41 protein-coding genes and 3 riboswitches (1 of these 44 running past the window's edge) are annotated in these 55,161 nt (G+C 35.9%); of the genes, 4 read left to right on the top strand and 37 right to left on the bottom strand.

Annotation, left to right across the window (positions count from 1 at the left end):
- Positions 1 to 586 precede the first annotated feature (586 nt).
- Positions 587 to 1,918, bottom strand: a complete 1,332-nt coding sequence (locus tag ACFVR1_RS14115) for an NCS2 family permease (protein WP_387584903.1) — start codon at positions 1,916 to 1,918, stop codon at positions 587 to 589.
- 91 nt (positions 1,919 to 2,009) lie between these two features.
- Positions 2,010 to 2,111, bottom strand: a riboswitch (purine riboswitch).
- A 246-nt stretch (positions 2,112 to 2,357) separates the two neighbouring features.
- On the opposite strand from ACFVR1_RS14115, the gene ACFVR1_RS14110 reads away from it, so the two are divergent.
- Positions 2,358 to 2,672, top strand: coding sequence for a hypothetical protein (locus ACFVR1_RS14110; protein ID WP_387584902.1), 315 nt, complete (start codon positions 2,358 to 2,360; stop codon positions 2,670 to 2,672).
- 378 nt (positions 2,673 to 3,050) lie between these two features.
- Here the strand turns inward: ACFVR1_RS14110 and ACFVR1_RS14105 are convergent, their stop codons facing one another.
- The 14 genes from ACFVR1_RS14105 to ACFVR1_RS14040 all read right to left on the bottom strand — a co-directional run bounded on the left by ACFVR1_RS14105 (position 3,051) and on the right by ACFVR1_RS14040 (position 22,103).
- Positions 3,051 to 3,185: a hypothetical protein gene (locus ACFVR1_RS14105; protein ID WP_340925378.1), complete on the bottom strand. Its 135-nt coding sequence runs from the start codon at positions 3,183 to 3,185 to the stop codon at positions 3,051 to 3,053.
- Positions 3,186 to 3,522: 337 nt separating this feature from the next.
- Positions 3,523 to 5,076 carry a glutamine-hydrolyzing GMP synthase gene (guaA, locus tag ACFVR1_RS14100; protein ID WP_387584900.1) on the bottom strand — a complete coding sequence of 518 codons (1,554 nt, stop codon included), beginning with the start codon at positions 5,074 to 5,076 and terminating at the stop codon, positions 3,523 to 3,525.
- Positions 5,077 to 5,303: 227 nt separating this feature from the next.
- A riboswitch (purine riboswitch) is annotated at positions 5,304 to 5,405 on the bottom strand.
- A gap of 33 nt (positions 5,406 to 5,438) precedes the next feature.
- Positions 5,439 to 7,634, bottom strand: a complete 2,196-nt coding sequence (locus tag ACFVR1_RS14095; protein WP_387584899.1) for a DUF4129 domain-containing transglutaminase family protein — start codon at positions 7,632 to 7,634, stop codon at positions 5,439 to 5,441.
- Positions 7,631 to 8,824 (bottom strand): DUF58 domain-containing protein, encoded by a 1,194-nt coding sequence (locus tag ACFVR1_RS14090; RefSeq protein WP_387584897.1) that lies wholly within the window; start codon positions 8,822 to 8,824, stop codon positions 7,631 to 7,633. Before ACFVR1_RS14090 ends, ACFVR1_RS14095 begins: the two co-directional genes overlap by 4 nt.
- A complete protein-coding gene (locus tag ACFVR1_RS14085; RefSeq protein WP_387584895.1) occupies positions 8,821 to 9,771 on the bottom strand; it encodes an AAA family ATPase in 951 nt (316 codons plus the stop codon). Before ACFVR1_RS14085 ends, ACFVR1_RS14090 begins: the two co-directional genes overlap by 4 nt.
- Positions 9,772 to 10,189: 418 nt before the next feature.
- On the bottom strand, positions 10,190 to 11,017 hold the full coding sequence (gene nadE, locus ACFVR1_RS14080; RefSeq protein WP_387584893.1) for an ammonia-dependent NAD(+) synthetase: 828 nt from the start codon (positions 11,015 to 11,017) through the stop codon (positions 10,190 to 10,192).
- Between the two features lie 2 nt (positions 11,018 to 11,019).
- On the bottom strand, positions 11,020 to 12,501 hold the full coding sequence (locus ACFVR1_RS14075) for a nicotinate phosphoribosyltransferase (RefSeq protein ID WP_387584891.1): 1,482 nt from the start codon (positions 12,499 to 12,501) through the stop codon (positions 11,020 to 11,022).
- Positions 12,502 to 12,621: 120 nt separating this feature from the next.
- Positions 12,622 to 14,790 (bottom strand): outer membrane protein assembly factor BamB family protein, encoded by a 2,169-nt coding sequence (locus tag ACFVR1_RS14070; RefSeq protein WP_387584889.1) that lies wholly within the window; start codon positions 14,788 to 14,790, stop codon positions 12,622 to 12,624.
- A 158-nt stretch (positions 14,791 to 14,948) separates the two neighbouring features.
- Positions 14,949 to 16,229: an aminotransferase class I/II-fold pyridoxal phosphate-dependent enzyme gene (locus ACFVR1_RS14065; protein ID WP_387584887.1), complete on the bottom strand. Its 1,281-nt coding sequence runs from the start codon at positions 16,227 to 16,229 to the stop codon at positions 14,949 to 14,951.
- 87 nt (positions 16,230 to 16,316) lie between these two features.
- A complete protein-coding gene (locus tag ACFVR1_RS14060) occupies positions 16,317 to 17,072 on the bottom strand; it encodes an exodeoxyribonuclease III (protein WP_387584885.1) in 756 nt (251 codons plus the stop codon).
- 224 nt (positions 17,073 to 17,296) lie between these two features.
- Entirely contained in the window at positions 17,297 to 17,821 is a 525-nt protein-coding gene (locus ACFVR1_RS14055) for a Rossmann-fold NAD(P)-binding domain-containing protein (RefSeq protein WP_387584884.1), read from the bottom strand.
- Positions 17,822 to 18,246: 425 nt separating this feature from the next.
- On the bottom strand, positions 18,247 to 19,842 hold the full coding sequence (locus ACFVR1_RS14050) for a catalase (RefSeq protein WP_387584882.1): 1,596 nt from the start codon (positions 19,840 to 19,842) through the stop codon (positions 18,247 to 18,249).
- An 81-nt stretch (positions 19,843 to 19,923) separates the two neighbouring features.
- Entirely contained in the window at positions 19,924 to 20,541 is a 618-nt protein-coding gene (locus tag ACFVR1_RS14045; RefSeq protein WP_387584880.1) for a hypothetical protein, read from the bottom strand.
- Between the two features lie 323 nt (positions 20,542 to 20,864).
- On the bottom strand, positions 20,865 to 22,103 hold the full coding sequence (locus ACFVR1_RS14040; RefSeq protein WP_387584878.1) for a M20 family metallo-hydrolase: 1,239 nt from the start codon (positions 22,101 to 22,103) through the stop codon (positions 20,865 to 20,867).
- A gap of 233 nt (positions 22,104 to 22,336) precedes the next feature.
- On the opposite strand from ACFVR1_RS14040, the gene ACFVR1_RS14035 reads away from it, so the two are divergent.
- A complete protein-coding gene (locus ACFVR1_RS14035) occupies positions 22,337 to 23,209 on the top strand; it encodes an alpha/beta hydrolase (RefSeq protein WP_387584876.1) in 873 nt (290 codons plus the stop codon).
- Between the two features lie 304 nt (positions 23,210 to 23,513).
- On the opposite strand, the gene ACFVR1_RS14030 is transcribed toward ACFVR1_RS14035, so the two are convergent.
- The 9 genes from ACFVR1_RS14030 to ACFVR1_RS13990 form a co-directional block, all read right to left on the bottom strand.
- Complete coding sequence (locus tag ACFVR1_RS14030) at positions 23,514 to 23,981, bottom strand: nucleoside deaminase (protein WP_387584874.1); 468 nt, start codon at positions 23,979 to 23,981, stop codon at positions 23,514 to 23,516.
- Positions 23,982 to 24,081: 100 nt separating this feature from the next.
- Positions 24,082 to 25,623, bottom strand: coding sequence for a xanthine permease (locus ACFVR1_RS14025; RefSeq protein WP_387584873.1), 1,542 nt, complete (start codon positions 25,621 to 25,623; stop codon positions 24,082 to 24,084).
- A 736-nt stretch (positions 25,624 to 26,359) separates the two neighbouring features.
- Positions 26,360 to 26,818, bottom strand: a complete 459-nt coding sequence (locus tag ACFVR1_RS14020) for a nucleoside deaminase (RefSeq protein ID WP_387584872.1) — start codon at positions 26,816 to 26,818, stop codon at positions 26,360 to 26,362.
- A 23-nt stretch (positions 26,819 to 26,841) separates the two neighbouring features.
- A complete protein-coding gene (locus ACFVR1_RS14015) occupies positions 26,842 to 28,296 on the bottom strand; it encodes a cytosine permease (RefSeq protein WP_387584870.1) in 1,455 nt (484 codons plus the stop codon).
- A 309-nt stretch (positions 28,297 to 28,605) separates the two neighbouring features.
- A complete protein-coding gene (arcC, locus tag ACFVR1_RS14010; protein ID WP_387584869.1) occupies positions 28,606 to 29,574 on the bottom strand; it encodes a carbamate kinase in 969 nt (322 codons plus the stop codon).
- 28 nt (positions 29,575 to 29,602) lie between these two features.
- Complete coding sequence (locus ACFVR1_RS14005) at positions 29,603 to 30,766, bottom strand: ankyrin repeat domain-containing protein (protein ID WP_387584867.1); 1,164 nt, start codon at positions 30,764 to 30,766, stop codon at positions 29,603 to 29,605.
- A 70-nt stretch (positions 30,767 to 30,836) separates the two neighbouring features.
- Positions 30,837 to 32,264: a YlbE family protein gene (locus ACFVR1_RS14000; RefSeq protein ID WP_387584866.1), complete on the bottom strand. Its 1,428-nt coding sequence runs from the start codon at positions 32,262 to 32,264 to the stop codon at positions 30,837 to 30,839.
- A 2-nt stretch (positions 32,265 to 32,266) separates the two neighbouring features.
- Positions 32,267 to 33,814 (bottom strand): acyl-CoA synthetase FdrA, encoded by a 1,548-nt coding sequence (gene fdrA / locus ACFVR1_RS13995; RefSeq protein ID WP_387584864.1) that lies wholly within the window; start codon positions 33,812 to 33,814, stop codon positions 32,267 to 32,269.
- The gene (locus ACFVR1_RS13990) at positions 33,811 to 34,689 is read right to left on the bottom strand and encodes an oxamate carbamoyltransferase subunit AllH family protein (RefSeq protein WP_387584862.1); all 879 of its coding nucleotides are present in this window, start codon (positions 34,687 to 34,689) and stop codon (positions 33,811 to 33,813) included. Before ACFVR1_RS13990 ends, fdrA begins: the two co-directional genes overlap by 4 nt.
- A 276-nt stretch (positions 34,690 to 34,965) precedes the next feature.
- Between ACFVR1_RS13990 and ACFVR1_RS13985 the strand changes: the two genes are divergently transcribed.
- Together ACFVR1_RS13985 and ACFVR1_RS13980 are read left to right on the top strand one after the other, a co-directional pair.
- Positions 34,966 to 36,660, top strand: coding sequence for a PucR family transcriptional regulator (locus ACFVR1_RS13985; RefSeq protein ID WP_387584860.1), 1,695 nt, complete (start codon positions 34,966 to 34,968; stop codon positions 36,658 to 36,660).
- A gap of 67 nt (positions 36,661 to 36,727) precedes the next feature.
- A complete protein-coding gene (locus ACFVR1_RS13980; protein ID WP_387584859.1) occupies positions 36,728 to 37,495 on the top strand; it encodes a DUF817 domain-containing protein in 768 nt (255 codons plus the stop codon).
- Between the two features lie 75 nt (positions 37,496 to 37,570).
- On the opposite strand, the gene metH is transcribed toward ACFVR1_RS13980, so the two are convergent.
- From metH to ACFVR1_RS13915, 13 genes are all read right to left on the bottom strand, one after another.
- A complete protein-coding gene (metH, locus tag ACFVR1_RS13975) occupies positions 37,571 to 41,008 on the bottom strand; it encodes a methionine synthase (protein ID WP_387584857.1) in 3,438 nt (1,145 codons plus the stop codon).
- Positions 40,989 to 42,848 carry a bifunctional homocysteine S-methyltransferase/methylenetetrahydrofolate reductase gene (locus tag ACFVR1_RS13970; protein ID WP_387584855.1) on the bottom strand — a complete coding sequence of 620 codons (1,860 nt, stop codon included), beginning with the start codon at positions 42,846 to 42,848 and terminating at the stop codon, positions 40,989 to 40,991. Before ACFVR1_RS13970 ends, metH begins: the two co-directional genes overlap by 20 nt.
- Before the next feature lie 76 nt (positions 42,849 to 42,924).
- Positions 42,925 to 43,030, bottom strand: a riboswitch (SAM riboswitch).
- A 219-nt stretch (positions 43,031 to 43,249) separates the two neighbouring features.
- Entirely contained in the window at positions 43,250 to 44,221 is a 972-nt protein-coding gene (locus ACFVR1_RS13965; RefSeq protein ID WP_387584853.1) for a nuclease-related domain-containing protein, read from the bottom strand.
- 123 nt (positions 44,222 to 44,344) lie between these two features.
- Positions 44,345 to 45,736 carry a protoporphyrinogen oxidase gene (locus ACFVR1_RS13960; RefSeq protein ID WP_387584851.1) on the bottom strand — a complete coding sequence of 464 codons (1,392 nt, stop codon included), beginning with the start codon at positions 45,734 to 45,736 and terminating at the stop codon, positions 44,345 to 44,347.
- A gap of 334 nt (positions 45,737 to 46,070) precedes the next feature.
- Positions 46,071 to 46,451, bottom strand: a complete 381-nt coding sequence (locus ACFVR1_RS13955) for a hypothetical protein (RefSeq protein WP_387584850.1) — start codon at positions 46,449 to 46,451, stop codon at positions 46,071 to 46,073.
- On the bottom strand, positions 46,448 to 47,080 hold the full coding sequence (gene kynB / locus ACFVR1_RS13950) for an arylformamidase (RefSeq protein ID WP_387584848.1): 633 nt from the start codon (positions 47,078 to 47,080) through the stop codon (positions 46,448 to 46,450). Before kynB ends, ACFVR1_RS13955 begins: the two co-directional genes overlap by 4 nt.
- A gap of 12 nt (positions 47,081 to 47,092) precedes the next feature.
- Positions 47,093 to 47,947, bottom strand: a complete 855-nt coding sequence (kynA, locus tag ACFVR1_RS13945) for a tryptophan 2,3-dioxygenase (protein WP_387584846.1) — start codon at positions 47,945 to 47,947, stop codon at positions 47,093 to 47,095.
- 16 nt (positions 47,948 to 47,963) lie between these two features.
- Complete coding sequence (gene kynU, locus ACFVR1_RS13940) at positions 47,964 to 49,241, bottom strand: kynureninase (protein ID WP_387584844.1); 1,278 nt, start codon at positions 49,239 to 49,241, stop codon at positions 47,964 to 47,966.
- Positions 49,242 to 49,469: 228 nt separating this feature from the next.
- Positions 49,470 to 49,613 carry a hypothetical protein gene (locus ACFVR1_RS13935; RefSeq protein ID WP_387584842.1) on the bottom strand — a complete coding sequence of 48 codons (144 nt, stop codon included), beginning with the start codon at positions 49,611 to 49,613 and terminating at the stop codon, positions 49,470 to 49,472.
- A 48-nt stretch (positions 49,614 to 49,661) separates the two neighbouring features.
- Positions 49,662 to 50,819 (bottom strand): N-acetylglucosamine-6-phosphate deacetylase, encoded by a 1,158-nt coding sequence (gene nagA / locus ACFVR1_RS13930; RefSeq protein ID WP_387584841.1) that lies wholly within the window; start codon positions 50,817 to 50,819, stop codon positions 49,662 to 49,664.
- Between the two features lie 87 nt (positions 50,820 to 50,906).
- Positions 50,907 to 52,349 (bottom strand): N-acetylglucosamine-specific PTS transporter subunit IIBC, encoded by a 1,443-nt coding sequence (gene nagE, locus ACFVR1_RS13925; RefSeq protein ID WP_387584839.1) that lies wholly within the window; start codon positions 52,347 to 52,349, stop codon positions 50,907 to 50,909.
- A gap of 158 nt (positions 52,350 to 52,507) precedes the next feature.
- On the bottom strand, positions 52,508 to 52,990 hold the full coding sequence (locus ACFVR1_RS13920; protein ID WP_387584837.1) for a PTS sugar transporter subunit IIA: 483 nt from the start codon (positions 52,988 to 52,990) through the stop codon (positions 52,508 to 52,510).
- A gap of 410 nt (positions 52,991 to 53,400) precedes the next feature.
- Positions 53,401 to 55,161: the 3' portion of a YcdB/YcdC domain-containing protein gene (locus ACFVR1_RS13915; RefSeq protein WP_387584835.1), read on the bottom strand. Its footprint extends 477 nt past the window's final position; 1,761 of the gene's 2,238 nt are visible here — the last part of the coding sequence; the start codon falls outside the window, past its right edge; its stop codon occupies positions 53,401 to 53,403.

Genomic DNA, 55,161 nt, shown 5'->3' with positions numbered 1-55,161 from the left:
GAGCCAGGATCAAACTCTCCATAATAGAGAACTTAAAAAGCTCATTTTGTTTTGCTGGCATCATCATTAAATGATGTCAAAATTGTTTTGCTATCAAACTAACAAGTTAGTCTTTCAAGCTGTATGTCTTAACGTTTTGCATGTTCAGTTTTCAATGTTCATGTTGTGTTTTTGTTGCTGTGTCGTTTTGGCGACTTAATCATCTTAACAAATCTCATTATCGATGTCAACAACTTTTTTATTTCTTTTTTTCAAGAAGTCAGTAATGAAAATGACAACTTGATAACTATACCACCTTGTAAAGGCAATGACAAGATATTTCCTTAACTTTTTTTCAAAAACTTTTTCCTTCAACGCTTTGCACAACATATAGTAGATGTTGCGAAATTGGGATACTATAACTAGTAGTACCCCTCCTCAGATGGAAGAGGCCGGGTGGTTCGTCTGCGGAAAGCGAGGTTCTTTTCCCTAACTCGATTTTTCTTACTTTCTATTTAAAAGAAAAAAGACTGCAGGCAAACTCGTTTTTCAAGTTTGTCTACAGTCTGAAGAAAAACACGAAGCCTTTCTCTTTTTTTATTAATTATTATAAGAAAATAAAGTAACCAAGGAACACTGCCCATAAACCATACATGATCGGGTGGACTTCTTTAACTCGTCCTGCAACGATCATTGTAATTGGATAGAATAAGAATCCAATTGCTATACCAGTTGCAATAGAATAAGTTAGTGGCATTGCGATAATTACGAAGAATGCCGGAACTGCAGTTTCAAACTTAGTCCATTGAATATTTCCTAAAGAAGATACCATTAAGACTCCAACGACGATTAATGCCGGTGCAGTTACATAAGAAGTAATTACACTTAATACTGGATAGAAGAATAATGATAGCAGTAATAGTACCCCTGTCACTACTGCTGCAAAACCTGAACGTGCACCTGCTGCAACTCCAGCAGTAGATTCAACATATGAAGTAGTAGTAGAAGTACCAGCTACCGCGCCTGCTGTTGTAGCAAGTGCATCTGCTAAAAGCGCTTTTCCTGCACGTGGTAGTTTGCCTTCTTTCATTAAACCTGCTTGGTTTGCTACAGAAATTAATGTACCAGCTGTATCAAAGAAGTTAACAAATAAGAAAGTAAGCACAACGATTAAGAATTGTGATGTTAGTAAAGCAGAAGGATTATTAATAATTGGGTCAAGCGCTGCTCCAAAAGTCGGTGCCATGCTTGGGATCTTTCCTACAACACCATGCGGAATAGGTACTAAACTAAATATCATCCCTACTATAGAAGTAATTAGCATACCGTAGAAAATACCGCCTTTAATGCCTTTTACCATCATTATTAAAGTAATTAAAAGTCCAAAAATCGTTAGTAAAATATTTGGGTCTGTTAAATCTCCTAAACCAACTAATACATTATCATTTTTAACTATAATCTTTGCATTTTGTAGACCAACAAAAGTTATGAATAAACCAATACCTGCTCCAACGGCATACTTTAATTCAGTTGGAATGGCATTAATAATTGTTTCACGAATACCAGATAATGAAAGAAGAATGAAGATAACACCTGCAACAAAAACACCTGTTAAAGCTACTTGCCAAGGAATACCGAATTTCAGTACAACTGTATAAGCAAAAAATGCATTAAGTCCCATACCCGGCGCTAATGCGATCGGATATTTCGCTAACACTCCCATCAAAATAGAACCAATAGCTGCTGCAATTGCAGTTGCTGTAAATACAGAGCCTTTATCCATATACATAAAATCAGGTAAACCCGGAACACTCTCTAAAGATAATGTCATTGGGTTTACTACTAGGATGTACGCCATCGCTAGGAAAGTCGTGAACCCCCCAATGATTTCGCTACGGTAGTTCGTACCTAGTTCATCAAATTGAAAATACTTTTTCATGTGATCCTCCATTTTTTGTGCCTATAACGAAAGAAAAGCATACAACCATTGAAAAAGGTCGTATGCTTGAATATCTCTAATAAGTGATAGAAAAATACTGGTCACTCATCGTAGTCGAATCATTTACGGTGATTCGGTAGAGACTTTTGGGCCTTATTCCCAACGTTATACGACGACATAATTAAATTATATAAGTAATATAACATTGTCTTTTTTGAAAATCAACACTAAATACGAACATTTTTCAATATAAACATACAATAGTTCGTCATTTAACACTTTTAGTATTTTCTATGATGATAAACCTAGTCTTGTTATTAGAGAAGTAGTGTAATACTTAGTTTAATCCGGAAATTTAATTGAAATTTCGAAACATTTTTACTTTTCATTCGTCGTTAACATTAAGAAAGAGACACTTTGAATAGGAGGGGGATTTTTAGTGACTTTATATGATCCAATATATATTTTTCTACTTTTTGTTGTAGTAGCTTTGATTTTTATAGGTTTGTTTTTACATATTATCTTTGCTTACAAATTTAATGTTATAGGGTACTTCTTCATTATTTGTGCGACAGGAATTTTTTTACTAATAGTGAAGTACATGTTTGATTCAGGGATCTATGCAGATGAGCAATCTAGCCTTCTTTTAGGAATTGGCTTTTTGGAATTAACTTTACTTGCATTTCCTTATATTTTTCTAGTTCTAGCTCTGCAAATAGGAAGAAAGCAAAAAAGACAATCAGAAACAAGCTGATTATTTAGCGTCTTTATTCTCAATGTATTTAAATTTCCTCCTTGTAATTGCTGATTCAATTGAAAATCATCTAATAACTCCATAATAAAAGACCCCCTTTCATCCACAATGATGTGAATAAAAGAGAGTCTCATTTGAAATAAAGTTGTTACTGGTGAACGAATTTTTCATTCGGCCAGAAAACGTCTGGTTAACCCCTGTTTAAACATTATTATTTTGAATAATGGCTATATCGTTTCAATGTCAAAATCAATTAGTGAGGAATGGATATCTGATGACGAATTTTTTGTCACCAAATCTGTATCATCAATAGAAAAAAAAGAACTTCGAATAAGAAAAACATAGGGAGATTTTAGTCTTCCTATGCTTTCATTCATATTATTTATCTGTTTGTTTTTGCTTTTTTTTCAAATACTCCGCACGTATTTTTTCAAGTTGTTGCTTTTTATCAAATTTGGCAGGCTTGTGTTTTTCATGATACTTTGCCACAGCCACCTGACCTTTGGTGTCCAATTGATATTTCCCCACTTTGTTCACCTACTTTTCTTGTCTTTAAAGAGAACTATTCAACAAATATAATATACCTTATTTTACTGAAGTAAACCTTTTTACTTTATTACTTATCTTTACGACCTTAAATTTGCTGATTCATTTTAAAGTCAACAATCAAGTCGCTAATTTTCACTAAAACAAAAAACCTCTTCCAGTTATTTGTTATAAATAACTAAAAGAGAGTTTAATTTTTGAAATATAAATAGTTGTACGTTAATCATTGATTTACTTAACAATCTACGTTAGACATTGATATGACTGTGTTTATAACCTGTTTAGTTTATATTACTGAACAGTCCTATTCCCACTCAATAGTAGCTGGTGGTTTACTCGTAATGTCATACACTACGCGGTTAATGTGAGGTACTTCGTTTACAAGACGGATACTTACTTTTTCTAGTACATCCCATGGGATACGTGCCCAGTCAGAAGTCATACCATCAATAGAAGTTACTGCACGGATACCGATAGCATAGTCGTATGTGCGAGTGTCACCCATTACTCCAACGCTACGGATATCAGGAAGGACAGTGAAGTACTGCCAAATATCACGATCTAAACCAGCTTTCGCGATTTCTTCACGAAGAATTGCGTCTGATTCACGAACGATTTGTAATTTTTCTTCTGTTACTTCGCCAAGTACACGGATGCCTAAACCTGGTCCTGGGAATGGTTGACGCCAAACAATTGCTTCTTCAAGACCAAGTTCTAATCCAAGTGCGCGAACTTCGTCTTTAAACAATGTTTTTAATGGCTCGATTAACTTGAACTGCATATCTTCCGGTAATCCACCTACATTATGGTGAGATTTAATTGTTTGTGCTGTTGAAGTACCAGATTCAATAATATCGGTGTAAAGAGTACCTTGAGCTAAGAAATCCATACCATCTAATTTAGAAGCTTCTTCATCAAATACATAAATGAATTCGTTACCGATAATTTTACGTTTCTGTTCAGGATCAGAAACTCCAGCTAATTTATTCATAAAGCGCTCACGTGCATCGATTTTAATAACCTTCATATTAAAGCCTTCTGTGAAAGTCTTCATAACTTGCTCAACTTCGCCTTTACGGTTTAAGTTATGATCAACAAACATACAAGTTAATTGGTCACCGATTGCTTTGTGAATTAATACTGCAACTACAGAAGAATCTACTCCACCGCTAAGTGCACAAAGAACTTTTTTGTCGCCAACTTCAGCACGAATTTTTTCAATTTCCATTTCGATAAAGCTTTCCATTGTCCAATCGCCAGTTGCGTGACAAACGTCAAATACGAATTGACGTAGTAATTCAATACCATAAATAGAATGTCTTACCTCTGGATGGAATTGAACTGCGTAAAATTGCTTCGCTTCATTTGCCATTGCAGCTACTTCACATGAAGGACTTGTTGCAATTACTTCAAACCCTTCAGGTGCAACTGTTACATGGTCTCCGTGACTCATCCAAACAATTTGATCGGTTGGAAGTTGTCCAAATAAAGCCGTTGCATTTTTTACATTGATTTCTGCTTTACCATATTCTCTATGAGCAGCTTTTTCCACTTTTCCACCGAAATGTTGAGACATTAATTGCATCCCGTAACATATCCCTAAGATTGGTACACCAATTTCATAAATCTCTGGATCAATATGAAAAGCATTTTCATCATATACAGAGTTGGGACCACCGGAGAAAATGATTCCAGTAGCATTCATTTTCTTTAAATCTTCCGCACTAACTGTATGTGGGTGTAGTTCGCTGTAAACTCCAAATTCACGTATACGGCGAGTGATCAATTGATTATATTGACTACCGAAATCTAGAACGACAATTTTTTCTTGTTCTTTCAACAATGGAGTTGAAGACATTAGCATCCACCTCTTCTAATAATTGATCCAAATTGCATTTCTCATCACTCAGATATTTCCCCTGTTTTGTAGAGTAAACTTCTGTAATTTTAGTTGTAGGATTTAACTTATTCAGTATTCTTTAGGATGTCCTGAATAAGATTAAAAAAACGCGTAAGAAAGTATTTCCACTCTCTACGCGTTTATGTTCTCTACATTAAAAAGGTGAATGCAAATGTCAAAAAAGACATGACTGCACTCACCTTCATAGTCAAGTTATTATTGGTAACTTGGTAGAGACATCCGAACCATATTATCGGACATATACGAGGGCAATTGGTCAATTTAATTTGACCTTAGTTTACAGGTTATCGAGCTTAAAATCAACCGCTTAGCTGATTGATTAAATTTTCCCAACTTTCTCTCATTAACCTGTAGTTTATTTCTTCACGATCGCCACCATAGATTCCTTTTTCATAAACGCTTGTTAACTTTCTCATATGATTGCCACCAAAATCAGCATCAATCTTTTTAGCATAATCTGATAATGTTTGTCCTTGTTCTTTCTCAGCCCCATATAACTTAAGTTGCTTTAATAACTGATGATACATTTTCTCGAATGTCTCCCAATCATTTTTACGCATACGATAATATGGAATTAACACTTTAGAAATCCACTTTCTTCTATAGTGATAAGCTAATAAGCTAATAAAGAACAAGCCAACACATGACCAAATAATCGTTACTTTTCGTTCAGTAACCCATTTTACACTATCACTCATCATTTTTGTGAAGCTTTTTGACACTTCAGCTTTCTCTATTTTTGTTTCTTCTTTTATTGGCTGCTTTTTAACGGGTGGAACTGGAATATCAGATTCTGTTGTTCCCGTATTTAAATCATAATCTAAGTTTGCACTATTTGAAAAAGTAATCGTTGGTTCAAAGTACATCCAACCTACTCCTGGAAAATACGCTTCCACCCATGAGTGTGCGTCATTATTCGTTACTTCATAAACAGGAACATTGTCATCTCTTCGGACAATTTTCCCTGCGGCAAATCCCTTTACCCACCTCGAAGGTATACCAATGGATCTTAACATGACAACCATAGAACTCGAGAAATTATCACAATACCCTATTTTGGTATCAAATAAAAACTGATCCACATAATCTGTTTTCCCTTTTGGAATTGAAGCTAATTTTTGATCATAACGAAATCCATTTCTACTAAAATATCGTTCAATAGATTTTGCTTTTTCATACAAACTAGCTTTGTCGGCTGTAATAGAAACAGCTAATTCATTTACTCGTGAAGGAAGGTTTTCCGGTAGCTGTAAGTATCGATCAAACTCACTCGTTAGACCATCTAGACTCTCAACTGTAGCTCCTCGGAGTGCCTTTAAACTATAAATAGGTTCACTATAAGAAGTTACATAAGAATTAAGTGGTATTGTGCTGCCACCAAAGAAGGATAACATTTTTTGATTTGTTTCATTTAAAGATAATGTTACAGCTTCTTCGCTATTTATAGATTTTATTCCGTAAGGTTGCATAATAAAATCGAATTCTTGCATCATTGAGATATTCGCAGTAGCCGTCGATTCCTCACTACCAGGTGCAATATCAGAAGTGATTGGGGCTCCTAATTCATAACTAATGATTTGTGGATCAATTTTTGATTGTATCCATCCTTTGGAAGTGTACGTATCCTTCGTCTCGACTTTCCAATACTGTTTTCTTGGAACAGTCGCATAAAACACAGGAGTGTCATCACCAAGGAATGCCCCGCCTAACAATTCATCGTTTTCTCCATAACCCACTTTACGAGCAAGACTTGCGCCACCATCTTTATATCCAGTTGCGGAAGGACTAGAAGAAGTAAGAAATGGAACAGGATCGGGCCAACTAGGACCTGCCTTAGGTAGTACATACGCAATAATTCCACTTACCGCTATCAACCCAAAAAGACTTACAAACGTTCCTAATAAGAATCTTCCATTTGTTTGAACATTATTTTCAGACATTACCTTCTGTGCATACAACAAGCCACTAATAATAAATCCAGTGACTAATACAATAATGATACTTTTCTCACCATTATAAGTACTAAAAGTATCTAAAATAGTAATAAATAAAACTGTTAATAGGAAGAACAGCATTACATTTTTTCTTACTCGAATCCAGTAGTTCAATAAATAAGTGGTCATCCACAATAAAATAAAAAACAATAAAGTACGAAAAGCATCTGTCACAGTAAGCCAATCTTGCGATACTAATGCCTTTAAATTTCCCCATATCATATTAAGTAAATATAAAATCGTATCAGTTGAGAAAAAAGGTAGGTCTGTATAGAGATAAATAAGTACCAAACTTATAAACACCAATTTTAAAGGTATTACAATTTTCCAAGTTATCTTCAAAAAATAAAGTAAAAAAGAAATGCCCAAAAACAAGCAAAATAGCTTCAAATAATCTGTATCCGTCAATTCAATCACTGGTTTGAGCCATTCTGTCAATAAAATAAAAACCAAAAAGTAAATTAATATGGAGAAAAATGATTTTGGTGTTTCTTTATTCATGTGCGATTCACCTCCAAAAATGCTTTGGCAAACCGTTCTTTCGTAATAATATGGATATTAATCCTTCTACTTGCAGCGTACTGATGTAACTTAATTTCATCCACCGTTAACTTGATATCTTTTTGTTTTACAATAAAACAAGTACATTGACGTAAATTACTCGCCGTTTTTTGAATACTATCTATCCACTCATATGACAGATTACTAGTAATATATATAAGAGATGTTGTTAGAGCAATAGATGAATCATTTAATATTACTTGCTCAATTGGCTTTTTCAAATCTGCCTGTACCTTTGTTAAATGATATAACACGCGGTGTAGCTGCTCCTCATTTTGTACCGTAGGAATATATAACCTGGTTTCACCAATAGAAAGGAATGAACTTTGAGAATGATTTCGCACAATCGCTTGCATGATTGAAGCAGTTAAATCCACCATATCCTCGAACATAGGAGAAGGATTACGATCCATTAGTACAAACAACTCCTGCGATTGTCGATCTTCAAATTCTTTCGTCTTTAATGTTTGTGTGCGGGCAAAAGACTTCCAATGAATCCAAGAAACTCGGTCTCCTGGTTGATAAGTACGGACACCTGTCGCCATCGAAGTATCCTTCATTGTTTGAATTCTGGATACTGTAGCTCCTTGGTCATACCTCGTTTCTATTGGTATATACACCATTTCAGTCAAATTTGGAAAAACTAAAATCTTTTTCTTGTTAGGAATAAATGCTTCTTTCGAAACCCAACCGAACAAATCACTGACTCGGATAATTACTCCTTCCAGTTCATGTTCTCCACGAAGAATATGTTCTATCTCGTAAGTCCACTTAAATTCTTTTTTCATTCCCCAAAACTTAATTTGCTTAGTCGTTGTTTGTTGTAAACTACTACTTACCTTCTCCTCAAACGATGTATACATTAGAGGAAAACGATTTTTTCTTTTCACTTGAATAGTTGCTGAAAACCTACCACCACTATATACTTTACGTGTTTCAATCGTTCTTTCTACTTCAATGTTAGATATAGAATAAAAAAACAGCAGAATAGAATAGACTGATAGAGGAATGACTAAGTAAAAAAGAAACCAACTTACAAAGCCTCCTTGAAACATTGCATAGATAAAAGCAGAAACTAGAAGGAGAATGATAATAAGTACGCCTTTTAGATGCTTTACACCTTTCATCATTGATTTATTTTCCTCTTAATTGGGACAGGGGTCCTTTTGACAATTCGAGAAAGAACTTCTTCTGTAGAAATTCCATCATAGCGAGCTTCCGGTCTTAGCATAATTCGATGGCAAAATACAAATGGGACCAAATATTGCACATCATCCGGCGTTACATAATCTCTACCTCGAAGCATAGCAAAGGCTTGAGAGGCTCTCATTAAAGCAATAGAACCACGGGGACTAACCCCAAGGTAAATATATGTATCCTCTCTTGTCCGGCTAGCAAGGTCTACAATATATCCTTTTATCGTGAAATCTACTTTCACATCTTTCACTTTCTTTTGAAGTTCAATTAACTCTTCTAATGAAACAACAGGCTCTAACTCCTCAATTGGCATTCTTTTTTCTAATCTATTTAATACTTCTATTTCTTCACTTGGATGTGGATAACCCATTTTTAACTTCATTAAAAAACGATCTAATTGTGCCTCTGGAAGTGGATAGGTACCTTCGTGCTCAATTGGATTTTGAGTAGCCATAACGAAAAATGGCTTAGGTATCGGCATAGTAATCCCATCTATTGTGACAGACGCTTCTTCCATTCCTTCTAATAAAGCTGATTGAGTTTTTGGTGAAGTTCGATTTATTTCATCTGCAAGCACTATATTCCCTAGTATCGGGCCAGGTCTAAACTCAAATTCCATTTCTTTCGGGTTATATATGGAAACTCCCACTACATCAGACGGCAATAAATCTGGAGTAAACTGAATTCGTTTAAAATCAGCACCAATGGATTTTGCAAGTGCACGAACCATCATTGTTTTTCCTACTCCTGGCACATCTTCTAATAGTACATGCCCATCTGCAAGCAACGCGATTACTGCGAGCTCGGCAATATTTTTTTTCCCAATCATCACTTTTTCTATATTAGAAATAATGGATTGAATTTGTAATTGTTCATTCATATGATTTCCCCCAACATCTACTATTGATAGATTAGTTCGAAAATTAATACAATACTTAATTAGCATACCGAAAATTACAATATAATACAATTAGGAATTAAGATAGTTGCGGTTACTATTTTGAATGCTCTGCACTTCTTTAGAAATAAATATCCAGTCTATTAAGTTGAGAGCTAATCCTTACACACCTAAAGGAAGGCTATAAACCCCTAACACGTTTTCATAAGCCCATAAAGGAAGGCCATATCCCCCTATCAAATGCATCTCCCCCTGAACAGGCGCTATACACGCATAACCTGAGTACATAACCCCATAAAGCAATTTCATTTCCTCCTAAAGCGAGCGCATCAACCTATTCCATATACTTTCTGTAAAAAAAAACGAGCCATCTCCTTTGAGATGGCTCAACATTGTTTAATTACTTCCAGAAATCATCGAAAACGGTTATTGGCATATGTCGTTTGTGCATCGAACGATTATAATAACCTTCTATTTTTTCTTGGGCTTCTTTGGAGACTTCTTTGCCTTCTAAATAATCATCAATTTCCTCATACGTAACCCCTAGTGCGACTTCGTCAGGAAGTGCGGGTTTATTTTCTTCCAAATCGGCAGTCGGTACCTTCAAATATAAATGCTTTGGACATCCGAGATGCTGAAGAAGTTGCTTACCTTGTCTTTTATTCAAGCGAAAAATAGGCATTAAATCTGTGCCACCATCTCCAAACTTTGTATAAAAACCAGTTACTGCTTCTGCGGCATGATCTGTTCCTAATACGACTCCATTGTGCATTGCGGCAATAGAATATTGTGCTTTCATACGTTCTCTTGCTTTTTCATTTCCTTTGGCAAAATCAGAAAGAGTAATTCCTGCATCCAGAAGCGCTCTTGTACTCGCATCAACTGCTTCTTTAATGTTAATCGTAACTCTTTTGGATGGTTGCATAAAATCTAGTGCATCTTGACGTTCTTCCTCATCAAATTGTACTCCATATGGTAAACTCACTGCGATAAAGGCATATTTATCTGCCCCTGCTTCATTGTTTAATTCATCTACTGCAAGTTGAGCAAGCTTCCCAACCAGAGTAGAATCTTGTCCACCTGAAATACCTAATACCATGCTTTTTAGAAACGAGTTCTTTATTAGATACGCCTTCATGAAGTCAATGCTTTTACGAATTTCTTCTTCTGCATTAATGGTTGGCATTGCTTTAAGCGCCTCAATGATCTCTTGTTGCTTTGTAGTCATTGTTACTGACCTCCATTATGCGCAATAAGATTATGTTCCATTTCTTTTATTTCTTGGATATTACGCATTTTATTGTCCCAACATTTTTGACTTAAATCGACTGGATATTCCTCTGGATTAAGTGAACGTTTATATTCATCCCATAATAATTCTAAGTTCTCATGAGCATAGCTTCGCATTTCTTCTAGAGAAGGGTTTTTATAAATTAGTTGCCCATTTTCAATTACTTTTACATGCAACTCTTTCGCTTCAAAGTTCGTCACAAATTTTGATACAAATGTATGGACTGGATGAAACATTTTTAAGCGTTTTTCGTGCGTAGGATCTTCATCATACATCGTGATGTAATCTCCTTCCGCTTTACCATTTTCCTTATCGATAATTCGGAATAGTTTCTTCTGCCCCGGTGTTGTGACCTTCTCTGTAGTTGAAGAAATTTTAATCGTATCTTCCATTACACCTGCTTCATTTTCAATTGAAACAAGTTTATATACTGCCCCAAGTGCAGGTTGGTCATACGCCGTAATGAGTTTGGTACCAATACCCCAGCTATCTACTTTTGCACCTTGTGCTTTTAAGTTTAAAATCGTATATTCATCTAAATCATTAGAAACGACGATTTTAGCATCTGTAAAACCAGCTTTATCTAGCATCTTTCTTGCTTCTTTTGAAAGGAAGGAAATATCACCAGAATCTAAACGAATTCCAATAAAGTTAATTTTATCGCCAAGCTCTTGAGCCACTTTAATAGCAGTAGGGACACCAGTTTTTAACGTATTATACGTATCCACTAAAAAGACGCAATCTTTATGTCGTTTTGCATAAGAATGAAACGCTTCATACTCACTTTTATATGCTTGTACAAGTGAATGTGCATGTGTTCCTGCAACTGGAATACCAAACATTTTACCAGCTCTAACATTACTAGTCGCTTCAATACCACCAATATATGCTGCACGTGTGCCCCAAATTGCAGCATCCATTTCATGCGCTCGTCTAGAACCAAACTCCATCGCAATCTCGTCCTTCACTACTTGCTTAATACGAGAACCTTTTGTAGCAATTAGCGTTTGATAGTTTACAATATTTAACAATGCAGTTTCTACAAGTTGAGCTTCTGCCAAAGTGGATTCAATTCTCATAATAGGCTCATTTGGAAATACGAGCTCTCCTTCAACCATGGAATACACATTCCCGGAAAATCGAAGCGTACGTAAATATTCGATAAAATCTTCTTTGTAACCAAGCTCCTCCTGCAAATAAGCTAAGTCACTTTCCGAAAAATGAAAATCTCGTAAATAATCAAGACATCTTTCCAGCCCTGCAAAAATACCGTATCCATTTCCAAATGGAAGCTTACGGAAAAACAATTCAAACACCGCTTTTCTTTCATGCATATTATCTGCCCAATAAGCTTCGGTCATATTAATTTGATATAAATCGGTATGTAATGTTAAGCTGTCGTCTGGATAATCTCTCTTCATAAAAATCCCCTTCTCCATAACTATTGAAATAAGTATACACTATTTTCCCTTTTTCTTGGATATTTAATCATTCAGAAAACCAGCTATCAAAATGACAGCTGGTTTCGGTCGTTGAATATATTACTTACCTAATGGTGAAATTATAGTCAATACATAATCGGCAACTGCTTCCATCTCTTCTTCCGTCAAAGTATCTTTAAAAGATGGCATAGCAGATTTACCATTTGTTATTCGTTCAATAATAGCTTCTTTATTTTCTGCAATTTTACTATCCTGCAAGTTTGGTCCATTGTGACCATTTGCTCCTTGGTTACCATGACAAGCGAGACAGTTTGCATCATAAACTGCTATTCCTTTATCGGGATTTGCACTCACTGTAGTAACTTCGGAAGTTGCAGGATCCTTTTTAGCGGAAGCATCAATTACTTGACCTTCCGGTAAAGATCCACCTAATTTAAACGTATATACTTTATCACCATGAATAGAACCTGCAAGTGCATTACCTGCAGCATAAATAGCGATGTATTGCTCTCCATCAATTTCATAAGTTATAGATGGAGCGTTTGCACCAGCATCCATCTTATACTCCCATAATTCATCACCGTTTTTTGCATCAAATGCAATTAAGCGTCCATCATTATGTCCAACAAATAAAAGATTACCAGCAGTTGTTAGTACTCCACTATAAGCAAGTGTATCCCAATTTTTTTGCCATGCTATTTTATTGGTTTTCACATCAATTGCAGTAACTGTCCCTCTGGTTGGAGCGTTTAAAACCGGACCAAAAATACTACCCAGATAGGCGTCACCTTCAGAGTACTCACTTAAGTCATTTCTTTCAAAAGACATGTAGTGATCATTGCCTAATACATAATAATATTCGGTATCAGGATTGTATGCAGAAGGTGGCCAGTTTGCTCCTCCAAATGGACCTGGTTTAAGTGTAATTGGTACATCCCAAAATGGAGTAAATATACTACCAATTTCCCCTAAAAATTCAGGTCCTAAATCATTCTTCACATCTTCTTCCGTTATAGTTTGAGGAACAAATGAATCGCCAATCGGGAAAGGCTGAGTAGCAGCTGTTTTTTGACGTTCTTCTTGTGTTACTGGTTTCTCTTCGATTCCTACTAATGGAGTTCCATCTGTACGATCTAAGAAATAAACCCAACCAGTTTTACCCGCTTGCCCGAGACCTTTTCGCATCTCTCCATTCATTTCTATATCATATAAAATGACTGGATTGGTAGGATCCATGTCCCAAATATCATGATGCACTTCTTGGAAATGCCACACATACTTACCGTTTTCCGCATTTAAAGCAACAATTGAGTTAGCGTATAAATTATCCCCTTCACGGTTACTTCCATCTAAGTCTGGTGCTGTATTTCCAGTAGCAAAATAAATGTAACCCAGCTCTGGGTCAACTGCTGGAGTATTCCATACTGGTCCCCCACCCGTTAACCAAGCATTATTATCAGATGGCCATGTATCACCATCAGTATCAGCTGGACCTGGAATCGTATAGAAACGCCATACCTCATGACCTAAATCAGAGTCATAAGCCATCACACGCCCCCGAATTCCATATTCTCCTCCAGAAACCCCTGTGTAAACTTTACCGTTGTAATAAAGCGGAGCACTAGTTACTGTGTAGCCTTCTTCCCATTCAGCTACTTTTGTTTCCCACACTAATTCTCCCGTTTTTTGGTCTAGTGCGATTAAACGGGCATCTAACAATCCCGCATATACTTTACCGTCACCAACTGCAACACCACGTGTTGTCCAACCACAACATACTGTATCCATTTCTTGCGGAATGTCAGGTGTATAAGCCCAAATCTTTTCACCTGTCTTTGCATCTAAAGCGAAAATATCATTTGCGCCAGTAGTAATAAACATTACGCCGTCCACTACGATTGGTGTTGCTTCTCCAGAATATTTCCCCTCTGAACCTGAACCTAGACTACTAACCCAAGTTGGTTTTAAATCTCCAATATTTTGTGTAGTAATTTGATTGAGCATAGAATAACGTCTGTTATAGTAATCTCCACCATGAATGGCCCATTCATTCGAAGTATAGGCTAGCGTAGACGGATCAGGTAACACCTTTTCCTCAGCTTTAGAGTCTATCACAGGTTCTTTTACTGTTATGGTGCTGTATTCAGGCTCTTTTTCCTCATTATCATTATCCATATCCACTACTATATAAATCATCAAAATGCCCACAAGTGCAATTAAAGAAAAAATAAAGAATTTTGCCCATACTGATAACTTTTTATATCCCATCATATCCCCCCTTAAACTAATAATTAATATTTTGCTAAATTCAAAACTCCTACTAAAGTATTTTATGTTTCGAATTCAGAATAAATGTTTCCGCTCTCATCTTAATAAATAAAAAAACTGTTCAAGGATTACCCCTTGAACAGTTTTACTAACTTAAATTATTTAGTTAAATCTTTACATCCTTCTAAGATTAAATCAAACAGTTCTTCGATATCGGATTCTTCTACACACGAAAAAGCAACGCGGATATCTGTTTTATTACTTGCTATAACACCTACTCCATATTGATCCAACAAATGATTTCTTAATGTTTCTGCATCGACATTATTTAATTTTAAGCACATGAAGTAACCAGAGTTAAATGGATAGTAAGTCCAATATGGAGCAAATTTTTCATTTGCAAGCACTTGTTTTGTTTTCACTGCTCTGCCTTTCATAATTTGGAACTTCTCTTCTTTTTCTGTTTGGAATTCTGCTGCCTTTAAAGATTCCAAAATAATAGTCTGAGAAATGTGAGAACCACTAGAAACAGTACCACGAATGATTCCTTTTGTTTTTTGCTCTAATGCATCTAATACATCTGGAGTTGCAGCATAAGTGATGAAACCAACACGTAATCCCCATACATAGTTTTCCTTTGTTGCACCGTCAATTTTCACGGGTAATATATTTGGATGAACTTCAGCTAATAAACCAAATAAAGATTCCTTAATAGAATCTTCATAAAATAAGCCAAAATACGCATCATCTAATACCACAATTAGTTTTGTTCCGGATGCAGCAACATCTTTTAATACTTGAACAATTGCTTCTGCATCTTCTTTAGAAGGCGTGAATCCAGTAGGATTGTTTGGGAAGTTTAATAAAACAATCGCTTTTTCATTTTGTTTCACTAGTGATTCGCGGAATGCTTCTACATGAAAACCGCCTTTTTCATTGAATAATGGAAAAGTTTCTACACGTCCGCCTCTTCTAATTTGAAAAACGGTATTGTAGTTACCCCAATATTGCTCTGGCGTAATAACTACGTCACCTGGATTCATAAACAAATCTGCAACAATACTTAAACCATGTGTTAACGCACTAGTCACGATTGGTGTTCCAATTGATTTGTTTTGCATAGAAGGATTATCTACTAATAATTTTTCTTTCCATTTTAAACGCAGTTCTTCCTTCCCTTGAGGTGCTGCATAAGGGTATATATCTTTCGGGTTATAGTCTAGTTTATCTTGTATATGACGGAAATGCATCGGTTCTCCGTTTTCCGTAGCGATACCAATTGTGGCATTAAAGCGATGTGCTTTTTTTCCCGCTTCCGCACTCTGACTTAAAATTCCTTTTGGATAATATAAATTCTTTCCTAAATCGGATAGCATATCGTAAATTGCAGGATTTTCATTTTGCATTTTTTCATTTAATTGTAAGGCTAAAGCATTCATCTATAAGAACCTCCAAAATAGTTAATTTAAAAATATTGTACTCTAATTCATTAAAGGATTATACCTTTTCTCATAATATATTGAATATCATTGCTTCAATTCCAAAATGACAGGACAATGATCACTGCCAAGTATATGTGCATCAATGGAAGCATCCTTTAAATTAGGCGCAAGTTGTTCGGAAGCTATAAAGTAATCAATTCTCCATCCAATATTCCGCTCTCTCACTTTATTCAAGTACGACCACCATGAATAGGCGCCATCTTGCTCCGGATAAAAATAACGGAAACTATCCACGAAGCCTTCCGCAAGTAAAGCCGTCATTTTGCCACGTTCCTCTAGCGTAAAACCAGAGTTTCCTCTATTAGAATTAGCATTTTTCAAATCTATGTCCTCGTGTGCTACATTTAAATCTCCACACATAATGACAGGCTTCACTTCTTCAAGTTGTTTCAAATAAACACGCATCTCATCTTCCCACTCGAGTCTATATGAAAGTCTTGTCAAATCACGTTTTGCATTTGGTGTATACACATTAACTAAATAAAAGTCATCGAATTCGAGCGTAATGATTCTACCCTCATCTTCTGTTTCGAAATCCCCTACGCCATATTTAACCGAAATTGGTTTCACTTTTGTAAACACTGCTGTCCCAGAATAACCTTTTTTCAGAGCATAATTCCAATATTGCTCATATCCATCTAACTGCAGCTCAATTTGGCCTTCCTGCAGCTTCGTCTCTTGTAAACAAAAAATATCTGCATTCACTTCATTAAAATAATCTAAAAATCCTTTTTTCACACATGCACGCAAACCATTCACATTCCATGAAACTAGTTTCATTTTTATATTCCTCCAATTATAGAAACCCGATAAACAACCGGACAATATTCTATTAGTATAGTGCTAAAAAAGTATACATGTAAAATAACCCTTGTCATGTGATAACTTTAGGTTAAACAAGGCAATGTAGCTTCTTTTGAACTTTTGAAAGACTAAACTACTTATCTTACACGGTTAATCTTAGCAAACCATAAGAGCAAACATGACTTTTATGTCATGCTCGCTTAATTAGAAACCTCACCTATTAAACTATATTCCTTACCCGAAAGTATTGAACAAATAACTCCATCTGCTATTTCAGTATTCGTTAACCATCTGTGACTATTATTTTGTCTAATAAAACCGAGCTGTATGAAATTATATATAACATTATTAGAGGGTTGATATTGATTTCTGAAGGTTTTAGCATTTGCTTTACTGCCTAGTATTTGCCAAGCGGTACTCTTTTCCTCTAGCAACTCAAATATAACAGGAAGTGCTAGTAGTGCATCGGAATGTATCCAAATAATAGCTTCCGAAAATGTACCATATCTATTTATACTTTGCTTAAGAGACTCATTCAATTTAACGAAATCTCGATAATCGACATACACCGCTTTAATATTTTCAGGGTTGGAACAAGAGTTTTTTAATTGGTTCATTTTTTCTTCATTCCTTGCTACTACCGAAACGATGTGATTATTATCGGCATACCACTTTGTAACTTCTGCTAACATTCCCGTTCCACCAATTAAGCAAACATGTTTCATTTCAAATTCCCCTTTTAACTAAAAAACATGACTCCATTTTTAGAGTCACATTTTTTATTTCTTCGCTATCTTGAATAAAAAATATATTCCGATTGCAACAAAAGCAACAACAACCATTACGATCAAAGAGATAGCAATAAAAATAAGCATACTCATAGCTAACAACTCCTTAATATCTATCTTATAAGTTTACACTATTTCGAAAAACAATTCGCATTTAATTGATTGAAAATTATGTATACTCTATCTGAATAACGGTGATGCATTTTACATTAAATAGAACACCAGTAGTGGAAAAATTCTCAACTTCCCTGGTAATTTTTTGAGGTATGCCCGGGATTTTATGAGATTCTCCGAGATTTTCTGAGATTTTCAAAAGTAGTAAAACCTCACTTTCCAATACTTAAGAAAGTGAGGCTAAGCTATTAATATGGTTCTGCTTCATTACTCTTTTCAATTGCTTCTTTAGGTGCATCGTCGCCGTCCCGATTGCCTAGAGGCTTATTGGTCGATCCACCTTTTTTTGCACGGGCTAAACCTTCCCGTAAATGAAGACCATAATCTGTATCTGCTTCATCAGCTAGTGCAATCATTTTTTCTTGAATTCTTTTATCACAACTAGATAAGTCATTTACAAGGTTTGCAATAAGTTCGGTTTTTTCCCATTGTTCAAACTTGCGGAATGTTTCTCCAGCTTGTTTTGTATTATTTTCTCTATCGATGGATTGCCGTACTAAATTTCCTTTAATCATCGGTGTATATTCTTCACCTAGTTGATCTGCTTCTTGTAATCCATCTAATATAGAAGGTTCGTAATTGATATGTGGATTTTGGTAAGGAGCTCTGTCTAGCTTATACGCCATTTGTCCGCCACTTTGATTGGTTGCAACTCTTTTTTTCGGTGCATTAATAGGTAGCTGTAAATAATTCGCTCCTACACGGTGTCTCTGTGTATCGGAGTATGAAAATGTTCGGCCCTGTAACATTTTATCATCAGAGAAATCTAGTCCATCAACTAGTACTCCAGTTCCAAATGCAGCTTGCTCCACTTCCATAAAATAATCTTCTGGGTTTTTGTTTAACACCATTTTCCCAACAGCCATCCATGGAAATTGATCTTCTGGCCAAAGCTTCGTATCATCAAGTGGATCGAAATCAAGTTCAGGGTGGTCGTCATCGCTCATTATTTGAACAAGAAGTTCCCACTCTGGAAAATCACCTTTTTCAATAGCATCGTATAAATCCTGCGTTGCATGATTAAAGTTTTTCGATTGTATTTCTTCTGCTTCTTTTTGTGTTAAATTCCGAATACCTTGCTTTGGTTCCCAATGGTATTTTACTAGAACTGCTTTTCCATGTTTATTCACCCATTTGTAAGTATTCACTCCGGAACCTTGCATCATTCGATAGTTTGCAGGAATGCCCCATGGAGAATAAATAAACGTCACCATATGAAATGATTCTGGAGAACTTGCACAAAAGTCGAAGAAGCGCTCAGAGTCTTGAATATTTGTAATTGGATCTGGCTTAAATGCATGTATCATATCTGGAAATTTCATCGCATCTCGAATAAAGAAAATCTTTAAATTGTTGCCGACTAAATCCCAATTGCCATCCTCTGTATAAAACTTCACGGCAAATCCTCGAGGATCTCGTAATGTTTCCGGCGAATGTCCCCCATGTATTACAGAAGAAAAACGAACGAAAACAGGGGTCTGTTTCCCTTTTTCTTGAAACAGTTTTGCCCGAGTGTATTTGGAAATATCTTCATCACCAGCTGCCCCATACGCTTCGAAATAACCGTGAGCCCCTGCACCTCGAGCATGGACGACTCGTTCAGGAATTCTTTCTCTATCAAAATGGCTAATTTTTTCGATGAAATCATAATTTTCAAGTGTAGCAGGCCCTCTGTTTCCTACTGTTCTTATATTTTGATTGTTCGTAATTGGATGGCCTTGTCTATTTGTTAACGTATCCTCATTTTCCAAATTCGTCTCATAGTTGGATTGATCTTTTGACAACTTTTTTCCTCCTAAACATTATATAAATTTAAACTCTTCTACATAATGTCCAGATCGGAAAGTAAATATTCCAGCATTCGTTTAAGGTTGCATTTGAAATGCATAGTTTTCCCAAGCACTAACTTGTATTGGCTCCTCATTCCCACGTTTACTAAAAATATAGGTTTGTAGTTGCCCCTTGTATATAAGTTTTAACATCGGAAGTTGTTCAAAATGATGAGGTTGAACAAGGTGGGGAGCAACATTTAATCTAGTTGATTTGGATTCATTCATAATAGTGGCAACAAATTGCGAACAGAAAAAAGCATGCTCTCGTTCGATTTTAATATTCATTACTAAACCAAATAATCCGATTAAATTATATTTATATAGCTCTTTTTGCTGTTCCATTCGCCGGATTTTATTCCTCATTTGCTTATATTCACGTGAGCTCACTTGGCACTTATAAATTGCACAGGTAGCACGATTAAAAAGCTCACTTGTCGCATCTTCCCTAATGAATCCTCCAGTAAAGGGATTATGCTTATTTTTCCTTCCGAAACTATACATCTCATTCAGTTGCTCATCGAAAGCTATAGATGTATGATTTAAATCTTTCCTCGTATACACACCTATTGCTTTTGAAAATAATGTACCAGTATTACTTAACATAATATAAATGGTATTCTCGATTTCCTTCACCCCGTTCACAGGAAACATTTTGCCCCCTAATCTGCTATTTTAATCATCCCCTATTTGAAACTTTTTCCACACAGGCTAGAGAAGGAAAATGAATAAGACCTAAGACGTAGAGGCAGAAGAACCCTAAACGAGATACCATAACTTTTAATTATAAGAAAAACCGTGCAAAAAGATGCCCGTCCAAATACCGTTGACTTCCGGTATTGCGGACGCTTTTGCTGGAATGACTTCAAACTTCTCGTTACTGCGTTCCTGCGGGGCATTTGCGACGAGTTTGCCAAGAGCAAAATCTTTTTTCTTTAAAATAAAAATGCCAAAGGAAATTTTCCTTTGGCATTTTTCTAATTATTGATCATTGCATAATGTAGAATCGCTTCTTCTAGAATATCAATCCCTATCATTACATCATCTAACGGAGTATATTCATTTGGATGATGACTGAGACCATCAACTGATGGGATAAAGATTAATCCAACCGGGCATAACTTTGTCATGTTCATTGCATCATGCCCTGCCCCACTTTGCATTATTAGATTAGAGATGTTCTTTTCTTCACAAATACTTTTAAGAACTTCATTTATTTCTTTGGATAGAAGGACAGGCTCTTCGGAACTGATCTCTATGCTTTCAATATCCAACTGTCTACTCTTCCTTATGTTTGTAATGGTTTCATTTAAATAGTCTAGTACTCGTTGCCTTGAAGGAAGAGAGGTGGATCTTATGTCTATTTTCATTTCTACTTCTCCCGGTACTACGTTCATTGCACCATTATGGACATTTAAAACTCCAATAGTCGCAACTGTTCCAAACTCTTCTTCCCTTTTTGCTGCACGTTCAAGTTCTAACGAGATTTCAGATGCACCAAGTAGAGCGTCTTTTCTCATATTCATAGGTGTAGTTCCCGAATGAGATGCTTTCCCCATTATTTTCACATGTAATCTTACAGGAGCCGCTATCCCTGTAACAATCCCTATCTTTTTATCGTTATTGATTAAGACGGGGCCTTGCTCTATATGCAGTTCAAAAAATGCTTTGAATTGTTCATTTTCTCTACTTGCTAGTTCTACACTATTAAAATCCAAAGCGCATAAAGCAAATGCCTTTTCCATGGTGATACCGTCTTTATCTACTAAATTTCGGTATCTATTTTGATCGAATTGACCAACCATCGCTTTACTTCCTACTGTTGATACACCAAATCGGGCAGATTCTTCACAAGCAAATGAAATGATTTCAATTGGATGATCTGTTTCAATACCTTTTTCATTTAATCGTTTAATCACTTCTAAAGCTGCGGTGACACCAACTACACCATCATATTTTCCAGCTTGGTAAACAGTATCAAGATGAGAACCCATTACTACAGGGGGTAGCCCTTCTACTTTACCTTTTCTTCTTGCAATCACGTTTCCACATGGATCCATTTTTATATCTAAATGTTCTGCCATACACATTCGCATAAACGCGTGAGTGCAGGTCTGCTCTTCATTTGAGTATGCAATCCTTGTAATTCCCTTTTCACCCGAGTTGTATTGGTTAATATTATTAAACAGTAACTCATATCTTTTTTTACTATCCATATAAGTATCCCCTGCCCTAATTATTCATTATGCCTAAACCTTGCCGCGAGTGATCTACTCTATAACTAACAAATTTTGTACTTTTATATTCATTTTAAACATTCTTAGCAAGACTGTCATTGTGGAATGAAACCAAGATATATCTTCATTTATTGTGCATGGTATACAATGAAGAACCATCTCTTTAGTGATATACTGAACTTCGTTACAATTAGTGATTGGAAGTGAACAGAGTGAGACATACAGTCATTTATAAAACAAGTGAACACTTTACATTAGAAGCTGATTATTATGAAACAAGCAATCCCAATGCTCCAGTGGTCGTTTTCATTCATGGAGGCGGCTTACTTTGGGGAACAAAAGAAGAACTAAATAATGAAATGATTGAGTTGTATACAAAAAATGGATATGGAGTATTTTCTATTAATTATAGACTAGCGCCTGAAACAAAACTACCGGATATTTTAGTGGATGTTCAAGATGCTCTACATTGGATTGAATTAGAAGGTCCAAAGCAGTTTTCTATCGATCCCAAGAAGATGGCTGTTGTTGGAAGCTCCGCTGGCGGTTTTCTAGCTCTTTGTACAGGTACATTTAAAAATAAACCACGTGCAATTGTATCATTCTATGGATACGGAGATATTAGTGCGGATTGGGCTACAAGCCCAAACAATTTTTATCGTCAAAAAGATTTAGTTACAAAAGAGATGACAAAACATATTATTACCGACGATGTAAGTACAGAAGCTTCTGTTGAAGAGCGCTTTCTTCTATATTTATATGCTAGACAAACTGGTGAATGGATTCAAGAAGTAACAGGTATTAATCCTACTATTAATAAAGAGGAGCTCTTAAAGTTATCCCCTATTCACAATGTTACAAAGGATTATCCACCAACACTATTGCTACACGGAACGAATGACGTGGATGTTCCTTATTTACAATCTGTGTTTATGAGAGCTGCATTAATCAAAGAAAACGTTAAAGCTAAGTTAATTACAATTCCAAATGGAGAACATTCATTTGATAAAGATTTTCATAATCCTGTTGTGCAAAATGCACTTAGAGAGGCTTTAGATTTCCTTCATGTCCACTTAGCAGATTAATAAGAAAAGCGGCAGACGCCACCCTGCTGCGACAAGCAAATGACGAAAGTGTAGGTCTGCAAAGTCCGCCACATCCTGTGGCAAAGCAGACATGACCCGCATCGTGCGGGCCCAGGAGGCAGTTCCTCAGCCACCGCCTCGAGCACAATCTCTTATTGCGACGAGCTTGCCGCAGGAGCAGCTGGCGCATGGAGCTAGACAGTTACTATGTAAAAAAACATATACTTTCTTATTCTGCAAAAAATAACCTTTGTCCTTATACTATGTGGACAAAGGTTATTTTTAATAACTGTTATTGTTCTATTTAAATAGTAGTCTCTTTTTCTTCGTTTAATTTATGAAAGTGTTCCCATAAGTTGTCGCAATCATCACGATTGTCTACTTTAATCATGTTAACAACACTATCATCTTCACCTTTTAAATAGGTGCGAAGATGTTTATCAGAGAAGCCATGAACATGAGCATCTTCATTTGTACTGCAGTAGTAAACTGTTTTAATACCAGCCCAGATAATAGCCCCCATACACATTGGACAAGGCTCACAAGTTGCATAAATTTCGCAATCTGATAAATCAAAAGTTCCTAATTTTTTCGTAGCCTCACGAATAGCAACCATTTCTGCGTGTGCTGAAACATCAATGTCTCTCATCATTGTATTTCCAACAGCAGCAATTACTTCACCGTTACGTACGATAGTTGAACCAAATGGACCACCGTGTCCTTTATCCATTCCTTCAATAGTAGCGTCTATAGCTAATTTCATGTAATCCATTTTATAACCCTCCGAATACTCTCGAATTATTTTATTAATATATGTTGAAGTCTCTCACTTCGAGCGTGTAAGAATAGAAGATTATACACGAGCTTCCATTTTACTCTGTAACAGGACCAATATTTTCTTTCTTATTAACATATAGTTTATAAGCTAAGAGTACTGCTATTAGTAGGTATCCAATAACGAAAGGCATAGCAGTATCTTGCGCAATTCCAATAGTGTTTGTATGGATTGCACCTACAAAAGCTAAAACTGCTCCAAGTACTGCAGCTACTATAGCACCAATAGGTGTGTTACGGATAGTAAATACAGCTATAGAACCCCAAAGTACACTAGTAATAGGAGCACCATTACCTAGAGCGACCAGACCATCGTAGAAAAGTCCAGCATTGTGCAAGGCAAGTGAAGAAACTTGATCGGCACCCTCTCCTACCGACGTACCAGTAGCTGAAAGTGCATTATTAACAGCAACTAGTGCCCAGTTAGCAACCCATGGGAAGAAACTTACAAAGATTGCTGGGGCTTCAAATTTCGGACTTTCTTTAACAACTTGATGCCCTGTTACAATCGCAATAAACACGAGCATTGGAACAATCGCAGCAATTGGAACAACAGCTAGTAAAAGACCCATTAGACTGAAAATCGATAATAAGAATATGGCAACTGAGCTAGCAATGGAATAACCTAAACCTGCACCAACTTCTTTCCAACCAGCATGACCAACATATACTGTTACTGGGAATGGATTACCAAAAATGCCACCTATAAAAGTAGAAAAGCCGTTTGCAAGCATAACGTCTCTAGTGCTGTATTCATCCCCAACAACAGCAGCAGCTTCAACGTTTTCCAGATTAAAAATAAAGTTCGACAACCCTAAAGGTATAGCAGTTAATAAATATGGCAAAGCAGCTTCAATATGGCTGAAAAGTCCATTTAAATGCAACTTAGGAGGATTAAAGCCAAATGATTTTAGAGCCTCAGTAACATCTGCAGGACTTTGATATCCAGCTATCCAAGCAATTGTAGTTCCAATTACGATCAATAATAAACCCGTAGGTATTTTTTTGAATATTGGATGCTTACTTAACCAGTTCATGAAGATTACTATTAAGGCAACAAATGCCACTACAGGCATTTCAAAAGATTGTAGCATTGGGTTCATACCTAAGAATACAAATGCCAAACCTGCCAATGATGCTAACAATACAGTTCTTGGAACAAGCTTTCTAATTGTATCACCTATGAATGCACCTAAAAATAAAATCGAAGCCTCAATAAAACCCCAAAGCACAGCGACTGATGTTGTGAAAACGGCATCCTGTGTTTGATGATATAGAGGAAGCATAATTACAAATACGATAAGGAAAATACCAGGTGAACTAGAACCTGATGGTAATGCGGTAATATCTGCTCTACCTGTTTTCTTTGCTAATTTATAAGCAAAATATGCAAAAATAACACCGGATATCAATACCGCAAGTCCAAAACCAGGAACAATCCGTTTAAAAACAAACTCAGTTGGCATGCCAACTACACCAATTAATAATGAAATCATAACTAAAAAGTCTGTCAAAACGTTAACGAATAAACCGAAAGAAGCAGCTATGTCTCCTTTTTTCCAAAAAACTACTTTCCCCATGGCTAACACTCCTTGCTTTTTATTAAAAAGCTTGATTAATTTTTGCTTCCAAGCGAGGATCCATTCACTTGATAGCGTTTTCAATTTGCACTAAAATTCTGTGCGTTTGCCTAGCTGTCTAGAAAATATCCTTGAATTAATTAATTCTACATTTTTGCAAGGCTCATTTCGTTACCACAGTATGTATCAATTAGATTAGGGCATTTGCACTAAACCTTACACACTTAGTTTATACAAAATGCCCAAAGTCGTCATTGTATAATAAAACCAAAAATAGTGACATACTTTTAGTCATGTTATACAAGGTAGTATGTATAGAATAAGAAAAGGAGTAGTAAATAATCTTAAAAAAGTGTAGTTCATTAAATATTGGGAATATAATCCTCAAATTACGTGATAAACGATATGGAAATTAAGGAAAAAATATCCTTGTTGATCATTGTAAGTATAATGACCGGCCTTATGAAAGGTCGGTCATTACTATACTTCACCACTATTTAACTATATGTGTATCGGATTGTTCTGCTAATAGTCTAGTAAGCGCTCACGAAATACTATTGAATATTAATTCAATTATTGTCACTGTTTAATGAAACCCAAAAATGATGTTTCTTTTAGCCAAGTTATACAATTATTGTTGAATTATTATCGGAGTATATTAAGACTATTAGGAATCAATATTATTATTGAACTGGAACAAAAAAATCCGACACTATTATAGTGCCGGAAAATGTTATTACTTAATAATTGCGTTTAATTTATGAAAATGTTCCCATAAATTGTCGCAGTCTTCTCTATCTTCCACTTTAATCATATTTACTACACTTTCATCCGAACCATCTAAATACTCGCGAAGATGGATGTCTGAAAATCCGTGAGTAGCTGCATCATGTCTTGTGCTGCAATAATGAACTTCTTTCACGCCAGACCAAATGATTGCTCCCATACACATTGGGCATGGTTCACATGTTGCGTAAATTATGCAATCTGATAAATCCATTGTACCTAATTTTTCACAAGCTACTCGGATAGCTACCATTTCAGCATGTGCAGATGGATCCGTATCTTTCATCATTGTGTTACTTACTGCTGCGATAACTTCATCGCCGCGAACGATAGTCGCTCCAAATGGACCGCCATGACCTTTATCCATACCTTCAATTGTTGCGTCTACTGCCATTTTCATATAATCCATTATTATACCCTCCTATGAATCTCTTATAGTTGTTTACTTTGTTTTAATGTATTACTCAAAATTGTGTACAAAATAAATGAAACGATTAATCCACTAAAAAATGCAAAATCATTCATTTTAACTAAAAATGGTACGCTCTTCAGAAAAGCACCAGACATTGGCAAAATAAAACTAATCGCTAAAACAATCATTGCTACTGGATTGTATCCATTTTTATACTCACCATTACTACCTTGAGGTACATAAATATTATCAAGATTTAGAACTCTTTTTCGATGAATATAGAAGCTAGAAAGCATAATACCTGCGATTGGCCCAAAGATAGAACCGATAAAGCTATAGAAGAAAAATAGTGTATTTGTACTTTCTACAAGCTTCCATGGTAATATTAATGTCCCAACGATTGCAGTTAAAATACCTGCTGTCTTAACAGTAAATAGTTTTGGAAATAGTGCTGACATTTGTAAACCAGATGGAAGTAAATTTGCATAAACAACGAACGAAATCGCACCTACGTTAAGAGCTAAAATTAGTACTACTACTGCAAATGTGCTTTCCATTTTATCAAGTGCATGTACGATATTAAAAATTGGAGTACCAAAAGTAATTTCAGTACCTGCAATTAGTGCAACACAAGTAATAGCGAAAAGAACATAAGAAAGTATGAAACCAAGTGGTAATCCGATAATCATATCTCTTGGTGATTTTGCATGATGAGTGAAATCGGACATATTCACAACTGGACCTGCCCAGTTAGAAACTAAAGCACTTACACAAGCAATAAACACAAATATGCTTGAATTTGGGTTAGCCGGTACATATGACATAATTGGACCAAAGCCACCAGCAATATTGATCGCCCAAACAGCTGCACCAATGATAAATACATAGACTACAGGTGAAGACCAGTTACCAAACTTACCAAGGAAACTCATTCCCCCTAAGAATAAAAGTACTGTAACAGTCCAAAGAATTACATAAGAAATCATTGTTGGCAATGTTAAACCAAGAATATTAAAATCTCCGCCTAGAGTCATAAAGTTTGGAAAAAATCTTGCGAAAATAACATTCAGTGATTCTGCGCCAACAACGGTTGTTGTTCCAAAAAATACTATACCAGCAATAAGACCTCGACATAGTGCAGGTATGATTGACCCTTTAACACCAAAGGAATCCCTTAGTAACATCGCAAAAGGTAGTCCATATTTGGAAGCCGAGTAACCATTTAATACATAAAACGTTGAAACAATAATAGCGGATAACATAACAGCTAATAATACTTGTTTCGTATTTAAGCCCAAGATAAAAAAACCTGCAACTGTCATATAAGACATAATATTATGTACTGCGCCCATCCATAGCGTTACGTAGTTGGACATACCCCAATCTCTTTGGTTAGACTTTTTCGGAAGTAAATCTTCAGCATAGCCATACGACTGGTATTTGTCGTAATCATGTTCTATTTTTGCTTGTCCCATAATCTAATACTCCTTACATTTTTATTAAACAATTATTCTAGTAATTGATTTTCAGCCGATTGCATTTTCATGATAACGTTTTCATATACTTTAATAACCATTTCATTATATTAGTATATTAACTGGAAGTGTTAATTGTCATTGTATAAGTAAACTAAAAAACAGTGCATTCATTAGGCGTTTTATACAAAGGTATATGTACTATTAATGGGAAATATTAGCGATTTTATTATTAAGTTATTAATATTTGAATAAAAAAATAAGTTATTTGGGAAGATTCTATAAATCTAGAAGTCTTCCCAAAATAACTTATAAAACTGCGATTTGTTCTTTAATAATATGTGTACCTGCTTCTTCTTTAATTGCTTCTTTCAAGCTCTCTGGGTTTGTAATAATTACTCTCTTCCCTTTTTTCTCTAGGAAACTTAAGCTTGCTTCAATTTTTGGAAGCATACTTCCAGCTGGGAAATGGTTTTCTTCCATATATTGTTTTGTTTCTTCAATAGTAATTTTTTCAAGCGCTTTTTGATTAGGTTTACCAAAGTTAATGCATACTCTTGAAACACCCGTAGTAATGATTAAAGTCTCTGCTTCTATTTGTTCTGCTAATAGACTTGTAGCAAAGTCTTTGTCAATTACAGCATCAATACCTTCGTATGTATTATTTGCTGATTTTACGACAGGAATTCCCCCGCCTCCAACAGCAATAACCACAAAATCAGAATCTATTAACATTTTAATAGCATCTTTTTCAACGATATTAATTGGTTTTGGAGATGGAACAACTCTTCTATAACCGCGACCTGAATCTTCGATGAACTTCCAGTCAGGATGTTCTTCTTTCATTTTTTCAGATTGATCTAATGTAAAGAATGATCCTACTGGTTTTGTCGGATTCACAAAATTCGGATCATCTGAACTAACCTCTACTTGAGTTATTACAGTAGCTACTTTTTTGTTTAGTCCTCTTTTTGCAAATTCGTTTGTCATCGCTTGTTGAATTTGGTATCCAATACCACCTTGTGTATCTGCAACACAATTAACAAGTGGCATTGCAGGCATGCCCGCTACTTCATTTGCAATTTCAGATCGTCTTAATCCGAATCCTACTTGTGGTCCATTACCGTGTGTAACGACTACTTTATATCCCGCCTCCACCATGTCGGCAATATGGACCACTGTTTCTTGTACTGCTTCATATTGATCTTGAATCGAATCACGACCATTTTCTTTTACTAACGCATTGCCTCCTATGGCAACAATTGTTACTTCCCCCATTTGACTTCCTCCTATAATACTGAATTACTTACTTTTTAAGTAATTCAATCGATTGTTCTTTATGAGAATGATATAAAGGATTTGTTGGATCATTCTTAATTGCATTCTCTATTGCTTCAATTGCTTCCTCATGCTTTCCTAAAGATCTAAGACTATTTGCTTTATGAAAGGAGAAGTCATATCTATTTGGTTGAAGTGTTAAAAGTTTATCCATTTCAATAACAGCTTCTTCATGTCTTCCAAGTTCTCTTAAATAATTTGATTTATGGTAACGGTAGAACGTTTCGTTCGGATTGATATCACACGCTTTATCGTATTCAGCCAAAGCTTCCTCCGGTTTTTTCCATAATCTCAAACAATTTGCTGTGTAAAAATAAAAGTCTAAGTCATTTGGATTAATCGATAATGCTTTGTTGAACACTTCAAGAGCTTCTTTGTATTGTTTTAATTCTTGTAGGAAATAACCTTTATAATAGAAGTAATCCGTATTTTGATTGTCTAATTCTAATGCTTTATCCATTTCCAAAATTGCATCTTCGTACTTGTCCATTTTGGCAAATAACTTAGCATTTTTAATATACTCATTATTTTCGTTTATCTCTTTTTCAAGAATACTAACTACTTTATGTTGATTTAGCTCTTTCGCATGTTGAAGGGATGACTTTCCATCGCGATCCTCTAGATTTACATCCGCACCAGCATCTACAAGTGTTTGAATAATATCAGAATATAAGCGACCGCCATTCCCTAAAATTACTGCTTCTAGTAATGCGGACCAACCTAAATTGTTCATATGGTTTACTGGAACACCAGCATCGATACAAACTTGTACTGTCTTTAAATAACCTTTTTCACTGGAAGGTAATAAAGCTGTTCCACCAAAACGATTTACACTATTTAATTCGGCGCCACCGCTAATCATCAATCGCAGTATTTCATGAAAACCATTTGCTGCGGAGCAAATAAACGGAGATAGTTGTGTAATATCTCTCGTATTTACATCACTACCAGCTTCAATTAAGATTTTCACAGCTGCTACTTGATTTTTTTGAGTAGCTGCCATTAAAGCAGTACGTCCAGCATCGTCTTTAAAATCAACGCTAGCACCCTCTTGTAACAACTTTTCAATAGTAGAAAGATTTCCTAATTCACTCGCTTCAAAAAGTTCAATATGTAAGGATTGATTATCCACAATTTTAATCTCCTTTGTTGATCCGCAATATTATTGAGGCCCTAAACATAATTTAGGGCCAATTTCTTTCTTAATTAATGTTTTCGCTTAATGCTAGAATTGCTTTTTCAAAAGCTTCCACTGGTGGATTTGTAATTCCTGCACCAATCATTCCAATTCCCGCGTCTTTATGTGCAATCGCAGTATTAATAATTGGCATGATTCCAGTTTGAATTACTTTTCGAACATCGATTCCAGTTGGAATTCCCATGAAGTTTAATAAAGGAATCGTAACGTTTTGATTTTCAGTTGTTGTAATTTCTTTCATTTTTGTGGAGAAGCTAATTGCGTCCTCAACTGTTCCACCAACAAGTGCAACGATAGCAGGAGCTGTCGCCATTGCAAATCCACCAATTCCGTAAGTTTCAGTAATAGCACTATCACCAATATCAAGTCCAGAATCTTCTGGTTTGTATCCAGCAAACATTGGACCGATTACTTTTTGAGCTGGCCCAGTAAACCACGTGTTACCAGCAATACCACTTATACGAATACCAAATTCTACTCCATTACGAGCCATTGTTGTAACGACTGTACTGTTCTCGATACCATGAGCAGCATCTAATGCACATTTACATAGAGCCATCCAAGTTGGACCTGAGAAATAGTCACTGCTTGCTATAAACTCAAATACTTCTTTTTTCTGCTCAGTTGTAAAATCTGTTTGAATAATTAAAGGCGTTAAAGCTTGGATAAGTAATGTTGTACCCGCAATGTTACGGTTATGACACTCATCTCCCATATGAAGTGCTTGTGCAAGCATTAAACGTAAGTCAATTCCATTTTCACTTATTTTCATTGCATCTCGTAAAATTGGACCTAATACATCGCGCATCCAAATTAGACGATTAACAACACTTTCATCATTTGCACCCATACGTAAAATTTTAGATAATTGCTCACTTAAATTTGTGTACGCAATATTTCCGTATGTTTTGTTTTCAACAATATGCATAAACATAGACGCAGAAGTTACACCAGCCATTGAACCAACACAGTTGTGTTCATGACAAGGAGAGAAAGTAATTTCTCCAGATGCAGCTAATTTTTCTGCTTCTTCAATATTCTTAGCTAGTCCTTCAAATACTAAAGCTCCAGTTACTGCGCCTTTCATAGGACCATTCATCTTGTCCCAAGTAATAGGTGGGCCAGCATGTAAAATAGTTGTTTTGGTCATACCAGGAACAACATTTATCGCTTGATCAAAGCCGATTAATACAGGTTGTGAGTTAACAATTCTTTCAACTGCAAGTTTATTTGCTGCTTCAATTTTATCTGCAATTGTTTGTTCCTCTAATTTATCAAGTGCAGCAATAATTTCTGGATTACCTCTACCTGGTGGCATCCACTCTAAATGTGTTACAGAAGCATTCTGTTTTAACATGTCTTCTTTGAAGGATTCAATACCTACATTAATGACATTTATTTTTTCATTGAATAGTTCGTTAATTTTACTCATGGTTATTCTCCTTTCACAACAAATTCTCTTGCTAATAAACCTGCATTTTGACTGCTACTTGCATGTGTAGCTCCTGCAGCTAATAATTTGTTAATTTGACCTTCAATATTTTGACTATCTAATTCTGTACCAAGAATATATCCGATGATTTCTAATTGTCTTCCTTCATCTTCAGCCAGTTGTTTCGCTTCAATGATTGCTGGAAGCATTGCACCAACTGGATCTTCATGAGCACCGAAGCCTAAAACAAAGTCCATTACAATTACTCCAACAGAAGGATCTTTCGCTTCTTGGATAAATCGTTCAATACGAGTAGAAGGATCGATCATTGGATGCGGTTTACCTTGTGTAAATTGATCATCTCCAAAATCAATGAAAGTATGTTCTTGGCTTACTTTTACATCTTTTAAACGGAATTCAGGCTCTCTTTGAATGTTGCTATATACATTGTCGAATTTCTCCATAGCAATGTGCATTGCTTCGTCACAAAGTGTTCCGCCACTGAATAATCCACGAATATATTTTTGTTCTGGTTTTAATTTCGCACGTACTTCTTCTACTAGTGGAAGGTTCAATGCACGTTTATTAATTTTGCTTTCGTCAGCGCCAGCTAATAACACTGCTTTAAGCGCAGCTTCTTTAGACATTTTCGCAAAATGACCGCCAGCTTTTGTTACTTTTTCTTCATCTCCGCCAACAAACCATACAACAACAGGCTTAGAAGATTTTTTAATTTGTGCTAAAACTTTTTCTTCAACGCTTGAAGCAGGTGGTTTAGAAACTAACACAATAACTTTTGTAGCTTCGTCTTCTTGTAATGCTTTAATGCCATCAAGCATCATAATTCCGCCCACTTCTTCACTTAAATCGCGTCCACCAGTACCGATAAGTTGCGTAATTCCGCCTCCAAATTCATGAATACGAACACTTAACTCTTGGCTACCAGTTCCTGATGCACCAACGATACCGATATTTCCTTTTCTAACTGCATTAGCAAAACATAATGCAACGTTACCAATAATTGCAGTTCCACAGTCAGGACCCATCATTAATAAGCCTTTTTCATGCGCTAATTGCTTTAATGCTATTTCATCTTCAATCGAAACATTATCACTAAACATCATTACGTGAAGATTATTTTCAAGCGCTTTTCTCGCTTCTCTTGGTGCATACATTCCATTTACCGCAATAATTGCTAAATTAGCATCCGGAATGTTTTCTGCTGCAGATTTAATTGTTGAATATTTAACTTCGCTTGAACCTTTTGAAGGCGTATTTTTTTTCGTTAATAATTCTTCAATACTTTCGAAAGCGCTTTCGCACATTTCCTCGTTCTCAGCTTTTACAACGATCATTAAATCGCTTGTTCTCGCTTCTTCCACCTCTTGTGTCATAAGGCCAACGTTTTTAATTACTTCTTTATTCATTTCAGTTCCCATTGCTATAATTGCTTGCTCAACGCCTTCAATTTGGTTTGCTTTTGTTGATAAAGACATTAAAGACACGGAATCAAAATATGTGTTTGCTTTAACTACAACTTGAACAGTCATAATGAACCTCCAATTTTAATATTTATTTCTAGTCCAGTAAGAATCCCTAAAGCGATATCTGTTCCAGACGAAGATCCTATATTTAATACTTTTTTTAACGAGAGTATCAATTGCTCTTCATTTTCCTCGAACAACGCGTTCACCAATACAATGATAGACTCTCTAATTTTGCCTACAGAAGCTTTCTTTATTGCTATGTAACTAATTTCATTTGTTGCTGTCTTTGCTACTCTTTCAATTTCTTCAAAAAACCATTGATAATTAGCGAAAGGACTATTTTTTAATTGAAAAGAGGTGAACAATCCTACTAAAAAATCATCTCCAGACGGAGTTAAACCAGGGCCAAGTCCTAATAAAGAAACTGCATGTGGAATTGCTTCATGTAGTCGTTTATTACTCAGTTCGTTTACTAGTAAACCTTTTCTTTCCTGAAGCATTTTAGACATTTCTTGCTCAAATGGACTTTCATTTACAGTGTTACTTTTAATACCGCCACTCTTACCATGAATGTCGATGTATTGCTTCATTATCTTTATATTATTCTTTAAAACTCCTGTATTGGCGTGGTATGTCGGCAGTATACTTTCCCATTTTTTTGCCTTATCGATTGTTATGGACATTTTGTTTCCGATAGATATAATATTATTAACTGAATGCACTTTATCTAAGACATTAATGTCTTCGAAGACAGCTAAATCAACGATAAGGGTATTTGGCCCATTATCTATTTCATTACAGGCAATGGTATATAGTTCGCCATCCTCAAGGCATTGTATATTTACCGTGCGTTTAAAAGTGCTATGAACAAAACCATTAAGCTTTGAGTGGATAACTTTCTGAATAAAATCAATATCTCCAGATCTAGCAAATACCACTTGATTCACCTCTGTTTTCAATAACTTAATAGAATGAACAAGATTAACTTACAGGGGTAGTGCACCTCTTCTAAGTAGTACAATCCAACTCTAGGCTGTTGTTCATAATATACAAATACTTACTTAATTCTTTGACATATATCGCCTTTACATAAATACTATAGTATAGAGTACGTAGTATGGTCATCGTTTAATCAAACCAAAAAGTGTGAATTCAATTTGTGCACATTGTACAACTTAGTAGAAAGACATTTTGTCTTAGGAGTGAGAAAAATTTTGCTTACAGTTCAAGACTTATTAGAAATAAAAGCGATTGATGGACTAAAAATAGTAGCTGGCGAAAAAGGTATTAATAATGAAATATCTATTGTAAATATTATTGAGAACCCAGACGCATTTGATTGGCTTTCCCCTAATGAATTACTTCTATCGACAGGATATATTTTTAAAGATAATGAGGAGTTACAAAACAGAATTATTAAAGAACTTTCGGAGATTAACTGTGCTGGACTTGTCGTAAAAATGAAGCGGTATTTTGATAAACTTCCCCAGAACATGATTGACGAAGCAAACAAATATGGTTTACCACTTTTAGAACTACCAATGGGATACACTCTTTCAAGAGTCATATCGATCATTAATGAAAAAGCATCGGGAAGATATGATTTACTAAATAGAAAAACTTTAGACATGCATAATTTATTCTTCAGAATTACTTTGGAAGGTGGAGGAATTGAAAAAATTTCATCCATGTTGTCTGGCACGATAAATAATCCAATTATTATTGTCGATAAAAATTGGAGTTTATTACACTATACAGAACATGCCGATAACAATGTTCCACTCAGAGAGTCTCTTGATTTAACTTCTGATAAACCTATTTTTAACAAAGAATTTATTGATAGTATTCCACCTAACTTAAGTGATATGAAAAAATCTATCAAAAGAAGCTATCATTTAAAAGGTAAAAATATAATTTGTAGAGTCCTTCCTATTGCAGTTTCTCAAGATATTTATGGATACATCGTTATTTGGCAAACAGTTCACGATCTAACTGAATTTGACTATATTATTTTGCAACAAGCGTCAACAATCATTGCGCTTGAAAGAATAAAGGAGAAGGAAATTAAAGAAGTAAAATTAAAAATTAGGCAAGATTTCTATGACGACTTACTATCTGGTAAGATTACATCTCCAGAAACATTGCAAACTTTATGTGATTTGCATGGCCTAAATCCAAGCTATTCGTATTATTGTTTAGTCATCAATATAGAAGCAAATGAAGTTGAAAAATTTGAAGATATGATAATAGGTAAATATAAAATGGATAGTATTGCACAAAGTTGTGTAGATATTGTTTATGAAATGGCCTATAAATCAATCGGTGAAATTACATGTTTTTATAGAAATAATAGAATCATCGTTTTAGTAGGACAAAACGAGGATCGTGCACCGATTTCAGTTAGTGAAGCAAAGCAATATGCAACAGACTTGCATGAGAAATTAGTTAATAGATTACAGAAGTCTTTTTTGATTGGCATCGGTCAACAGTATCGTTCTATAAGCTCATTATATAAAAGTTTTTCAGAAGCAAATGAAATGATTCGACTAATGCAACAGATGAACGAAAAAAATGAAGTGTCTCATTTTGAAGATTACTCTGTTTATCATTTATTAGATTCAAATATAAACTCCTCAGAATTAGAGGATTTTTTTCAGAAATGCCTTGGTAAAATATATGAACATGATAAATTACATGCAACAAGTTATTTATCTACATTGGAAAATTACTTTTACAACAATCAAAATGTATCCGAAACATCAAAAGCAATGTTTTTACATAGGAATACTCTTATCTATAGAATTGAGAAGATTAAAGAAATATTAAATACAGATTTAAAAAGCTCAGAAGAATTGCTTAGAATACAGATTGCTTTAAAGATATTTAGAATCCTAAACAAATATATGTAAGGCATTCCAATGAAGAAACTTATAAAAGCCAATTTCGTCCATATTTAAAAAAGCAGGAGTTGGGCTTTTGAGGAACTTTATACGATTCGGGTATTTACAAGCAATTTCTTGCATTTTTCCAGTAATCATTTTTGCAGCACTTGCTTTATCAAAATTTATTAGTATTCCGTTTTTACCTCGCTATGATTTTATTTTATTTATTTGTATAGCGGCTCAAATATTGATGCTCATCTCCAAATTGGAGACATTAGATGAGTTCAAGGTTATTTGTTTATTCCACGTAATTGGCTTGGCACTTGAGTTATATAAAGTACATATGGGTTCATGGGCATATCCAGAAGAAGCGTATAGCAAGTTTTTCGGAGTTCCATTGTATAGTGGATTTATGTATGCAAGCGTTGCTAGTTACATTTGTCAAAGTTGGCGGCATTTTGATTTACACATTTACAACTGGCCAAAATCATTTTTCGCAGTAGGGATTAGTGTTCTGATTTACTTGAATTTCTTTACGCACCATTTTACGTACGATATTCGTTGGGTGTTAAAGGGTTTGCTCCTTATCATTTTTTTAAAGACATTTGTTACTTTTAAAATTAATAAGACAATCTATAAAATGCCTATGATTCTCTCTTTTCTATTGATTGGTTTCTTTATTTGGATTGCCGAAAATATCACCACATTCTTCGGGGCATGGCAATATCCAAACCAAGAAGCCACGTGGTCACTCGTTCCTATCGGGAAAATCAGTTCGTGGTTTCTACTAGTCATCATTAGTATTATCATCGTTGCTCAATTAAAAAGAGTGAAAAATATAAAATACACCGCTCACAGATAGACTATCTGTTGGCGGTGTATTTTCTTTAGTGAGAAAATGAGATTGATCGATTCTCCATATTAAAGCAACTTTTTATTAGTCCACAACAAAGTATCTAGCATCCGGATGGGCAAAGACGATTGCAGAAACGGATGCTTCTGGTTCCATCATGAATTCTTCTGTTAAATGCACACCGATGTCTTCTGGTTTTATAAGTCCAAATAGTTTTCCTTGGTCGTCTAAATTTGGGCAGGCAGGATACCCGAATGAAAATCGTTGGCCTTGATATTTTGCTGCAAATCGGTCGCGCATTGTAAAATCGGTTGCATCAGGGAAGCCCCATTGATCACGAATTTCTTGGTGAATTCGTTCGGCAAATCCTTCCGCTAGCTCTAGAGCCGTGGCTTGCAATGCGTGGCTCTCTAAAAATTTTCCTTGTTCTTTTAGTTTATTTGCTGCTTCACGCACCCCGTGTCCAGCGGTTACTAGCATAAATGCAACATAATCCATTTCTCCGCTATCTACGGATTTTAAATAGTCCGCCAAACATAGATATGGTTCTACGGATTGGCGCGGAAATGTATATCTTTCTATTTCTGTTTTCGCATCAGTCGGATCGTAAATTATCACATCATCCCCATTGGATTGGGCTGGAAAAAATTGATACATTCCCGATGGCTTTAATATGCCTGCACCTAGAAACTCCGTTACAAGTTCATGTAATTCTACGGCACGGCTATCCCCTTGTTCCAATAATTTATCACTATACCCTTTGAGTCCTAAATGATGCCCAATAAGTGTCCGCATATTAACATATGGGTATAAATGAGAGACAGAATAATCTTTCAAAACATGTCGTCGTAAGTCTTTTGGCTTGTATACTTGGACATCCTCACGCACCGTTTTTATTGGCTTCGTTAAAACTGCAACAGCTGATTTTGAAGCTCGAGTTGCCTCTGCTACTTTTCGTTTTTCTTGTTGTATAATAAGTTCTTCTAATAAGACGGTTTTATCTTCTTCGTTTTGCAAACGATTTGCAAGATCCAGTCCTTGCATTGCATCTTTTGCATATAATACAGGTCCATCATACTCTGCAGAAATCTTCGTCTCAGTAAAACGTCTGGATAATGCTGCCCCTCCAACAAGCATAGGTACATCAATTCCCGCTTCTTTAAAATCTTGCGCCGTAATAACCATTTGTTGAGCAGACTTAACAAGTAACCCAGAAAGCCCAACGATATCTGGTTTTTCTTTTCGAATGACTTCAATTAGTGTCGCTGGAGTTACCTTAATGCCAACATCTATTACTTTATATCCATTATTACTTAAAATAATATCGACTAAGTTCTTCCCTATATCATGTACATCGCCTTTAACAGTTGCAAGAATAATTTTCCCCTTACCAGAGTCATCCTCTTTCTTTTCCATGAACTGTTCGAGGTAAGCAACTGATGCCTTCATCACACCTGCACTTTGAAGCACTTCCGCTACGATTAATTGATTATCATTGAAAAGACGCCCTACCTCTGACATTCCCGCCATCAATGGCCCATTAATGACATCTAATGGAGTGTCATACATCTGAAGTGCTGCCTCCAAATCAGGGATAAGCCCTTCCTTCGTTCCTTCAATAATGTAATAAGCAAGGCGTTCGGGTACTGTTTTAGGGATATCTGCTTCTGTCTTTTCTTTCTTTTTATCACGGTAAAAATCCGTAAAATCAGCAAGTGTTTTATCGGTTGTTGTAAATAAAAGCTCGTTTGCCATAGCGATTTCTTGCTCAGGAATAGAAGCATATCGCTCCAGCTTTTCTGTGTTTACGATAGCATAATCAAGACCTGCTTGTGTGCAGTGGTACAAATAAACGGCATTAAGCACCTCTCTTCCGACCGGTGGAAGACCAAATGATACGTTACTTACTCCTAAAATAGTCAATGTACGAGGCATTTTTTCTTTTATTAAACGTATTCCTTCAATCGTTTCTATGGCGGAACCAATATATTGTTGGTCTCCTGTTCCTACTGGGAAAACTAATGGATCAAAAATAATATCTTCAGGGGCAATTCCCCACTTATTTACGAGTAAATCATAGGAACGTTCTGCGATTTCCAGCTTTCGTTCACGAGTAACAGCCATTCCCACTTCATCAATCGTTCCAACAACTACTGCTGCACCATATTTTTTAACAAGTGGCATAACAGCATCGAATCGTTCTTCTCCGTCTTCTAAGTTAATCGAGTTAATAATTGTTTTTCCTTGCGAATACTTCAATGCTTCTTCAATCACATTTTCATCAGTAGAATCAATGACAAGCGGCACTTTTACTTTTTTTACAACTTCTTTCATGAAATTTGTCATATCCGCTAGCTCATCGCGGTCTGGATTCGCAAGACAAATATCAATAACGTGCGCACCACCTTTTACTTGTGCACGTGCAATTTCTGAAGCTTCTTCAAATTTTTCTTCCACAATTAGTCTCTTGAACTTTCGTGAACCAATTACATTCGTACGCTCTCCTATAAGTAACGGGCGCATCGAATCATCATACAGTAACGGCTCGATTCCAGACACGACATGACCATGTACGTTTTCCGTTAGTTTCCGCGGCGCAATGCCTTTCACTGCTTCCCGAACTGCTCGAATATGTCGAGGAGTAGTTCCGCAACACCCACCCACAATATTTAACCAACCTTTTTCCGCAAAACCTTTTAATTTTTTCGAAAGTGATTCAGGAGATTCATGATAATGTCCTTCTTCATCGGGTAATCCTGCATTCGGATAACAGCTCACATATCCATCCGACAACTCGGAAAGGGATCGAATATGATCCGTCATAAATTCAGGCCCTGTTGCACAGTTAAGCCCCACTGAAAGTGGTTTAATATGTTCAATGGAAATGTAGAATGCTTCAATGCTTTGGCCAGCAAGTGTCGTACCCATTGGCTCGATTGTTCCTGAAATCATTATCGGAAGTTCTTTGCCTGTTTCGCTTAACGCTTTTTTTATTCCAATAGTTGCCGCCTTTACGTTCAACATATCTTGACTCGTTTCAAGTAAGATTACATCCGATCCGCCTTCGACTAAAGCTCTTGCTTGCACGTAAAAGTCATACGTTAATTCATCAAACGTAATACCGCCCGTAACAGATAATGTTTTGGTTGTCGGTCCAATTGCTCCTGCTACAAAACGTGGCCATTCAGGTGTAGAGAATGCAGCAGTGCAATTTTTGGCAATTTGCGCTGCTCGGAAATTAATTTCATATGCTTCGTTTCCAAGATCATATTCATTCAACACAACTGGCGTTCCGCCAAATGTATTTGTGCAAATGATATCAGCACCTGCCCCTAAATATTCACGATGAATTCGCTCGATGACATTTGGGTTCACAATGTTCAAATACTCATTACAACCTTCATATTCTTCCCCACCAAAATCTTCTGGAGAAAGATTCGCATTTTGTATCATCGTACCCATTGCACCATCAATAATAAGTATTCTATTTTGAAGCTGTTTTTCAATTAGATGTTTGGACATAGCTGGTTTCTCTCACTTTCTTTTCATCAATCTCTTTAATATGTTGAATTAATTCCAGTGACATATCACAACGGAAAAACGGCGTAATGATGTAAATTCCGTTAAATAATTCGGCTGCAGTATCAATCAGTTCTTTTGCAATTTGTATGCCTTCTGCTGTAGAACGCTCTTTATCTTCTCCACAAGCACGCATACGTTCGAGCACTTCATCTGATAATTTGATACCAGGCACTTCATTGTGCAAGAACTCCGAATTTCGACTGTTTGTCAGTGGCATAATACCGATGAAAATTGGTGTGGACAAATGTTTTGTTGCTTCATATATTTCTTGAATTTTTTCTTTTGTATAGACTGGTTGCGTGATGAAATAGTCAGCTCCGCACTCGATTTTTTTCTCTAGACGCTTTACTGCGCGATCGAGCACGCGAACGTTCGGATTGAATGCTGCTGCTACAGAGAAGTTTGCTTTTTTTCGAAGAGATTTTCCTGAAAATGAAATACCTTCATTTAACTGTTTAATTAATTGAAGTAATTCTAAACTCGATACGTCATAAACGCTTGTAGCTCCTGGAAAGTCTCCAATTTTTGTTGGATCTCCAGTTACTGCTAAAATATCATGAATTCCAAGCGCATCAAGACCCATTAAATGAGATTGCAAGCCAATTAAGTTGCGATCACGACAAGTAATATGTGCAAGTGGACGTATATTGTTTTGTAATTTCAGCATTGATCCCATTGCCATATTACTAATTCGCGGCGAGGCAAGTGAATTATCCGCCATTGTGACCGCATCAATTCCAGCAGCATATAGTTTTTCCGCTCCCTCTATGAAAGTGGTCGTGTCCAAATGACGCGGGGTATCCAGTTCCACAATAACTGTTCTTTCCGTTCTCGCTTTTTCATGTAGAGGTTTATTGATTGTTGGCTCTGGTTCTTGAATGATTATCTGCTTTTTAGGTGTGACTGTTTTATTTGTAATTGGTGGTAAGTTGGCAATTCTTTTTTTCACTGCTTCTATATGTTTTGGAGTAGTCCCACAACATCCACCTATCAGTCGAACACCCGCATCACGAAGATATAACGCTGCCCTCCCAAAATAATCCGCTTCCGATTCGTACACAATACGTCCATCCTCCATATCGAGCAAGCTCGCATTCGGATAAGCGGAAAGAAATGCTTTTTTAGGAAGTGTTACTCCCTCAAATGCTTGAATCGTATGATGCGGTCCGAGACGACAATTAACTCCAACGATATCTGCTCCTATTGATTCAAGCTGATGTAATGCATCATTTAGTGATAAGCCGTTTTGCAAAATTCCAGGTTCATGCATTGATACTTGAGCAATGATTGGTGTTTCCGTCATTTTACGTAAATGCGTGACCGATGCCATAAGCTCTTCAAAATCATAATAGGTTTCGAGTAGTAGCCCATCTGGGGTGCCGGATAAGAGGTGGCTAGCTTGTTGGTTAAGTGTTGCGATGATTTCATTCATAGAAGCATCACTCTTCCGAATACCACGTATCCCCCCAATCGTACCAAGCACAAATTGTTCACCTGGTGCAGCAGCTCTTTTTGCAATATGAATCGCCGCTTCATTGATTTCTTTCATTTGATTTTCTAATCCGTACCTTGCTAATTTAATCGCATTCGCACCGTATGTATTCGTTTGGATAATATCTGCTCCAGCGACAATATAATCTCGATGAATCTTCTCAATAATTTCAGGCTTTTGTATATTTAATTCCTCATTACAATAATCTATTCCATATGAATAAAGCAGTGTCCCCATTGCTCCGTCTGCAGTTAGCATATTAGTTTGTAGTTTCTCTAGTAATCCCATTCGCACTCTTCCTCTCTAAAATACAAAAAAAGCCTTCCATGAAAAGAAGGCTTTACGATTATGTAATATTCGTCCCTTCTCATCTTTCAGACTTATACAAGTCTGCTGGATTTAGCACCTGACCATTACGGCTGGTTGCTGAAGCGTCCTAGGGCCAGTCCCTCGGCTTCTCTTGATAAGAATTCACTATTCAGTTTTTTATGTTAGACATATAGTACCTTTATTGCACTAAAGCGTCAAGGCATGTTTTGAATTTTCTTGACACTTCGGGTGGGTCTATCAAGTATTCGACCGATGTTTGGTAGTTTTCGACCGATTATTTCACATATTCGACCGATGTTTACTATTATTCGACCGATTATCACTTAGATTCAACCGATAATGGCACTTATTCGACCGTTTCACGTTTTCCTTGATGCAATCTCTTTCCAATCCCACTTATAAATCGTATTTTTTGAATTGCCACTTGTTATTAAATTCATTGATTTTAAAACTCTCAATGCAGATTGTGGAGAATTTAAATGTAGAAATCTTTTGCATTGCCGATTATTAATGCTTTTCCCAACTAGCACAAACCACTCATAGATCGCTTTTTCATGGGCAAGTCGATCCACATGGCCGCAACGTAAACAGTTCCAGCCATTTTTCTTTTTTACCATTCCATGCACTTTACACTTCTCACAATATACACCAGTCAGAAGATCGTTTGGATTGATGCCCCACCTCTCGCACATTGGATATGGAAAATTAGATTGATGACTCGATACGATTCTTTCTGCTAATTTGTGCATCTCATTTACATCTAAGCACACTTTATCACGAACAATATTCCGCAAAAACACCGGTATTGTCTGATGGAGAATGCAGGTATATTTCGTAGATGGCTCCATAATCATTACTTTAGAATTCGTTAACACAATTACACCGTAGATAGGAATCTTTACCCCGTACAGTCGCAACCATTCATCGAACAAATATATATTTCGTTCAATCTGTACTTCTGGACTTTCAAATATATCTACTTTACCATCCTCATTTTCTCGCTCTAACTGGGAAGGATTCTGTTTAAAACGCAATTTCCCTCCTTTATTCTTACTCTCCAAAATCACTGCGAAATATTGGGTTAAAAACACTGTATCCATCTGAAACTTACCAAACGATTCCAAACTAACATCGTGGAGCACTACATATTGAAAAGGAAATGAGTACTTCTGGAATACCTCGTCCACACGAACTTCCCCATAAATCCCCGCCTTCGCCATATGCATTTTTGTATGAATCAATTCTTTCATCTCATGCATTTCGGGCAAACGGCGGTTCAACAACTGTAAACCAGTAAAACTATACTCGTCCGAACGCGTTTTTACTAACAATTAAACACCCCCTAACCGCATCGTATCATAAACATAAAATATGTAAATTACACTAAAGCATCGACAATTTCATTTTCTCTACAAAAAAAGGACCAAAAAAGAATTTTGGTCCTAAAAATGTATCTATAATAAAATTCTTCTAGAAATCATCTCTGCTGTTTCTTTTCCATTTTTAATACAAGCACCGATACCAACACCATAATAAGAACAGCCTGCAAGTATTACATTTGGTAGCTCAACAGATAATTTCTCATTTAATGATCTAATTGCTACGCCATGTTCTAAATGGTAATTTGGCATTTGGTCATTCCATTTCGTCACTTCCACAATTTTAGGTTCACCGCTTAGTTTTAAGCTCTTCTTTATATCCTGTAATGCAACTTGAACTAGTTCTTTCTCACTCATATGCTTCATGCTTTCAAACGCAGGATTTGAGTTCTTGTAAAACATACGAACAAGCAAATTGCTGTTTGTTGATGTATGCTGCCACTTACGGCTAGTCCACGTGCACGCATCACATTTCACATCGCTATTTTCAGATACTATAAAACCAGTACCCTCTGCTGGAAGCTGATCGTCTTGAATATCAAAACCTAAGTAAATACTAATAAGCGATGAGTTTTTCAATTTATTAAAATCTACATCTAAATCTTCATTTTGCAGTAAGGTTTGTGCTACATTATGTGGCGTCGCAAGCACAACATAGTCCGCTTCTATTGATTCATGATTAGTAAATGATATTTCATAAATAGCATCATTTCTCACAATGTTCGTCGTATGAACTCCTTTAATAATTGTCGAGTCTCTCAATTCTTCTTCCATTCGATCTATTAAGGTTGAGAGGCCACCCTTAAAGGAGATAAACTTCTTATTTGCCGCTGCTTGGAACTGCTCCTTATTGGCACCTAAACCTTTAATAATGCTGCCATATTTATTTTTATAATCAATTAAGTAAGGCAGTGTAGACGCCATAGTCAACTTGTCCAGCTTCCCGGAATAAACACCGGACAACACTGGAGCTATTTGTTTCTCCACTAGCTCTTTCCCTAAAAAGTATTCTAAAAATGATCCGATTGAGCTTTCTTTCGTAAAGCTTTCATTCGGCAAATCCAAATCTTTTAATGCTTCTTCTTTACCTTCATCAGAAACTAGTGTGCTACTTTCCAAAGATTCTTCACTTGTCGGTATTCCAAATACAGTATCCGAAGGAATTGCATGCAATTCATTGTTTGTGTAAATATACGAGATGCCTGTTGCATTATAAACAAGCTCGTCCTGCAAGTGTAACTCTTCCACTAGAGGCATCACTCCTTCATTGCGCGCAACAATAGAATCTGCTCCAACTTCCATTATGAAATCCTTTTCCTTAACCGAATGAATTTTACCACCTAAATACTCATTCGCTTCTACTAAAATCAATTCAATATCTAATGCTTTTTCTATTTTAAGTCTTTGCAAATAATGCATGGTAGAAAGACCTGTTATTCCTCCACCTACGACAACTATTTTTTTCAAAACATTCACTCCCTGTTAGTCAAATTTGCCTTGGCGTAATTGCATTCAAATTATGCACATGAAGCAAGGTAAACTCCATTGCAAAATCTAATGCATACGCAGGAAACCTTACTCTTCTAAAAGAAGTTCGTAATGAATTCTAAATAAGGTTAATCCGGAATTACTAGCTATTCTTAGTATAAGCGCTTTTAAAGGTAACTGGTATGACATACCTCACAATTCTTCCTCGATTGATTTAAAAATACACAATAGTTTTCTATTTCGTCAAATTTACAAATAGACTCGATCCTATTTTAGAATAGAACCGAGCCTACTATTTTTCACCAATTTACTTTTACTCCACATTTAAATCTTTATAAAAATCATCTACAATTGGAAAAATATCAGGATTTGAATGGTAATAATATTTCCCGATTTTATTCAAATAGAACTTAAATTCCTTATCACCTTCGTACAGTCCGATGCTATATCGCCAACCTAATTGTTTTTCTTGGTTTGCTTGTGGCGTAAACTGAATATCTTTTATTAGTGACATCAATTCATTGATGGTCGTACCGTTTGTAATCGTTTTTGAAGAGCCTGTGCTTCCATCTGTCAGTACGATTTTATCAACTTCCTTCATGCCTTCCCCTGTATAAATCTCTTGTAAAGATTTTGTTTTAGCACCACAACCCGCTAATAATAACAAAACCAAAATTATGTAAGCTTTTTTCATTCTTTAAACGGTCGAATCACTGCCCGTACTGGACTGCCATCTGCCCCTTGTATCTTTAGTGGAAGTGCAATCAGTTCATAATCACCTGGCGACACATCTTGTAATAATAAATTTTCTAATATGTGTACTCCATGTTGATAAAGTGCGTGATGGGTTGATAATTCTTTATCGTCTAATGCATCGACAGAAGGATGATCAACTCCTATTAAAAAGATTCCTTTTCCTTGCAAGAAAGCCCCAATATTTTCTTTTAATACGGGAATCTTTGGTGGGAAATGCTCTACGCATGTTTTTTCGGTTGTTTTTAATAGTAAACGTTCCACCCCATCAAGTTCAACTGCTTCCAATTCTTCTTTTCCAATGAAATCAAACCCTGTCATATCCACTACTCTAGCACGGCCTATATAAATATTGACGTCAAGCTGTTCAATCGTCGGTGCGTCATTGTCAAAGTGGAAAGGTGCATCGGCATGTGTCCCCGTATGCACGCTTGTTGTGAATCGTCCAATATTGACCGAACCAGTCTGTTCTTTTGAATAGGCTATGTCAAAGTGAAATGGTGTGTCACCCGGCCAAGTGCCGATTTTATTCGAGAATGGTTGTGAAATATCAATCCACCGGTTATCCATTGGCTTCCTCCTTTATAAGTTTGTTCGCAAATCCCATAACTCCGGGAAAAAACGATGATCGAGCACTTTACGTAAGTAATTGACACCTGATGAACCACCAGTTCCTTTTTTAAAGCCAATAATGCGTTCGACTGTTTTCATATGACGAAAGCGCCATTGCTGTAACCAATCTTCCACATCTACAAGTTTTTCTGCTAATTGATATAGATTCCAGTACTTATCCACGTTTTGATAGACTTCTTTCCATGCATTAGCGACCGTTTCATCTCCCCCATAAGTTACGGAAAAGTCCCGGTTCACCACCATTGGGTTCAAATCAAATCCTGCTTTAGCTAATGAAAGTATCGCAACATCGTAAATACTTGGTGCGTTATACGCTTTCTCAAGTTCCTCGTATAACTCAGTATCTTTTTCATAGATTTTAAGTATATGCTTTGTTTTATAACCGAGTGCAAATTCAATTTGTCTGTATTGAAAAGATTGAAATCCAGATGCTTTTCCTAACTTATCACGAAACTCTAAATACTCAGCAGGAGTTAATGTTGATAACACATCCCATGCTTGAATAATTTGCGTTTGGATTTTCGTTACACGCGCAAGCATTTTGAAAGCACCTTGCATTTTATCCGCTTGAATTGCTTGAATGGCACTCGTTAATTCATGCAATAGTAACTTCATCCAAAGCTCACTCACTTGATGAATGATAATAAATAGCATTTCATCGTGATGGCCAGATAACCGTTTTTGACTAGCCAAAATACTATCTAATTGCAAATAATCTCCGTACGTCATATCATTCTGAAAATCAGTATAAATTCCCTTTTCACTTTTCAAATTATCATGAGTCTCTGAAATATCCTTCGACATTCTAGCCCTCCTATTTTTAAGCGATAACATCTCGTTTGTTTTCGTACTTTTTATATAACTCTTCCTTCATTATTTTCTTTAATATTTGCACGGTTTTCCATACATCTTGGAATGAGTTATATAGCGCGATTGGTGCTAAGCGAATCCCATTTGGCGAGCGAAAATCTGGGATGACTTGATGCTCTTTTAAAGCTTTGCAAATCCGCGCCGCTTCTTCATGGACTAAATAAATATGACCTCCGCGACGATCGTGATCCAGTGGATTTGCAATAGTAAATTGATATTCACTTAGCTCTTCTTCTATTAGAAAGATCATATAATCAGTTAACTTTAGTGATTTGTTACGTATTGCATCCATACCAACTTCTGCAAACATTTCTAGTGATCCATAAAGTGGAGCTGCACTTAATATATTCGGCGTGCCAATTTGGTATGCACTAGCATCCGATGCTGGTGTAAACTCGGTTGCTAAATCAAATTGCTTTTCTTTATCCGAGCCGAACCAACCAGCAAGACCAGGCTTTTGCCCAAAGTGTCTACGATTCACATATAATCCACCAGTTGACCCCGGTCCACCATTTAAATGTTTGTAGTTACACCAAAAAGCAAAATCAACGTCCCATTCATCTAGTTGATGTGGAACAGAGCCAATTGAATGACATAAATCAAAGCCAATTAAAATATTCCGTTCATGCGCCGCATGAGTAAGCGTTTTCATTTTTACGATCTGTCCACTTCGATACAACACACTTGGTAAGACAATCAATGCCACATCATCTGTCATTGCTTCAATAATATCTTCCTCTGTTAACATATATCCATCACGACTTTTCACAAATTTCATATGGTTCTCAGCATCAAACCCATGCATGGACAATTGACTACTTATTGCATATAAATCAGATGGAAAGTTTAATTCATCCGCCAATATTTTAGTACGTTCTCCTGTAGGTTTATAAAAACTAGCTATTAATTGGTGTAAATTTGTTGTCGTAGAACCAGTTATAATGACTTCTTCTTTCAGTGCTCCAATTAGCGGCGCACACATTTCACTTAACGTTTCGGAAAAATAAAACCAAGGATGCTCTCCTCGCGTCCAACCATCAATTCCATATCTTTTCCAAGAATCGAGTATTGTTAACAGTGATTGTTCCGCTCTTTTGGATAATAACCCTAAAGAGTTTCCGTCCATATACAGTACACCCGGCTGTACATAAAATTCATCCCGATAAATTTTCAACTCATCTAGCTCATCTAACTTCTTTGCATAACTGATTGTTAAATTCTTAACCAAGTGTCTCCCACCTTCATAAAAACCGAATTTTCTTTCTATTTATATAAATCATATGTTTTAAGAGTACGAGTGTCAATAAACGTATGGGAGAACTATCCGATTGTGGTTGAGGGCTATTGCAGGTTGCCAATTAACGCAAGCAATGGTTTTGGGACCAATTACACCTATTCCATTGAAAATAATAAACTCCTCTATTAATAAGTATTAATAAAGGAGTTTATATTATTCTTAAGCATTAGGCATTTCATTGGACATACTATTAAAGGATTCCGGCATCTCATATGCCACCAAGGTAACTCCTAATTTAGTTTCTAATTCATTTAATTCCTGCAGCTGCTCCTGATCAAGATTTGCAAATTTACTTTCGTCCATAAAAATCGCATCCTTTCTTTAGTCTTAATGTGTCCATTATGATAAGGATTATGAATCTTTATTTTCAAAAACAATATTCCCTCTACAAATCGTTTTTAGAATATGTAAATCTTTGGTTAACAAAACTACATCAGCATCATAACCTTCCGCTATATAGCCTTTATGCGTTAACTTTAATTGTTTAGCAGCATTAGCAGAGGACATCGCAACAAGTTCTTGCAAAGTACAGTCCGTAACATCTCGAATATTGCGAACGGCTTGATCCATTTTCAGTATACTTCCAGCTAAAGCTCCATTCGAAAGATGTGCACCTTGTTCTGTTACTTGAACTGTTTGTCCACCTAAGTCATAATCTCCGTTTGACAATCCTTTTGCTCGCATCGCATCCGTGATCAATATAATTCCGGTTGCACTTTTTAAACGATAAGCCATTTTTACTGCATTCGGATGACTATGAAGAAAGTCGGCAATGATCTCCGTCCTAATTTCCTCTGCCATTAGAACACTACCAACAACACCGGGTTCACGGTGGTGAAAAGGGCGCATTTGGTTAAATAAATGAGTTGCTTGATTTGCACCTAGCTTAATCGCCTTTTCCACTTCCTCTGAAGTAGCATCTGAATGGCCTATGGAAACAATAATCCCCTGCCTACAAATAGTCTCTACAAATTCAAAACCATTCGTTACTTCAGGTGCTACCGTAACTTGCTTTATACAGTTACCACTTAGTTGTTGCCAAAGATTAAACTGTTCTAGGGAAGGGTCAAGAATATGTTCAATTGGTTGTGCGCCAACACGTTTTTTAGAAATATAAGGACCTTCAAGATGAATTCCTAAAACCTCTGCTTCGTCTTCCTTACTTTCAAAACGATTTATGTTTGCTAAGGCAGCCTCTATACCCTTAGTTGTTTGTGTCATCGTAGTTGGTAAAAAACTAGTCGTACCCTCTTTCACTAAAGAACGTGCCATCCCTCTAAGCGATTCCTCTGTTCCATCCATTGTGTCAAAGCCAGCCGAACCGTGAATATGCATATCAATAAATCCAGGTAACAAAAAACTAGAAGTTCCATTAATTTGTACATCAGCTTGTATTGAGAGATTAATACCTATTTTTTCGATCTTTCCATTTTTAAGAAATAAATCACTTACAAATTTTTGATCATGATTCACTATTGTCACATTTGAAATTAGAATTGTTTTTTCCACAGTTTACAACTCCTAAAACTCTTTATTAAAAAAGCTGTTTAATGAAGGACGTATCCTTGTTAAACAGCTTTTAAAACAATCTTAATATTATTTTCGAATTTTTTCTATTTCATCCGCTACAAATTGTACACTTGTTCCAACAATTACTTGAATACTTGTTGGACCAACAACGTTAATACCTGGAACTCCTGTATCTTTAATTTTTTGTTGATCGACGTTATCCATATTTTTTACCTCTACACGTAACCGAGTTGCGCAATAATCAACAGAAACAACGTTAGAATCCCCACCTAAGCCCTCATAAATATTAGTTGCCAAGATAGAAAATTTATAACTAGACGAATGTTGAACAGTTTCTTCATCTTCTTCCGACTCATCTCCTCTTCCTGGTGTTTTCAAGTCGAATTTAATGATTAAGTATCGGAATAAGAAATAATAAATTACTCCAAAAACTAACCCTTGAAGTAATAACATAAGCGGTAGATTTGCAATAGGTATACGCAGACTTAAAACGTAATCGATAAACCCTGCACTAAATCCAAAACCCGCAGTCCAATGAAACGATGCCGCTATGAATAATGAAATACCAGTTAAAGCCGCATGCACAATATAAAGTGCTGGAGCTAGGAACATAAATACAAATTCAATTGGTTCTGTAACACCAGTAAAGAAGGAAGCAAATCCAGCTGCTAACATTAAAGCGGCAATTTGTTTTTTTCTATTTGTTTTAGCAGTATGATACATCGCAAGTGCCGCTGCTGGTAATCCAAACATCATTATTGGGAAGAAGCCAGCCTGATACATACCTGTGACTCCTTTGACACCTTTACTGGCCCAAAAATTCCCAATATCGTTAATACCAATTGTATCAAACCAAAATACAGCATTTAAAGCGTGATGCAAACCAGTAGGAATAAGTAGTCGATTAAAGAATCCATATAATCCTGCGCCAACTGCACCCAGTCCACTTATTGATTCTCCAAACGATACTAATCCGCCATAAACGATTGGCCAAATAAAGAATAATGCACCTGAAACTACTAACATGGAAACTGCAGTAACGATAGGTACAAATCGCTTTCCACTAAAGAAAGCTAAGAAATCTGGTAACTTCACATGACTATATCTATTGAACATAATCGCAGCAATAATTCCAGAAATTATCCCAATAAATGCATTATCAATTTTCCCAAAAGCTACGTTTACATTAGCAGGATCGACACCTTGTAATAAGGCTACTGTATTTGTTGAAAGCATTGTCGTTACAACTAGAAAAGCCACTAAACCACTTAATGCAGCAGAACCATCTTTTTCCTTCGCCATTCCTAATGCTACTCCAACCGCAAATAGGATCGGAATATGGTTAATAATCGAAGCCCCTGCTGTAATTAGAAATGCTGCTAATACATTTCCTGACCCCCAACCATCATGGTCAATCCAATATCCTATACCCATCAAAATTGCCGCTGCCGGTAATACAGCTACCGGTAGCATTAAAGAGCGTCCGAGCTTTTGTAAATATTTCATCATAACAATCCCATTCCCCTTTTCATCGTTATGCGATAAATAATTTGAAAAATATTAAATGATTGCGTTATACAAAGTTTTACTTGCAAAATGTCTATGCGAATATTCTATTTCACACCCCTATTCATTACCTTGTAAAAAATCACCTCCTTATTTGCACTTTATTTTGGAGAAGTTGTCATCAATAATGTTTCACCCATAATACATTCTTTTGCTACTTCATATTGAACTTCTCTTTCATCACTATTCGTAATAACAATAGGTGTTATTACACTGCTGGCATGTTCTCGAATATAGTCCCAATCTACTTCTATGAGTAACTGCCCGTTAGAAACTCGTTCACCCTCATTAACGAAAACTGTAAAGCCTTGTCCTTTTAAAGAAACCGTTTCTAGACCAATATGAATAAGAATTTCCGTCCCATCATTTGAACGAAGAGCAATTGCATGTTTGGTTCCTGATAGGTGAATAACTGTGCCGTCTATTGGAGAATGGATGCTTCCTCCTCTTGGCATAATTGCAACTCCTTCACCCATCATTTTTTGACTAAAGACAGGATCTGGAACTTGATCTAGTGAAAGTATTTCCCCAGTGATAGGTGCATAGATTTGTAATTTACGTTTCTTAAAAAGTTTTGTAAACATGCTGATTAACTCCTTTATATTCATCTTTAGGGAAACTCAAAAAAATCGTATACCTCATTTATATTGTGTAATGACAACAGAAAGAACAAAAAAACAGGAGATAAACGAAAAGAAATATCAGCTTCTTTATCCTTGGATGCAACCTATTTTTATTGATAAACAAAAGAAAGTACCAATTCATTATTTGGGCGAAGCATATTGTCTTTCTTATTTGCCCTGTTGATTGGAGCGGAAGGTGTCGGCTCCTAGGTGATTAGCTGCAAATCATGACACTGGATGGAGCGCAGTGAAATAAATTTCTGCGAAGAACTTTGCTCAGGAGTTTTATCTCTTAAAACAAAAACCCTCCACCGTTTGATTTCACATACGGTAAAGGGTTTGAAATGATTGATATTATCGCTGTCTAATTATTAATAATAACGTAGGCTATTTCCTTTTTCGGATATTTCATGTGCTAGTAGGATAATTGAAACCGCCAATTCTGCATACGTCGCTTCTCGATCAGGGTAAAAGTTATTTTGATCTGTTTTTAATAATCCCATTGAGTTTGCTAAAGCAACATATCCAGCATATTCTGGTTTCACCTTATTTGCATCAGCAAAGTCTAGTTTATAGATATTACTATTCCTTGCTGCTTGGTCTAATCCTAGAACTCGGATATACCAAACTGCTAGTTCTTCTTTTTTAATTGGAGATTCAAAATCGAAGTTCTGGTTATCTGGTTTTATAATACCCGCATCAACCGCACGTTCAACTACTTGATATAAAGGGTGCTTAGGATCAATATTTTTAAACGTTTGATTCTTATTTTCTGTTTCATTATAATAACTATTACTATAAAAATAAGTAAGGGAATTCATCATAACTTTTAATGCTTCCCCTTTTGAAACAGATGCATCTCCATTAAAGTTCTTTGTATCTTTAATGTCTAAAACTTTAGCATTCATTAGGTAATTAAGTTCCTCTGCTGCCCAAGAATGTGAAATAGTAGATGAACTTTTTCCATTATATAAACTGCTCCATTCACCTGAGTTAGCATCTAAAAAACTTAAAGGATCTTCATTAAATGAAGGCAAATAGACTAGATCATAGTGAAGGTTGTCTTTTTTATTGTCTGATTTCATATAATTAAGATTCAAACTTAATGTCTTTTTCAATATAGCTTTTGCCTCTTCCTTCGAAATAGCTTTATCAATGGATGGCCATTTTTCCATCTCTTGATAATTGACATAAAGACTATTTAAGGAACCGTCCGCGCCTATACCTACATTGATTTGATCACCCATTACAGCAATACCATTAACAATTCGAGGGAAAGAGAAGTTATAAGTACCTAGTCTCTCTTCCAAATAAGGTTCATCTACTGGCATTGCATAGTTGTGTAGATGGGATGGAGCCCATTCTTTTAAATATTTTATAGCCTGAGTGAGTGCATCTTTTTGAGAAAGAGAGCTCTCTTTTTTAGATTTCTCTCCACTTCGTTCAAGAAGGTCGCTTGTCATATCACTGTATTGAACAATTTCACCTGTTTTTTTATCTAATTCAAGACTTGTTCCAGATCCGCCGTTCGCATATTGATACATGTATTGAATACGAATGACTTCCTGTCCATTATAATTTTTTGTTTCTTCGACCGATTCAATGTTTAATTTTACTTTATCACTATTTACTTTAAGCAATTGTTCTGCTATTTTCTTTGCTTGCTCTAAAGTAATTCCTTTTTGTTTTGGTGGAAGTTGCTTAGCTGAAATCATTTCAATTTTTGTGTTCTTTGGAAATTCTGCTGAATATCCATCAGCTGTTAGCCATTTTCCTGTAGCAGCATTAACTCCACGCAATTTAGTAGATGGTTGATAAACAAGTTGAACACTGCGGTCACCGGTTCGATAATCATTATTAATTTGGTATTGCAAGTCAACTGTTAGATTTTCTTTCATTTTTTCTAAAATTCCATCTTTATCTTTTTGTTGTTTTGTATCGTCAAAAGTAAAAGTTTTATTTTGCATAGCATTTTGATAAAAATTAACTACTTCTCCATTTCCAAGAACAGTCACTTCTATTCTTTGATCCATGATGGATATTTGATTTTTTGTTCGAGCAAAAGAAAAGGAATATCGAATTGGTTCTGATAGTAGTTGGCTTGGATAATAATTAAAAGGGTCTGTTTCTAG

Origin of the sequence: Psychrobacillus sp. NPDC058041, assembly GCF_042885655.1 — a bacterium.
Lineage (GTDB): Bacteria > Bacillota > Bacilli > Bacillales_A > Planococcaceae > Psychrobacillus.
Note: the sequence above shows the minus strand (reverse complement) of the source record. Positions and strands in the feature narration are given on the sequence as shown.

Bases quoted from the DNA above. Each gene is read 5' to 3' on its own strand.
- ACFVR1_RS14115 (WP_387584903.1), bottom strand. From the start codon at position 1,918: ATGAAAAAGTATTTTCAATTTGATGAACTAGGTACGAACTACCGTAGC.
- guaA (WP_387584900.1), bottom strand. From the start codon at position 5,076: ATGTCTTCAACTCCATTGTTGAAAGAACAAGAAAAAATTGTCGTTCTA.
- ACFVR1_RS14095 (WP_387584899.1), bottom strand. From the start codon at position 7,634: ATGAATAAAGAAACACCAAAATCATTTTTCTCCATATTAATTTACTTT.
- ACFVR1_RS14090 (WP_387584897.1), bottom strand. From the start codon at position 8,824: ATGATGAAAGGTGTAAAGCATCTAAAAGGCGTACTTATTATCATTCTC.
- ACFVR1_RS14085 (WP_387584895.1), bottom strand. From the start codon at position 9,771: ATGAATGAACAATTACAAATTCAATCCATTATTTCTAATATAGAAAAA.
- nadE (WP_387584893.1), bottom strand. From the start codon at position 11,017: ATGACTACAAAGCAACAAGAGATCATTGAGGCGCTTAAAGCAATGCCA.
- ACFVR1_RS14075 (WP_387584891.1), bottom strand. From the start codon at position 12,501: ATGAAGAGAGATTATCCAGACGACAGCTTAACATTACATACCGATTTA.
- ACFVR1_RS14070 (WP_387584889.1), bottom strand. From the start codon at position 14,790: ATGGGATATAAAAAGTTATCAGTATGGGCAAAATTCTTTATTTTTTCT.
- ACFVR1_RS14065 (WP_387584887.1), bottom strand. From the start codon at position 16,229: ATGAATGCTTTAGCCTTACAATTAAATGAAAAAATGCAAAATGAAAAT.
- ACFVR1_RS14060 (WP_387584885.1), bottom strand. From the start codon at position 17,072: ATGAAACTAGTTTCATGGAATGTGAATGGTTTGCGTGCATGTGTGAAA.
- ACFVR1_RS14055 (WP_387584884.1), bottom strand. From the start codon at position 17,821: ATGAAACATGTTTGCTTAATTGGTGGAACGGGAATGTTAGCAGAAGTT.
- ACFVR1_RS14045 (WP_387584880.1), bottom strand. From the start codon at position 20,541: ATGTTTCCTGTGAACGGGGTGAAGGAAATCGAGAATACCATTTATATT.
- ACFVR1_RS14040 (WP_387584878.1), bottom strand. From the start codon at position 22,103: ATGGATAGTAAAAAAAGATATGAGTTACTGTTTAATAATATTAACCAA.
- ACFVR1_RS14030 (WP_387584874.1), bottom strand. From the start codon at position 23,981: ATGGATTACATGAAATTAGCTATAGACGCTACTATTGAAGGAATGGAT.
- ACFVR1_RS14025 (WP_387584873.1), bottom strand. From the start codon at position 25,623: ATGGGGAAAGTAGTTTTTTGGAAAAAAGGAGACATAGCTGCTTCTTTC.
- ACFVR1_RS14020 (WP_387584872.1), bottom strand. From the start codon at position 26,818: ATGGATTATATGAAAATGGCAGTAGACGCAACAATTGAAGGTATGGAT.
- ACFVR1_RS14015 (WP_387584870.1), bottom strand. From the start codon at position 28,296: ATGGGACAAGCAAAAATAGAACATGATTACGACAAATACCAGTCGTAT.
- arcC (WP_387584869.1), bottom strand. From the start codon at position 29,574: ATGGGGGAAGTAACAATTGTTGCCATAGGAGGCAATGCGTTAGTAAAA.
- ACFVR1_RS14000 (WP_387584866.1), bottom strand. From the start codon at position 32,264: ATGAGTAAAATTAACGAACTATTCAATGAAAAAATAAATGTCATTAAT.
- fdrA (WP_387584864.1), bottom strand. From the start codon at position 33,814: ATGACTGTTCAAGTTGTAGTTAAAGCAAACACATATTTTGATTCCGTG.
- metH (WP_387584857.1), bottom strand. From the start codon at position 41,008: ATGTCCAAACATCTAATTGAAAAACAGCTTCAAAATAGAATACTTATT.
- ACFVR1_RS13970 (WP_387584855.1), bottom strand. From the start codon at position 42,848: ATGGGATTACTAGAGAAACTACAAACTAATATGCTAACTGCAGACGGA.
- ACFVR1_RS13955 (WP_387584850.1), bottom strand. From the start codon at position 46,451: ATGAAAAAAGCTTACATAATTTTGGTTTTGTTATTATTAGCGGGTTGT.
- kynB (WP_387584848.1), bottom strand. From the start codon at position 47,080: ATGGATAACCGGTGGATTGATATTTCACAACCATTCTCGAATAAAATC.
- kynA (WP_387584846.1), bottom strand. From the start codon at position 47,947: ATGTCGAAGGATATTTCAGAGACTCATGATAATTTGAAAAGTGAAAAG.
- ACFVR1_RS13935 (WP_387584842.1), bottom strand. From the start codon at position 49,613: ATGGACGAAAGTAAATTTGCAAATCTTGATCAGGAGCAGCTGCAGGAA.
- nagE (WP_387584839.1), bottom strand. From the start codon at position 52,349: ATGATGAAATATTTACAAAAGCTCGGACGCTCTTTAATGCTACCGGTA.
- ACFVR1_RS13920 (WP_387584837.1), bottom strand. From the start codon at position 52,990: ATGTTTACAAAACTTTTTAAGAAACGTAAATTACAAATCTATGCACCT.